General features: G+C 42.0%; 46 protein-coding genes, 1 tRNA gene and 2 pseudogenes (1 of these 49 running past the window's edge). 25 read left to right on the top strand and 24 right to left on the bottom strand.

Annotated elements, in window-relative coordinates:
- The 3 genes from H140_RS0102480 to H140_RS0102470 form a co-directional block, all read right to left on the bottom strand.
- On the bottom strand, positions 1-1,337 hold the 5' portion of the coding sequence (locus H140_RS0102480; protein ID WP_019672075.1) for an efflux RND transporter periplasmic adaptor subunit. Its footprint begins 52 nt before the window's first position; only the first 1,337 of its 1,389 coding nucleotides appear in the window; its start codon is at positions 1,335-1,337; its stop codon lies beyond the left edge, outside the window.
- Between the two features lie 17 nt (positions 1,338-1,354).
- The gene (locus H140_RS0102475) at positions 1,355-2,104 is read right to left on the bottom strand and encodes an MOSC domain-containing protein (protein ID WP_019672074.1); all 750 of its coding nucleotides are present in this window, start codon (positions 2,102-2,104) and stop codon (positions 1,355-1,357) included.
- A gap of 302 nt (positions 2,105-2,406) precedes the next feature.
- Positions 2,407-3,357, bottom strand: coding sequence for an OmpW/AlkL family protein (locus tag H140_RS0102470; RefSeq protein ID WP_019672073.1), 951 nt, complete (start codon positions 3,355-3,357; stop codon positions 2,407-2,409).
- Positions 3,358-4,080: 723 nt separating this feature from the next.
- On the opposite strand from H140_RS0102470, the pseudogene H140_RS14860 reads away from it, so the two are divergent.
- Positions 4,081-4,896: pseudogene (locus H140_RS14860) on the top strand (RNA-guided endonuclease InsQ/TnpB family protein).
- Positions 4,897-4,951: 55 nt separating this feature from the next.
- Positions 4,952-6,358, top strand: coding sequence for an FAD-binding oxidoreductase (locus tag H140_RS0102460; RefSeq protein ID WP_019672072.1), 1,407 nt, complete (start codon positions 4,952-4,954; stop codon positions 6,356-6,358).
- 120 nt (positions 6,359-6,478) lie between these two features.
- Here the strand turns inward: H140_RS0102460 and H140_RS0102455 are convergent, their stop codons facing one another.
- Positions 6,479-7,090, bottom strand: coding sequence for an O-acetyl-ADP-ribose deacetylase (locus H140_RS0102455; protein ID WP_019672071.1), 612 nt, complete (start codon positions 7,088-7,090; stop codon positions 6,479-6,481).
- Positions 7,091-7,285: 195 nt separating this feature from the next.
- Here H140_RS0102455 and H140_RS0102450 point away from each other — a divergent pair, with 195 nt between their 5' ends.
- A complete protein-coding gene (locus tag H140_RS0102450) occupies positions 7,286-7,852 on the top strand; it encodes an LOG family protein (protein ID WP_201546944.1) in 567 nt (188 codons plus the stop codon).
- A 145-nt stretch (positions 7,853-7,997) separates the two neighbouring features.
- A complete protein-coding gene (locus tag H140_RS0102445; RefSeq protein ID WP_019672069.1) occupies positions 7,998-9,101 on the top strand; it encodes a PTS transporter subunit IIC in 1,104 nt (367 codons plus the stop codon).
- 112 nt (positions 9,102-9,213) lie between these two features.
- Here H140_RS0102445 and H140_RS0102440 read toward each other — a convergent pair whose 3' ends face one another.
- The 5 genes from H140_RS0102440 to erpA form a co-directional block, all read right to left on the bottom strand.
- Positions 9,214-9,468 (bottom strand): GlsB/YeaQ/YmgE family stress response membrane protein, encoded by a 255-nt coding sequence (locus H140_RS0102440; RefSeq protein WP_019672068.1) that lies wholly within the window; start codon positions 9,466-9,468, stop codon positions 9,214-9,216.
- 638 nt (positions 9,469-10,106) lie between these two features.
- A complete protein-coding gene (gene mpl, locus H140_RS0102435; protein WP_019672067.1) occupies positions 10,107-11,594 on the bottom strand; it encodes a UDP-N-acetylmuramate:L-alanyl-gamma-D-glutamyl-meso-diaminopimelate ligase in 1,488 nt (495 codons plus the stop codon).
- A 136-nt stretch (positions 11,595-11,730) separates the two neighbouring features.
- Positions 11,731-12,246: a disulfide bond formation protein B gene (locus H140_RS0102430; RefSeq protein WP_019672066.1), complete on the bottom strand. Its 516-nt coding sequence runs from the start codon at positions 12,244-12,246 to the stop codon at positions 11,731-11,733.
- Positions 12,247-12,400: 154 nt separating this feature from the next.
- Complete coding sequence (gshA, locus tag H140_RS0102425; RefSeq protein WP_019672065.1) at positions 12,401-13,981, bottom strand: glutamate--cysteine ligase; 1,581 nt, start codon at positions 13,979-13,981, stop codon at positions 12,401-12,403.
- A 390-nt stretch (positions 13,982-14,371) separates the two neighbouring features.
- Positions 14,372-14,701 (bottom strand): iron-sulfur cluster insertion protein ErpA, encoded by a 330-nt coding sequence (gene erpA, locus H140_RS0102420; RefSeq protein ID WP_019672064.1) that lies wholly within the window; start codon positions 14,699-14,701, stop codon positions 14,372-14,374.
- Positions 14,702-15,215: 514 nt separating this feature from the next.
- Between erpA and H140_RS0102415 the strand changes: the two genes are divergently transcribed.
- The 3 genes from H140_RS0102415 (at position 15,216) to H140_RS0102405 (ending at position 18,889) form a co-directional block, all read left to right on the top strand.
- The gene (locus tag H140_RS0102415) at positions 15,216-17,204 is read left to right on the top strand and encodes an ATP-binding cassette domain-containing protein (RefSeq protein ID WP_019672063.1); all 1,989 of its coding nucleotides are present in this window, start codon (positions 15,216-15,218) and stop codon (positions 17,202-17,204) included.
- A 315-nt stretch (positions 17,205-17,519) separates the two neighbouring features.
- Positions 17,520-18,521, top strand: a complete 1,002-nt coding sequence (locus H140_RS0102410; RefSeq protein WP_019672062.1) for a DnaJ C-terminal domain-containing protein — start codon at positions 17,520-17,522, stop codon at positions 18,519-18,521.
- Between the two features lie 38 nt (positions 18,522-18,559).
- Positions 18,560-18,889, top strand: coding sequence for a chaperone modulator CbpM (locus tag H140_RS0102405; RefSeq protein WP_019672061.1), 330 nt, complete (start codon positions 18,560-18,562; stop codon positions 18,887-18,889).
- Positions 18,890-19,022: 133 nt separating this feature from the next.
- On the opposite strand, the gene sstT is transcribed toward H140_RS0102405, so the two are convergent.
- The 3 genes from sstT to H140_RS0102390 all read right to left on the bottom strand — a co-directional run bounded on the left by sstT (position 19,023) and on the right by H140_RS0102390 (position 22,864).
- Complete coding sequence (sstT, locus tag H140_RS13715; protein WP_019672060.1) at positions 19,023-20,264, bottom strand: serine/threonine transporter SstT; 1,242 nt, start codon at positions 20,262-20,264, stop codon at positions 19,023-19,025.
- 410 nt (positions 20,265-20,674) lie between these two features.
- Positions 20,675-21,220, bottom strand: coding sequence for a DNA polymerase III subunit chi (locus H140_RS0102395; protein WP_019672059.1), 546 nt, complete (start codon positions 21,218-21,220; stop codon positions 20,675-20,677).
- Positions 21,221-21,235: 15 nt separating this feature from the next.
- Positions 21,236-22,864 (bottom strand): leucyl aminopeptidase, encoded by a 1,629-nt coding sequence (locus H140_RS0102390; RefSeq protein ID WP_019672058.1) that lies wholly within the window; start codon positions 22,862-22,864, stop codon positions 21,236-21,238.
- Positions 22,865-23,829: 965 nt separating this feature from the next.
- Here H140_RS0102390 and H140_RS0102385 point away from each other — a divergent pair.
- Positions 23,830-25,263 (top strand): LptF/LptG family permease, encoded by a 1,434-nt coding sequence (locus tag H140_RS0102385; protein ID WP_019672057.1) that lies wholly within the window; start codon positions 23,830-23,832, stop codon positions 25,261-25,263.
- Positions 25,260-26,540, top strand: a complete 1,281-nt coding sequence (locus tag H140_RS0102380; RefSeq protein ID WP_019672056.1) for an LptF/LptG family permease — start codon at positions 25,260-25,262, stop codon at positions 26,538-26,540. The genes H140_RS0102385 and H140_RS0102380 overlap by 4 nt, the downstream gene beginning before the upstream one ends.
- Before the next feature lie 133 nt (positions 26,541-26,673).
- Here the strand turns inward: H140_RS0102380 and H140_RS0102375 are convergent, their stop codons facing one another.
- Together H140_RS0102375 and H140_RS0102370 are read right to left on the bottom strand one after the other, a co-directional pair.
- Complete coding sequence (locus tag H140_RS0102375) at positions 26,674-27,282, bottom strand: class I SAM-dependent methyltransferase (protein WP_019672055.1); 609 nt, start codon at positions 27,280-27,282, stop codon at positions 26,674-26,676.
- A gap of 54 nt (positions 27,283-27,336) precedes the next feature.
- Positions 27,337-28,032, bottom strand: a complete 696-nt coding sequence (locus H140_RS0102370; RefSeq protein WP_019672054.1) for a phosphoglycolate phosphatase — start codon at positions 28,030-28,032, stop codon at positions 27,337-27,339.
- 146 nt (positions 28,033-28,178) lie between these two features.
- Here H140_RS0102370 and H140_RS16185 point away from each other — a divergent pair.
- Together H140_RS16185 and H140_RS16180 are read left to right on the top strand one after the other, a co-directional pair.
- Positions 28,179-28,535, top strand: a pseudogene (locus H140_RS16185) (KilA-N domain-containing protein).
- 171 nt (positions 28,536-28,706) lie between these two features.
- A complete protein-coding gene (locus tag H140_RS16180; protein WP_026348768.1) occupies positions 28,707-28,961 on the top strand; it encodes a hypothetical protein in 255 nt (84 codons plus the stop codon).
- 96 nt (positions 28,962-29,057) lie between these two features.
- On the opposite strand, the gene H140_RS0102355 is transcribed toward H140_RS16180, so the two are convergent.
- Together H140_RS0102355 and H140_RS0102350 are read right to left on the bottom strand one after the other, a co-directional pair.
- Positions 29,058-29,133 (bottom strand) — tRNA-Phe (locus tag H140_RS0102355).
- Between the two features lie 84 nt (positions 29,134-29,217).
- Positions 29,218-29,655 (bottom strand): hypothetical protein, encoded by a 438-nt coding sequence (locus tag H140_RS0102350; RefSeq protein WP_019672053.1) that lies wholly within the window; start codon positions 29,653-29,655, stop codon positions 29,218-29,220.
- Positions 29,656-29,889: 234 nt separating this feature from the next.
- Here H140_RS0102350 and hisB point away from each other — a divergent pair, with 234 nt between their 5' ends.
- The 3 genes from hisB (at position 29,890) to H140_RS0102335 (ending at position 32,080) form a co-directional block, all read left to right on the top strand.
- Entirely contained in the window at positions 29,890-30,516 is a 627-nt protein-coding gene (gene hisB / locus H140_RS0102345) for an imidazoleglycerol-phosphate dehydratase HisB (RefSeq protein WP_019672052.1), read from the top strand.
- Positions 30,517-30,870: 354 nt separating this feature from the next.
- On the top strand, positions 30,871-31,506 hold the full coding sequence (hisH, locus tag H140_RS0102340; protein ID WP_019672051.1) for an imidazole glycerol phosphate synthase subunit HisH: 636 nt from the start codon (positions 30,871-30,873) through the stop codon (positions 31,504-31,506).
- Positions 31,507-31,747: 241 nt separating this feature from the next.
- Positions 31,748-32,080: a hypothetical protein gene (locus H140_RS0102335; protein ID WP_227672888.1), complete on the top strand. Its 333-nt coding sequence runs from the start codon at positions 31,748-31,750 to the stop codon at positions 32,078-32,080.
- Between the two features lie 196 nt (positions 32,081-32,276).
- Here the strand turns inward: H140_RS0102335 and acnA are convergent, their stop codons facing one another.
- Positions 32,277-35,057: an aconitate hydratase AcnA gene (gene acnA, locus H140_RS0102330; RefSeq protein ID WP_019672049.1), complete on the bottom strand. Its 2,781-nt coding sequence runs from the start codon at positions 35,055-35,057 to the stop codon at positions 32,277-32,279.
- A 634-nt stretch (positions 35,058-35,691) separates the two neighbouring features.
- A complete protein-coding gene (locus H140_RS13705) occupies positions 35,692-37,548 on the bottom strand; it encodes an amidohydrolase (protein WP_019672048.1) in 1,857 nt (618 codons plus the stop codon).
- Between the two features lie 522 nt (positions 37,549-38,070).
- Between H140_RS13705 and H140_RS0102320 the strand changes: the two genes are divergently transcribed.
- The 3 genes from H140_RS0102320 (at position 38,071) to H140_RS0102310 (ending at position 41,754) form a co-directional block, all read left to right on the top strand.
- Positions 38,071-39,696 (top strand): GMC oxidoreductase, encoded by a 1,626-nt coding sequence (locus H140_RS0102320; RefSeq protein ID WP_019672047.1) that lies wholly within the window; start codon positions 38,071-38,073, stop codon positions 39,694-39,696.
- A 564-nt stretch (positions 39,697-40,260) separates the two neighbouring features.
- A complete protein-coding gene (locus tag H140_RS0102315) occupies positions 40,261-41,265 on the top strand; it encodes a lipoate--protein ligase (protein ID WP_019672046.1) in 1,005 nt (334 codons plus the stop codon).
- A gap of 108 nt (positions 41,266-41,373) precedes the next feature.
- Positions 41,374-41,754, top strand: a complete 381-nt coding sequence (locus H140_RS0102310) for a hypothetical protein (RefSeq protein WP_019672045.1) — start codon at positions 41,374-41,376, stop codon at positions 41,752-41,754.
- A gap of 138 nt (positions 41,755-41,892) precedes the next feature.
- Here H140_RS0102310 and H140_RS0102305 read toward each other — a convergent pair whose 3' ends face one another.
- The 5 genes from H140_RS0102305 to H140_RS13700 all read right to left on the bottom strand — a co-directional run bounded on the left by H140_RS0102305 (position 41,893) and on the right by H140_RS13700 (position 48,464).
- Positions 41,893-44,049, bottom strand: a complete 2,157-nt coding sequence (locus tag H140_RS0102305) for a neutral/alkaline non-lysosomal ceramidase N-terminal domain-containing protein (protein ID WP_019672044.1) — start codon at positions 44,047-44,049, stop codon at positions 41,893-41,895.
- Between the two features lie 21 nt (positions 44,050-44,070).
- The gene (locus H140_RS0102300; RefSeq protein WP_026348766.1) at positions 44,071-45,003 is read right to left on the bottom strand and encodes a class II glutamine amidotransferase; all 933 of its coding nucleotides are present in this window, start codon (positions 45,001-45,003) and stop codon (positions 44,071-44,073) included.
- A 15-nt stretch (positions 45,004-45,018) separates the two neighbouring features.
- Positions 45,019-45,273 carry a putative signal transducing protein gene (locus H140_RS0102295; protein WP_019672042.1) on the bottom strand — a complete coding sequence of 85 codons (255 nt, stop codon included), beginning with the start codon at positions 45,271-45,273 and terminating at the stop codon, positions 45,019-45,021.
- A 153-nt stretch (positions 45,274-45,426) separates the two neighbouring features.
- Complete coding sequence (locus H140_RS0102290) at positions 45,427-46,449, bottom strand: homoserine kinase (RefSeq protein ID WP_019672041.1); 1,023 nt, start codon at positions 46,447-46,449, stop codon at positions 45,427-45,429.
- Positions 46,450-46,604: 155 nt separating this feature from the next.
- Complete coding sequence (locus H140_RS13700) at positions 46,605-48,464, bottom strand: Na/Pi cotransporter family protein (protein WP_051086843.1); 1,860 nt, start codon at positions 48,462-48,464, stop codon at positions 46,605-46,607.
- A 543-nt stretch (positions 48,465-49,007) separates the two neighbouring features.
- On the opposite strand from H140_RS13700, the gene hisF reads away from it, so the two are divergent.
- The 8 genes from hisF to H140_RS0102245 all read left to right on the top strand — a co-directional run bounded on the left by hisF (position 49,008) and on the right by H140_RS0102245 (position 57,401).
- Positions 49,008-49,781: an imidazole glycerol phosphate synthase subunit HisF gene (hisF, locus tag H140_RS0102280; protein WP_019672039.1), complete on the top strand. Its 774-nt coding sequence runs from the start codon at positions 49,008-49,010 to the stop codon at positions 49,779-49,781.
- Between the two features lie 182 nt (positions 49,782-49,963).
- Entirely contained in the window at positions 49,964-50,488 is a 525-nt protein-coding gene (gene ribH / locus H140_RS0102275) for a 6,7-dimethyl-8-ribityllumazine synthase (protein WP_019672038.1), read from the top strand.
- A gap of 83 nt (positions 50,489-50,571) precedes the next feature.
- Positions 50,572-51,306: a transcription antitermination factor NusB gene (gene nusB, locus H140_RS0102270; protein WP_019672037.1), complete on the top strand. Its 735-nt coding sequence runs from the start codon at positions 50,572-50,574 to the stop codon at positions 51,304-51,306.
- Between the two features lie 118 nt (positions 51,307-51,424).
- On the top strand, positions 51,425-52,483 hold the full coding sequence (thiL, locus tag H140_RS0102265) for a thiamine-phosphate kinase (protein ID WP_019672036.1): 1,059 nt from the start codon (positions 51,425-51,427) through the stop codon (positions 52,481-52,483).
- A gap of 2 nt (positions 52,484-52,485) precedes the next feature.
- Entirely contained in the window at positions 52,486-53,121 is a 636-nt protein-coding gene (locus H140_RS0102260; protein ID WP_019672035.1) for a phosphatidylglycerophosphatase A family protein, read from the top strand.
- Positions 53,122-53,354: 233 nt separating this feature from the next.
- On the top strand, positions 53,355-54,722 hold the full coding sequence (glmU, locus tag H140_RS0102255; protein ID WP_019672034.1) for a bifunctional UDP-N-acetylglucosamine diphosphorylase/glucosamine-1-phosphate N-acetyltransferase GlmU: 1,368 nt from the start codon (positions 53,355-53,357) through the stop codon (positions 54,720-54,722).
- 82 nt (positions 54,723-54,804) lie between these two features.
- Positions 54,805-56,652: a glutamine--fructose-6-phosphate transaminase (isomerizing) gene (glmS, locus tag H140_RS0102250; RefSeq protein WP_019672033.1), complete on the top strand. Its 1,848-nt coding sequence runs from the start codon at positions 54,805-54,807 to the stop codon at positions 56,650-56,652.
- Positions 56,653-56,801: 149 nt separating this feature from the next.
- On the top strand, positions 56,802-57,401 hold the full coding sequence (locus tag H140_RS0102245) for a TnsA endonuclease N-terminal domain-containing protein (RefSeq protein ID WP_019672032.1): 600 nt from the start codon (positions 56,802-56,804) through the stop codon (positions 57,399-57,401).
- Positions 57,402-57,407: 6 nt separating this feature from the next.
- Here H140_RS0102245 and H140_RS15365 read toward each other — a convergent pair.
- The coding region (locus H140_RS15365) for a transposase (protein ID WP_019672031.1) at positions 57,408-57,671 on the bottom strand (264 nt) is incomplete at its 5' end.

Genomic DNA, 57,671 nt, shown 5'->3' with positions numbered 1-57,671 from the left:
TTAGCAATGCGCACCACATCACCATCGGTTAAGAAGTTGCCACCTTGACGGACAATAGGGTTGTTGCTTTTTAGCGGCTCAACAAGTTCAACACGATCACCTTGACGCTCGCCGAGCACCACTTTGACACGGCTGACACGATAGGTTGGTTCCTCATTATCTTCGGTCTCTATTGCCTCTACTTGCATCACATAATCGTAGCCATCTTCCGTGACAACCGCACTGACAGGAATGGTAAGCTTATTTTGACTGCCAAGTTTAAAGGTGCCACGTTGATACATCCCAGCTTTGGCATAAGGGCTTTTGTTTAAAGCAGCAAAGATGGTGATTTGACGACTACCTTCTTCGGCGGTTGGCGAGATACGGGTAACCTTACCACTGACACTGCGGTTATTTGGCAGACTGACTTCAACTAAGCTGCCAACCTTTATGTTGCCTACTTTGTCAGGATTGACTTGTGCTTGCCACTCTAATTGACCATTTTCGATGATGGTAAACAAAGGCTCAGGGCCTGGTACGTTACCGACATCGGCATTTTTTTGACTAATAATGCCGCTAACTGGGGCGGTGACTTTGGCATTCTTTAGGGTTAAGTTTTGATTATTCAGACGTGCCTTAGCTGCTGCGACAGAGGCAGCTGCCTGATTGGCAGTAGCTACGTAGCGATCCGCCTCTTGTTGACTAATGGCGTGTATTTCTAATAATGGCAGTACTCGCTCGGCATCCTTTTTGGCCAGATCATAGTTAGATTCAGCTTCAGCCAGTTCGGCCTGTGCTTGGATAATTTGTTGCTGAATAGCATCGGTATCAAATACAGCTAGTACTTGACCTTTTTTAACCTCACTGCCTTCTTTCACCAGTACTTGCTCCAGTGAGACACCATTTACCTTGCCACTAACTGAGGAGGTATTTTCGGGGCTAATAGTGCCATCGGCGACCAAGTCATTATTCATCTCTGCTGGTTCTGGCTGAATAGTTTCTACGGTTAACACTGGCTTTTGAATAACTTCTTTTTCAATTTCAGTGACACCAGTAGTGGTGGCTATTTGTGGTGATACAGATTTTTTTGTTTCTAAAGCATCTGCTTCAAGCTGTTTTTGAGTCCATAAGCGTCCAGCAAAGATACCGATTACTAAGGCAACCAATACTAAGGGTAGTAGCCATAGCCAGCTTGGTTTAGATGTGCTGGTACTAGGTGCTGAATAAGCTGGATAGTTATGGCTATTGTCAGCCGTGTTTTTATTAGTGCTTGTTGTTGTGCTTGACTTGTCGGCTTTATCAGTAGCCTGATTATTTGCCTCGATGGGCAGTTTGTTATTTGGATCTGAAGAAGTCATAATCGTCTCGCAACCAGTTAAGGTTTTATTTTTTTGGTTAATACTTTTTTCCAGCTGTCTTCTAAGCAGTCGATTGCCAGCCAAGGTTCAATGATGGCAGCGGCAACTTTTTGCTTTTGATTGGCAAGCTGCCACAAGGTCTGTAAGTTGGCAAAGGGATAGGGGCGCTCAATTAAATAAACTGGCATCCCATGCTCAATCATGCCCTCTTTGACCACTTGAAAGTACCAGCCGGCAATGCCTTGACTGGTAATCCAAGAGGCAATATTGCGCTGACTTGCCATAGGGCCGATTTGATCATTAATTTTATAGCAAGGTCGCCTAGGTTGTACGATGCGTAGCTGAACACAGTCGTCACCGTCACCATATTGGAACACATCGCCAATACAGACTGTGGCCTCGTCTAGATCTTTTACGCCAGCCACTGGGGTGGTAATTAGATTTTCACCCAATAGCCCAGCAGTTAGTTTTAGCTTAAACTCTGCATTGAGTTTGGTATAAGTAGCGGTTGCTATTTGATGCACTGCTTTTAAATGCCCACCGTGATGTCGTCTATCTGCCTGTTCATCGCTGACAAGCCCTAGATAGTTGACAGCCACAGGCGCATTAACTGGCACTTTATTAATGGCGCTCATCTCATCTCGGGTAAATGGCATGGCTTTGCCAGCACGTACATCGTATAAGGTGGCTACATGTAGTGGTAGCTGTGAGGCACTGTTGTCTGCATCTATGAATGGTGAGTTGGGGGTTAAGTTGGATTGATTCATGGAACTGTCACTTTGGGTTGTTTGCAGATGTTTGATTTTGTGATTTAGGCATATAGTTTTTAGGGTGTATCCTTGATTCGTATTGTGCCTTCAATTTGTACAGTTATTTTGAAATGGGCTAAAAATAGCTAAACTTTGGTGTACGGTGTCAAATAACGGTTAGCATCATGATGCTGAACCCCAATATACATCATAATAAAAAAAACGCACATTCTTAAAATGTACGTTTTTTTATTTTTTGGACGTTGAGCTAATATTTACCGCATGTTTTACATTCTATCAGCTTATTTGAGACTGATTAACTAGAAGCGGTAGCCTAGACCAAGATAAGTGATAATAGGGTCGATATCAATGTTGGCTTTTGAGTAGATTAACTCTTTGCCTTCTGCATTACGTACTGAAATGGTAGTATCATTGTCAAGTTTAGCATAGCTCACAGAGCCAACCGCATACCAACGATCATCAATATCATAGGTAGCACCTAAGTTTATAATCGGAGCAACAGCGCTAGAGCCACTAACTTTAACTGACATGGCACCAGTATTAACTGCCTTCATGACGTCTTCTTTACTACCTAAAGCTGCGATAGGATTGCCATCTTCAATTAACTGAATACGACCTGCTGCAACAGATAAGTCTTGACCAATACCACGGTTTAGCTTGATGTCACTAAAATAAGCATACATCATACCAACACCGACGTAGGGACGGAATTTGTTAACACCAGACTTGCCAAATTGATATTGAACTAAAGCTGCAGGTAACCAAGCACGTGCTGTTGATGCAACACCATTGCCTTGAGCCATATGGGTGACGTCTGTTGTGGCAGGCAACATATTACCGCCAACAAAAGCATGACCGGGTGCTTGAACAAAGCCCTTACCCAAGATGTCAACTTTAGGCGGAATACCCGCTTTCATTTCTACCGACCAGTGATCGTCAATATAAGTAGTAAATAGCATACCGGCAGTATTGACGTTATCTGAGGTTAGACCAGTCCTTGGGCTACTCCACTCTTGTAAACCATAAATTTGTGCTGGGCCAGACTGGTAACCGTTATAAATAGAGGTTGAGTTTTGTAGTGGTGTTGGTTTATCCTCAGTTTTGGCATGTAACCAGCCTGCAGAGACTGAGAAGCGTTTATGACTGCCATCGGTATCTAAAAATTTAAGAAAGTCAATTTGTGCCATGGCCGTTTGGCTAAATAACAAAGGAGCGGCAATTGCGCAAGTAAGAGAGAGTACTTTTTTCATGATACGTCCTTGTATAAGGTAAAATAATGTTGCGTAATTACGTTATTGCAACATATCTATGTTGAGTTAGCGCTTGATAAGTCCAGCTTATAGAAGGCCAGCAGTTAGTATCAAAAGACAGTTAGTATCAAAAGATAGTTAACTTAGCAGAAAGTTAAAGGTTATAATCTGCAACTTCCTTGTAGAGTATCATCAAGCTTGTTAAAACACAGCCATAAAACTGATAATATGGATAAATTGGTAGTGACTAGATAAGCCGCTTGTTATTCCTTATTTATAACAAAGGTTTTAAGCAAAGCTATGTTGTTATCCTGTGTCAGCTTCGTAACAAATGTTTTAATGTTGTCTTCATTCTAGAAAAAATATACACGATAGTCAATCGCTATCGTATAAATTTGATTTATAAAACAATTTAGATAAAACTTATGCTATAAAAGCCAACAGAAGTAGGTAAGTAGCAAGCAACAGCGATGAAAGTATATTGCTGTTTATCCAAGGTTGCCGTAAAACTATCGCCTAAAGTCGGTGGATATATCGCCTAAAGTCGGTAGATATAAGGCAACACAGACTATCGCATAATTATAGTCACAGCCATATAAAAGAGTTACAGTGTTAACCTCGTTTAGCCTACTTCAGTAGTACTTGCACTCGGTTGCCTTGTAACTCATTTATTCGACTACAACTATACTTGCAGCCAAACAGTAAATTTGACACACTAACCCTATGAAAACACTCAAGCTACGCATCAAAGACAAACACGCAAACCAGCTAAACAAAATAGCTGGGAGTGTCAACTATGCGTGGAACTATGTCAATGACCTAAGTTACAAACACCTAAGGCGAACAGGCAAGTTGTTTTTAGCCTATGACCTAAACGAATACATCAAAGGTAGCGGTGAATTACTTGGCTTACACTCTCAAACCATTCAAGCCATTAATGAAACCCACGCCAAAAGCCGTAAGCAGTTTAAAAAAGCCAAACTGAACTGGCGTACCAATCGTGCCGATATCAAACGCAAAGCACTTGGCTGGATACCCTTTAAAAAATCCGCCATCAAGCATATTGCCACACACCAAACAGGCAAAAAGGCACTTAAATCAACCATTCAGCTGTCACTGGCCAAAGGTAAAAAACACAAGATTAGATGCAATACACAAATTCACCACCCAATTAGTTAAGGACAATGCCTTAATTGTGGTTGGTGATGTTAAATCACGCTCACTTACAAATTCGATGACCAAACTGGCTAAATCAACATACGATGCAGCATGGTTTGAATTTAAGCGACAACTGGAATATAAATGCAAGTATGTAAGTATGCAGGTTGTCAGTTTGAGATAGTAAATGAGAGTTACACTACCCAGACTAGCTCACACTGTGGCGATATGTCCAGTAGTCCGAAAGGTAGAGCAGGTCTTGGAATAAGAGAATGGAGGTGTGCTGAGTGTGGCACATGGCATGATAGGGATATCAACGCCAGTAAGAACATTCTTGCGGTCGGGCTTGACCGTCTAGATGTAGGAATCCCTTCGGTTTAGTGAGGGGAGGAAGTCAACGATATAGCCCAGAATCAACACCCTATAAGGAGCTACTATGACGCAATTAGCCAACTCCCTGCAACAAGACTCACGCTTTAGTGAGGCGATTGCCAAGTTACAAGATGTATTTGGCGATAAGCTTAGTGTTAACTTAACCACGCGTCAGCAACATGCGCACACCATGACATGGTTAGAAAATCAACCAGCCGATGCAGTACTGATAGCACAAAGCAAACAAGATGTAGCGCAAGCGGTTGCTATCTGTAACCAGTACAAGATGCCAGTGATTGCTTTTGGTATAGGATCTTCATTAGAAGGTCAGTTAAATGCACCTTATGGTGGTCTGTGCATTGATATGAGTGAGATGAATGAAATCTTACAGGTCAATAATGAAGACTTGACCGTAACGGTGCAACCAGGAGTTACCCGTGAGCAGTTAAATCACTACTTGCGTGATACAGGGTTGTTTTTCCCGATAGACCCTGGTGCCAATGCTACGATTGGTGGTATGGTAGCGACTCGAGCTTCAGGAACTAATGCGGTACGCTATGGCACGATGAAAGATGTGGTACTGGCCTTAGAAGTGATTACTGCTGAGGGTAAGATTATTCGAACAGGTACACGCGCCAAAAAGTCTGCAGCAGGCTATGATTTAACCCGTTTAATTATAGGCTCTGAAGGTACTTTAGGGATAGTTACTGAGATTACGCTTAAACTATTTGGTATAAGTGAGTGTATTGCCAGTGGTATTTGTCATTTCCCAAGTGTCGAGGCTGCTTGTGAAGCGACCATGATGACCATTCAAATGTGTCTGCCTATTGCTCGTATTGAACTACTGGATGCGCTACAAGTCAAAGCCTGTAACCAGTACTCAAACTTGAATTTAAAAGAAACTCCGACCTTATTTGTTGAATTTCACGGCAGTGAGGCTGGCGTACGTGAGCAAGCACAAGTCTTTAGCGATATTATTGAGGAGTGTGGTGGCTCTGACTTTGCTTGGGATACCAATGAGACAGAGCGCAAAAAGCTATGGCATGCGCGTCATAACGCCTATCTTGCAAGCTGTGCACTACGCCCTGAGGCTAAGGCGCTGTCAACGGATGCCTGCGTTCCTATTTCACGTTTGGCGGCGTGTGTTAGCGAAACGGCGAAAGATATTGAAGCTTCGGGTATGATTGGCCCGATCGTTGGTCATGTTGGTGATGGCAACTTCCATGTGCTATTACTAGTGGATACCGACAACCCTGACGAGGTGAAGACAGCGGAAGATTTGGTTGGTCGCCTAGCGAAACGAGCCATCGATATGGAAGGCACCTGTACCGGTGAGCATGGTATTGGGCAAGGTAAGCGTAAATATATGACTTATGAGCATGGCGAGGCAGTGGTTATGATGCAGGCAATTAAGCAGGCATTAGACCCAAATAACATCTTAAATCCAGGAAAAATTTGGCCTCAGGCTTAGGCTCAGGTTTGAGGGTCGAGGGCTAAGAGTTGAAAGTTAAAAGTTGAGAGTTGCATTTAAAGTTAATTCTAATTTTAAGCTCGGCTCTCAATCAGACTCTATACACTCAGCCAAGCTGAACTAAGCGTTAAGCTGTGCCAATAGTTGCTTATAAACGTTGGCATCATCCACTGAAAAGCAGCAGAATATGACATCACGCAACGGCATAGTTTCGTTGCATGAGTGATCGTTTGATGAGGTATCCTTTAAATACTCAACAACAGTTTCGATAGCAATCTTGGTCGCTGGTATTAATGGATAACTATAAACGCCTGTGCTAATGGCGGGAAATGCAATGCTGTTTAGTTGCTGATCTATCGCCAGTTGTAGCGATTGCTGATAGCAACTAGCTAATAGCTCGGACTCATGGTGGTTACCGCCTCGCCAAATCGGTCCAACGGTATGGATTACATAACGGGCTGGCAAGTCAAAGCCAGGGCTAATTTTGGCTTCGCCAGCGTGGCATCCTTTTAAGGTACGGCAATAGGTGAGTAGTTGTGGGCCAGCCGCTTGGTGAATAGCACCATCGACACCACCACCACCGAGTAGGCTTGAGTTTGCAGCATTGACAATGGCGTCTACCGCTAAGGTGGTGATGTCGGCTTGAATAACCGAGAGTCGAGTGTCTGTCTGCGCAAGATTGAGCGTGACCTGCGCTAGTGGCGATAAGTTGTCAATATTTAAATGAGGCATAGTTAACGGTTCCTTTTTGACCATTGTAGATATATATTATGCGACATTTTAAGGTGCGTCTTCAATTGTATACAGTCTCTAATGTATACAGTCTCTAATGTATACAGTCTCTAAAATACAGACACCCCTTAGTATTTGTTGCTCATTAAACAGTTATCTTAAAAGTGTTTAAACGTTAAAAAAGAGGAATAACATATCATGCGAATAGCGGTATATTGTGGCTCAAGCGAAGGGTTAGAAGCGGTATATTTAAAGCAGACCTATCAGTTTGCCGAAGCCTTGGGTGAGCAAGGTATTGATGTGGTATATGGTGGTGGTAAAGTTGGACTGATGGGTGCCTTAGCGGATACCGCAATGGCCTATGGTTCAAATGTGATAGGGGTAATCCCTAAGCATTTGGCGGACAAAGAGTTGGCGCATGGTGGTATTAGTGAGCTAATCGTTGTGAATGATATGCATGAGCGTAAACAAAAAATGGCAGAATATGCCGATGCCTTTGTGGCCTTGCCAGGTGGTGCAGGTACATTAGAGGAGATTTTTGAGGCATGGACCTGGGCACAGTTGGGGTTGCATAATAAGCCGTGCGGATTTTTAAATATCAATGGTTATTATGATGAAATGCTAAGTTTCTTAGAGAGTATGGTGAAATCTGGCTTTATGCGTCAGACTTATTTGGATATGCTGGTGGTATCTAATGACATAAATAAGCTACTAACGAAACTACAAGAATATACGCCACCGAAGCCAAAGTGGAGCAAGTAGTACTAAATAGCCAGCTAAATTAAAGTGACTAAATTATAGCGATTCAGTTAACTCAGCTTAACCAAAAACTTTGTTTTGTATTGCTAAAAACTAAAGCTAAACCAAATCAAAATTGCCCTTATAGCTAGCCTTGGGAGCAGCACCGATGAGCGCCTCGACACCCCATAACGCAACACTGGCACAGCCACCCCGGTTACGTGCTTTTTTTAACACCTATTTCATCGATGCCTTTACTGGCATGGCACTTGGTCTATTTGTTACTCTAATTGCAGGACTTATTTTTTCACAAGTGGGTTTGGCACTAGATATGCCACTACTGATGGACTTGGGCAAGCTGGCTTCGCTCTTGATGGGTGCAGGTATTGGTGTTGGCATCGCCTATTATCTACATGCGCCAACCTTGGTGGTATTTGCCTGCTTGGTAGCAGGCATGATGGGCGCACATTCTGAAGCCTTGATGGCAGGTCAGCTATTTACCCCGCAAGCAGATGCACCAGCGACTTTCTTAGCAGTACCAGGCAACCCAATAGGTTCTTATTTGGCAACTGTATTTGCTTATCGGGCTGGTAGCTGGATTCAAGGCAAAACCAAGCTTGACATTATCTTAGTGCCTTGGACAGTGAGTCTGGTTGTCTTAGCTGTCTGTGCATGGCTTAATCCGCCTGTGGTGAGCCTAGTCAATAGCATAGGAGCTGGTATTGAGCTCGCCACCCAATTACAGCCATTTATGATGGGGATAGTGATTGCAGTAGTGGTTGGGCTACTACTAACCATGCCCACCTCAAGCGCTGCTATCTGTATAGCTATTGGTCTTGATGGGTTAGCTGGTGGTGCCGCTGTGGTTGGCTGCGCTGCACACATGATAGGTTTTGCCGTTGCCAGTTATAAAGACAACGGTATCAGTGGTGCCATTGCTCAAGGTATTGGTACCAGTATGTTGCAGATTCCTAATGTTTTCAAAAAACCAATCATTCTGTTGCCTGTGATTATCGCCAGTGCTGTGGTCGGACCGATTGCTACTGTCGGTTTTGGTCTTATGAGTACTGCCAGCGGTGCTGGCATGGGTACGGCAGGATTTGTCGGAGTGTTTGGTGTATTGGAGGCCTCTGCAGGTACGTTGAGTACCTCGCAGATTTGGTTGGCCATTGTGCTATTAATGTTTATGTTACCAGCGATTATAGCTGGTTTAGTAGCTTGGCTTATGCAGCGTCTTGGCTGGATTGAAGCTGGTGATATGACACTGCCGTAGGAGTATATAGACTAAACCTCACAACTAACTATACAGCCATAAGCTAACTATTCAGACAGTCAGACAATAACTTGAGCCAGACAAAAGTTAAGGCTAAGCAAATAACAGCTTATTAAGCAGAAGTTTTGTTAGCTAAGAGCTCGTAAATAAAGAGTAAAATAACAGCACCAATGACAGAAAATGCCAATCTAATAAAGCCACCGTCAGCACTGATACCTAAAGCGCCAGATAAAAAACCACCGACAAAAGCACCAGCGATACCCAAAATAATGGTCATAATCCAACCCATCGCATCATTACCTGGCTTAATGGCACGTGCTAATAATCCAGCAATAAAACCAACGATAATTGTCGAAATAATACCCATGTTTGTCATCCTTTTTCTTTACTTTTTATTTAATGTTTTTAATGTTTGAATAAAAGAGTTTCTTGCACAACGGTTGTTCATGTACACAACTAGCCGTACATGAATATGCAAATTGGATTTTAGTCAATAAGTATCAGAAGTGATAAGGATGATTTGTTAAGTGTGTACAAGCTCTGTGAGCGTTACAGATATTTTTATAGTCTTCACATGATAGAGTTTATAGTTTGTAATTTTTCTATTAACATTTGTGTTTAGAAAATATTAAGTTTGTGCTGTTTTAATATATTGTCAGTAATATCAAAAAGTCCACTACTGTCAGACAGCAATAGTCAGATAGCAATAGATAGTGTACTTATGACATTGAAATCTCTGTGATAACAGTCTATTGGTATAATCAAACAAAAGAGTGGCAGCGTTAACCTCATTTAGCCTACCATAGTAGTATTTTCACTCGGTTGCTTTGTGTTTTATACCTTTTCTGAAAAACAACCTATCTTTGTCAAATTCGATAAACCTCTTACTTATAGCGTTTGTACTCGTTTTCCTCGATATCTTAATTTTCAGATTTGCTATTAGTTTGTTGAATACGACTATCAGTTTGTTGGCTTCGATTATATGATGGAAGCCGTTGTTAAGCTTTAGGCGTTAATTGCGGCTAATAAGCGTTGATGGATGTTTTCAAACCCACCATTAGACATAATAATAATCGCATCATTTTGGTCGGTTTTTCCAAGCTGTGATAGCACATAATCAATGATTTTTTGAGTGTCATTTATCACAGTTTGGGTGTTGCCAACAGCTTTTTTGGTTTGATCGATTACGTCACTAAGCCCCCACTCTAATCCTGCTGGCTCATACCAAATCACCTCGTCAGCAAGCTGTGCCGATGCGGCTAGATTGTCCTTGTGGATGCCAAGTTTCATGGTGTTACTACGTGGTTCGATAATGGCCCAGATTTTACTATCTTTTAGTTTCTTTTTAGCGCCATCAAGTGTTGTAGTAATGGCGGTTGGATGATGCGCAAAGTCATCAAATACTTGGACATGACCGCTGACACCATTTTGGGTATAGGTGGTATCTGCAATAAGCTCCATCCGGCGCTTAATACCCGAAAACTTGGAGAGAGCAGCACAAGCGTCAGCCATATCGATGCCGATGTTATAAGCTGCAGCTACCGCAACCATCGCATTCTCGACATTATGACGGCCACTTAGGTCCCAGTTGACCTCGGCAGTAGTGGCGAGGTGGTTGTTGACATCATTAAAGTGGATGCGAAAATGGCCACCATCCTCACTGATAAGCTCAGCACGCCAAGGCACTTCTATGCTACTAGTATCTGTATCTGCTATTTGAGTGCGCCAAATTGGTGTCCAGCAGCCCTTATCAATAGTGGCTTCTAAACTCGGGGTATGGGCTGGCATAATGATTTGCCCATTACTTGGAATCATACGGATTAGATGGTGGAATTGAGTCTGAATGGCATCCAAATCTTTAAAAATGTCAGCATGATCAAACTCAAGGTTGTTTAAGATAGCAGTGCGTGGGCGATAGTGGACAAACTTCGAACGTTTATCAAAAAAGGCAGAGTCATACTCATCTGCTTCAATGACAAAGTAGCCACGATCACCGTCATTATTGGTGTCAGCGCCTAAGTAGCTGCTATGAGCAAAGGTTTTATTGAGTCGGTCATCATTACTATCCACCAAGGGCACACCACCGATTAAAAACCCAGTATCAATCCTGCAGTATTGTAAAATCCAAGCCAGCATAGTGGTGGTGGTGGTTTTACCATGTGTACCAGCAACTGCCAACACATGACGGTGTTGTAATACTTGCTCGGATAAAAACTGTGGCCCTGAGGTATAAGGAATACCTGCATCGAGCATATATTCAACCGCTTCAATACCGCGCTTCATGGCATTGCCTACGATGACTAAATCAGGCGCAGGCTTTAGATGACTGGCGTGATAGCCTTCTTGAATTTCGACCCCAGCACGCTCTAGTTGAGTTGACATGGGCGGATAAATACCAGTATCAGAACCAGTAACTGTATGACCTAGGTCACGAGCCAATAATGCCAGTGAGCCCATAAAGGTGCCACAAATACCTAAAATATGAACGTGCATGAAACCTCTGATACTATCTATATGTGATAAAAACTAAATGTTAAATGTGATAAACAGCTAAACGCATGAAACATTAAACACGTAAAAAGCTAAAAACGCGTAAAAAGCTAAACATGATAAAACTATGAAATATGAGCTAGGAACGGTGATCTTTGAGCATACGCCAAAATACTGCTAAATTTACCAAAATTAAAGCGCTAAAGAAAATAAGTCCTTGTTCAGGGATGGTCAAACCCAAAAACTTCCAACTGATTTCAGCACATTCACCAGAGCCCGCTAAAACTTGGTTAATTACTTGTTGCATTGGTAAGGCTTCAAGCCAGTAATCTAGACCTGGACCACAAGAAGGTACTTGATCAGGTGGTAGGTTTTGTAGCCATACGTGGCGCGCAGCTACCCCTGCTGACCAGACAATACCTGCCATCGAGCCAATCCATAATATCGCTCGAACCACTATGTTTTTTGGGTTAAATGCAAAAGAAATAAAGGCAAAGATGCCCATAACCATTAGGCCAACACGCTGGAATATGCAGAGTGGGCAAGGCTCAAGCCCTTTGTACACTTGTAAATAAAAAATAGCAAAGGCCATTCCAATAATAGAAAAAAACACCAAAATTAAATTTAAAGTGCGATAAGTTAATAGACGCTGCATGGGTTGCTCCTTGGCAACGGATAGTCATCTTGAGTATGCTATTTTATAATCGACAAGTTTTGCTGTTTTTTTTATGCTTTGTTGTATTATTTTTACGGCAATGATTGGTTTGTTCTTTAATTGGCGTTAACCTAACCTTGCAGTATGGCTGATCTTAGCGATACTGCTGGATATAGTCATAAAAGCTTTGAGTATCACTTTGTTCTAAATCATGCTGCTGTATCCATGACTTCTCCGCCAAAACTTCATAGTTTGCTTGTGTTTTCGGACTTAATGTATTACGCATGATAGAGTCACGGTGTTGTTGTGCTAAGGCGTAGCCAAGCTTCCAAGTACTACCATACTTTTCGGTATCTGCCAATACTTGCGCGGACAAGGTCGCATCTGGATAGACAGCTTTGCCTAGCATTAAGGTCAATGCCACTCGGTAGTTGTTACCGCCATATTGCTCATCTAACAAAGTAGCCATAGGCATCATAGCTTCCAAATGCTGTTGCATCCATTGTTTAAGTGGCACTTCGCCAGACGGCGTCTTAACAGTTAGCCCTGGTTGACGACCATTGTTGACCACTCGCTCAAGATTTTCAGCCAATAGAGCATCTTCTTCAGGTAATAGGTCTGGTGAGTCAGTGAGTAAGCAATATAATGCCAACACCTCCAAGAAGCAAGCAGTCGATAAACGAATACCGATGTCGCTATAAGGGTCTAAGTCAACCGCTCTAAATTCAACATAGGCGATACCTCTGGCTTCAAGCGCATGACTTGGTGTTTCTTCAGATTCTGCAATTTGTTTGGGACGAATTGGACTGTAATATTCGTTTTCAATTTGTAAGATATGATCATTGATTTGGATTGGACTGCCATCTTTGTCATCAAGACCAAGTTTACTAAAGCCTAAAAATGGGGTGTTAATGGCTCGGCGCAGACCGTCAACATACTCCGGTAAGTTGTTGTAGCGTATGTCAAGCTGATCTTGCACGCTATTGGTATAGCCAAGCTTACTCATACGCAAACTGGTAGCATTTGGTTTAAAGTAGGTGGTCTGATTCATTAGCTCAAGATCATGCTTACGACCTGTCAAGAAGCAAGGACACACTGTCGGGCTGGCACCAGTTAAATACAGAACCAAGCTGCTCATGCGCTTAAAGTTACGAATCAGGCCAAGATATTTGGTATTTTTAAATTCTGTGAGAGAGTCTAATTGCTCGGCTGTTGGCAAGCTATCACGCCAAGCGTTAAATAGATTGTCACCAAAGGATAGGTTGTAATGCAACCCAGCAATGGTTTGCATACGGCGGCCATAGCGGATGCCCAAGCCACTGCGATATAGGGTCTTTAAGCGTCCCACATTAGAGGTGCCATAGTCTGCTAAAGGGATGTCATTGTCATCATCGGAGAGCAAGCAAGGCATAGACAGTGGCCACATCAGCTCGCCATTTTCATCTAGTGACTGATGTACCAAAACATGTAGCTCACGTAGCATATTTAAGGTCTCTGCTACGGTTGGTTTTGGTGAGGTAATTAGTTCTAGCAGGCTTTCAGAGTAATCTGTGGTGATATATGGATGAGTTAGCTTGGAGCCCAAAGACTTTGGATGTGGAGTCTGCGCTAAGTAGCCATCCGACTGCATGCGCAATCCTTCTTTTTCGATGCCACGCAACATACCAGATAAGTGCTTGCTGGTTAACCAAGAGGGTATTAGCGGGTGCTGGCTTTGGGTAGTTACGTTAGTCATACTATTGTCTCAAAATCAATTAAAAATCTCAAAGTTAATCAGGCGCATCATTATCTATTGTTTGTATGTTGCATTCTAATACAGGCTAGGTTTACAAAGATCTAATTTTAGCTGTATGCATGAGTTGCAAGATGCTTGAATTACAAGTATTTTTTTATTAGGTTCTGTTGAATAGCCCCTATTGTCTGATAGCTGTATCTTTGATTAATGAATATCAAATTAGTGTAGCTTAAAGTGATTAAAAAATCATGTGCATTGATAAATAACAGTGCCACGATATGATGTTTTGCAGTTGTCTTTTAGCTATCTGCATTATTTTTGTTGTTTGACTGTGATGTCTGATTGAGATTTATGTTATTTTTATCACCATTTTCAAAATGAAGACACGCTCTAAATAGAAAAGGATGATCCACAGCCACAAGTTGTGGTTGCATTAGGATTGGTCACTACAAAGCGAGCACCTTCTAAGCCCTCTGTATAGTCAACAGTAGAGCCTTGTAAATACTGGTAGCTTAATGAGTCCACGAGCAAAGTGACATCATCATTTTTGAAATTGGCATCATCTTCGCCTACTTCATCAGCAAAATTAAAGCCGTATGAAAAGCCTGAGCAGCCACCACCAGTGACATACACTCGTAGCATTAGACTGTTGTCACCTTCTTCTTCACGGAGTTTACGGACTTTATTTGCTGCACTGTCAGTTAGAGTAATAGTTGTCATAGTATCCTCGTAAAGTGTCAAACTTCACTTAACGGCCATAGATATATCGACCGCTTATAATTGTTGCATTAAAGGTTTGTGTTATGGTTTAGCTTTGGCTAATGGTTTATACCAACCGTGTTGGTCTTACCACTAGTTATTGATAACACCAATGAAGGGTGTTTTAAATAGTTGCCATTCATTATAGCATAATGAGGCATAATGCTTGATTTTCAATGTACTATCCCCTGCTAACTGTTCTTTTTTTGTAGCCATATTTTGTTTTATTAGGGGCTATTGAACACTCACCACATGTGTTCAATAGTAATCTAGGTTTTAATGAAAATTTCATTTTTGTTTAAAACAGGCTAAATTTGCCTTATTCTTTGTTGATGAATCGGTCAATATCTATTTATTAGCTGCATTTATTGCTTTCATTAAGACAGATTTATCTCATTTTTTCCTACGAAGGTGAAGGTTCAACAGCCCCTAAATACTGTTAATAAAAAAGAAATAACCAAAAGTGATAATTCCCATGATTGAATTTAATAAAGTCAGCATACGTCGTGATGGTAGAGTATTATTTTCAGAGGCTACCTTCCAAATACATCCAGGTCAAAAGGTTGGTTTGACGGGCAATAATGGTACGGGCAAATCAACCTTGTTTGGGGTGCTATTGACCCAGATGGGTGAGCAAAGCGGTGATGAACTGACTCTTGACGCTGGCAGCATTAGTATTCCTAGTAGCTGGGAAGTAGCACACATGGCACAAGAGGTTGCAGGTAGCAGTCAGCCAGCCATTGATTATGTGCTCAGTGGTGACAAAGAGTGGTATCAGCTTAACCAACAATTAATGACACTTGAGAGTCTAAGTGATAATGATATTGCTCATCTACATCAACGCTTTGATGACATCGATGGTTATCGTACACCAACCAGAGCGGCGCAAGTGATGGCAGGCCTTGGGTTTAAAACCAGCCAGCATCAACTCCCAGTGACTGATTTTTCTGGTGGTTGGCGTATGCGCTTAAACCTTGCTAAAACCTTGATGAGCCGAGCCGATTTGTTGCTACTAGATGAGCCGACCAACCACTTGGATTTGGATGCAATTTTGTGGCTAGAAGAATGGATTGCTAAGTTTGATGGTACCGTATTATTAATCTCGCATGACCAAACCTTTTTGGATGCTACCGTAGGCTTCATTTTGCATATCGAAAACCAAAGGTTAACCCTATATTCTGGCAACTATTCACAGTTTGTACGCACCCGTAGTGAGCGTCTAGCACAGCAGCAACAAGCTTATGAAAAGCAGCAACAAACACGTGCACACCTTGAGGACTTTGTGCGCCGCTTTCGAGCCAAGGCTACTAAAGCAAAGCAGGCACAAAGCCGTCTCAAGCAGCTTGAGCGTATGGCTGACTTATCGCCTGTGATGGCAGATAATCCATTCACCTTTAAGTTCTATGAACCCAGCCACATGAGCTCGCCTTTGATTTCGCTAAAAGAGGCGAGTATTGGTTATGGTGATCTACCTGTTTTGACCCAGGTTAGCTTACAGATTACGCCAGATACGCGTATAGGTCTGCTAGGGATGAATGGGGCTGGCAAGTCAACTTTGATCAAGGCGCTCGTTGGTGAGCTTCAGCCTTTATCGGGTAGCTATAAAGTATCGGATACGTTACATATTGGCTACTTTAATCAGCATCAGATGGATAGCTTAGATCCTGAAGCCACACCATTGTTAATGCTACGCCGTTTGGCGGGTAAGACGTCCGATGCAGAATTGCGTTCATTTTTGGGTAGTTTTGACTTTCGTGGTGATCGCATTGATACCCCAAGTAAGCTGTTTTCGGGAGGTGAGCGTGCGCGCTTAACCTTGGCATTAATTGTTTGGCAAAGACCAAATGTATTGATACTCGATGAGCCTACCAACCATCTGGACTTACAAATGCGTCAGGCGTTGACCATGGCGTTACAAGGCTTTGCTGGTGCGGTGGTGTTGGTGTCACATGACAGAGAACTGATTGCCAATGTCTGTGATGAGCTATATCTTGTGCATGATGGTAAGTTACAAGAGTTTGAAGGTGATGTGGCTGACTATGGCAAGTGGCTGTCAGAGCAGCGCAAGTCTGATGCCAAAGATGAGGCAGAGATGGTAAGCACACAAGATGACCAAGAATCAAGTCTGATAGTCAAGAATACGAGCACTGTCATATCTGAGTCAATACCGCAATTGACAAAAGAGGAGCGCCGTAGGCTTGCTGCAGAACAGCGTCAATTAACCGCGCCGATTCGTAAACGTATTGAGCAAGCTGAAAAACAACTAGATAAAATTACAACGGTTTTGACACAGTTAGAGGAGAAGCTAGCAGATACTGGCTTGTACAATGAAGATCGTAAAGATGAGCTATTGAAGCTGTTAGATGAACAGGCCAGATTACAGCAGCAGGAGGCTCATCAGGAAGATTTGTTGTTAGAATCAATGACTGAGCTTGAGCAGGCAGAAGCAGGTTTTTCTCATTAGCCTAGTATTTTTATTAATAAGTACGTTTAGCTGGAATATAAAATCCAGTTTATATCGGATTTTTAAGTTGAAAGTGGGGCAAAAGGTATAAGTCAAAAAGAGGGTATAAATTTTATACGCTCTTTTTTTTTGCGATTTTTTAGGCTGTATTCTTTTTTGCGCTGTACTGTAACAAAAAAGGATATGAAAAGTTACGCGATTGCCCCCATATTAATAATTAACTCATTAACATTAATAAAGCTGAATAAATAGCCTTAGAGCATAGGTTAAGCTTCTCATTTTTAAATATGACAATACTCAAATAGGATAATAATAATGGCAGAAAAAAGTTATTACGATGTATTAGGGGTCAGTAAAGACGCCACCGAAAAAGATATTAAAAAAGCCTATCGTAAGCTGGTACGTAAATACCATCCAGATGTCAGCGATGATCCGCAAGCTGATCAAAAAATTGCAGAAATCAATAACGCCTACGAAACCCTAAGAGACAAAGAAAAGCGGGCTGAATATGATGCGATGCAAGCCAATCCTTTTGCAGGTGGCTTTGGTGGTGCGGAAGGATATAGGGGGCAAGGGGGCTTTAGATGGGAAGATGTCAAAGATCAATTTGGTGAAGGTGCGCCTTTTGGTAGTGGCAGCTTCCGTTTTGATGACATCTTTTCTGCATTTGGTGGCCGTAATCAATCCTCATCGCGTCAATCAGGTTCAGGGTTTGAGGGCTATGATCACTTTGGAAATGCTTTTAGAGATACAGGGCCAGTACCAGGGCAAGATCAGCATGCAGAAATCAGTGTGTCATTAGACTCAGTATATAGGGGTGATGATTATAGCATTAAGCTAAATGTCCCAACTCGTCAGGCAGATGGCAGCGTCAGCCATGAGCAAAAAACACTGAAAATTAAGATACCCAAAGGGATTACTGAAGGCAAGCAAATCCGACTAAGTGGCCAAGGGGCTGCCAGCATGGGTGGTGGGAAAAATGGTGATTTGTTTTTAAAAGTGACCATCAACCATCCTGATAATATTCGCTTAGAAGGTGCAGATGTGTATCAGACAGTTAATATCACCCCTTGGGAAGCAGCTCTAGGTGATAAGATCAATGTCAGTACACCAGCGGGTAAATTTGGAGTGAATATACCAAAAAATAGTAAATCTGGTAGTCATTTACGCATTAAGGGTAAGGGTATTCCTGCTAAAAAAGCAGGCGATCTGTATCTTACTTTGAACATCGTCAGTCCAGAAGTGATGACAGAGGCTCAGCAACAAGCCTATGCTACTTTAAAAGAAGTATTTGCGGATACTCAGATTACACGCTAATGACGCCAATCAAAGTAGAATAATAAGGGAAAGTTATCATGCAGCATTCAAATGAATTTAACGATATTATCATGACGCTAGATGAGCTTATCACTGCCTGTGGTGCAGAGCCAAGTTGGGTCATGGCGTTGATTGAAGAAAACGTTATCGAATATGATGTACCAGAAACTAAACAGTTCACCGGCTATCAGTTGGCTACTGTACGTCGTGCCTCACGTCTAAGTCGTGACTTTGAAGCCAGTGTCCCAGCTATTGGATTGATACTAGAGCTTTTAGAAGAAGTGGAGCAGTTGCGTCAGTTCAAACGTCAGTGGGAGTCACAAGGCAGTAATACTCAGGTTATTGAAATTAATATTGATGTGGATTAAGAGCTATCGAGCTTGTTGTTCTAAAAAGCCTTATCTAGGATAGATAAGGCTTTTTTGTTCAAGCTAGCTTGAGTGTCGCTATGGGATAAACCCAAACGTTTATGCCATACCATCCAAACGCTACAAAAGTGCTTTAGATAGCAGCCTGACTGGTGCTAAGCATCTCTCGAATTGATTTTGGATCAGCAGTTGCAGTGAATAGTACATCAGTGGATGAGTTAAGTGCTGTTTCAGCTGAGTCTTGAACCACACCAATGATAAATCCGATAGCAACGACCTGCATTGCAATATCGTTTGGAATGTTAAATAGGCTACATGCCAGAGGAATTAATAATAATGAGCCACCAGCAACACCTGAAGCACCACAGGCACTCACAGTTGCAATGACGCTAAGTAGCAATGCTGAACCGAAGTCAACATGAATACCCAGGGTGTGTGCTGCTGCTAAGGTCAAGACGTTAATGGTAATTGCAGCACCAGCCATGTTAATGGTCGCACCAAGTGGTAAGGTTACTGAGTAAGTGTCTTCGTGCAGACCAAGCTTAGCCGCTAGGTTCATGTTAACTGGAATATTGGCCGCAGAGGAACGAGTGAAAAAAGCAGTAATACCTGATTCACGTAGGCATTTAAATACTAAGGGGTAGGGGTTCTCTTTCTTTTTAATAGCAACGATAATCGGGTTAATTACCAAGGCAATAAACAGCATACTGCCAACCAATACAGTGAGCAGCTGAGCATAACCTTTGAGTGCTACAAAGCCAGTTTCGGCAACTGTATTGGCAACGAGACCCAAGATGCCAATCGGTGCAAATGAAATTACAAAACGAACCACATCTGATATGGCTTCAGCCATATCACCGACCATAACACGAGTTGATTCAGAAGCCTGACGCAAGGCAAAGCCGATAATAAGAGCCCAAGCTAAGATGCCCATATAGTTAGCGTTTGCAAGCGCACTAATTGGGTTGTCAACCAAGTTCATGAGTAGCGTCGTTAGTACTTCTTTTAGACCAGAAGGCGGTGCCTGATCAGCCACTGCTTCAATACTGGTTAAGCCAATAAGCTCTGTTGGGAATAAAAAACTGGCAGTGACAGCTGTTAATGCCGCCAAAAAAGTACCAAATATATACATGATAATGACAGGCTTAACGTGGACTTTACTCCCAGTTTGATGCTGGCTGATAGCTGACATTACCAAAGCAAATACTAAGATAGGGGCTACTGCCTTTAACGCACCAACAAATAAAGTGCCTAATAGCCCTAAAGCAATACCAGCAGAAGGTAGTAGCCAGCCTATTAAAACACCTATGATTAGTCCGATGATAATTAAAGGGACTAAGCCGGTGCGTTGATACATATCGATAAAGGCTCTCATAAGCACTCCATGTGGGTTAAGTAATAAACACTATAAATAAGGCCTGTTGCACAGAATTCAGGATGGGCTCCAGTGATAACGCAAACTTATATATGTGACAACTTGCAACAAGTAACTTTTGTGTCAAAGCGGGTTAGATTTATCTTACTCTGCACTGATAGGCTTGTTATTATCTAGATATTAGCGGCACTTATCGCCTTGATTAAAACAAATTTCCTTACGTTTTATCTACAAATACCCATTTTACCTACAAATATCAATGTTCAACAGCCCTTAAATAAATGAGATAATTATACAAAACTTAAACTCATCTGCAACATATTACTATATTTATCGTTTAAGTGTTGTATCTATAAGTGTTGTATCTATAAGTGTTGTATTTATAAGTATTGTATTTATAAGTATTGTATCTAGTCGATTTTGTAGTGCATTAGGGTAAAGCCCAAATCTCGATAAGTGCGGTATTTTTGTCGTCCTTGCTCTTTGCTCACTGAATCAGGTGAAATAATTTCTAATACTCGTTCAGGAAGGATGGCTGTTTTTTTAGCATTTAAGGCTGGAGTGGATGAGGATTGTTGAGTGAATATAGGCAAGGGACTGCTCCCAAGATTAAGGATTACGCCATCAAAGCCATGAGGCATTTGTGACAGTAGAGTGACGGGAGCAGACAATAAGGCAGTGCTTGTGGTGTTTGCCACGATAAGCTCATGAGGGATAAAGCTGGTGGTATCAAAAGTCCATAACAGGGTATCTAATAGCTGTAAGCGCTCTGGTTGGTCATCGACTACCACTAAGCTGTGCTCACTTTTTTTAACAGCTGTTTGGATAAGTTTGCACACAAATAGAAGCACCGCTTCAGAATCCGCCTGCGATAGCTGGGGATCTGAAGCGGTGTCGGTGTTGGCGCTATTTAGTGCATAACGCTCACCTAATATATAAAAGTTAATTTGCATCATTAATGAGAGTAGTCATTAAGCGATGTTGTTTTTAAGATACTGTAAAAACAGTGGTACAGGACGGCCTGTGGCGCCTTTTTCTTTACCTGACTTCCAAGCAGTACCAGCAATATCTAAGTGTGCCCACGCCTGACCTTCTTCAATGAAGCGTGATAAGAAGCAAGCAGCAGTAACTGCACCAGCATCACGGCCACCGATGTTCTGCATATCTGCAACTGATGAGTCAAGTTGGCTTTGATAGTCATCATCTAATGGCATGTGCCAGATCAAGTCACCTGATTGAGAACTGGCATTTTCAAGCTCAAATAACAAGTCCTCATCGTTACTAAATACACCAGAGCGAACGTGTCCTAGAGCAACAACACAGGCACCAGTGAGTGTTGCGACATCTATAATGGCGCTTGGGTTGTAGCGTTGTACATAGCAAAGGGTGTCTGCTAATACCAAGCGACCCTCAGCATCTGTATTTAGAATTTCTACGCTTTTACCATTCATGGCGGTCACAATGTCTCCTGGACGTGTGGCATTACCTGATGGCATATTTTCGGCACAGGCTAGCGCACCAACAACGTTGATGGGCAGACGGGCTTCACATAAAGCTTTGATTGTACCTAATACAGATGCTGATCCTCCCATATCAAACTTCATCTCATCCATTGCGGCAGCTGGTTTTAGCGAGATACCACCAGTATCAAAGGTCACGCCTTTACCAACTAGGACAATAGGGGCATCGCTATCTGTATTTTGCGTAGTTGATTTTGTTTTGGCAGGTTTTTTTGGTAACTTGTCGGCCACTACTTTTAGGTTGCTAGCAAGTGTGTCTGCCAGTCCTGATGTTTGCGCTTTGCTTTCGGCAAGTCGATTTTTACCTTGATACTCAAGGATAACTAATTGACCTTCACGTTCAGAGCCACGAGATACTGCCAAGAAGCAGTTCATGCCTAGCTCTTGCATTTCACTTTCACCAATTACCGTTACTTTCAATAGCTCTGGATAGGCTTGTTGTAATGCTTTGGCTTGCTCTGCCATATATTCTGGAAAGCAGATATTACCAGGCTCATTAGCGACATCACGAGCCAGTGATTGACCACTATAAATAGCCGTAACATAGTCAATGACCGCTTGCTCGATGTTGGCAACCAAGGTTACTTGGTTTAAGGTCACTTTTGTACTTTCTGATTTATATTTATCAAAACGGTAGCTGGCATTTAATAGACTAAGCGCAAACTGTTGTGTGCTGTCATCTGTCAGTGTATCGCCGATAACCACCACTAGGTCGCTGACACGCTGTTGAGTGGCTTTGCAAAGTGCAGTGGCTATTTTTTGAAGGTTACTTGCGTTTAGTTTAGTAACTGTGCCGACACCGACTAATAATAGTTGTAATGGCGCTTTTTTGTTATCAACTGCCAGTGCATAGTCGGCAACGATTTGCCCCACTTTACCTTCAAAGTTGGAGGCTTCAATTAGGGCGTCAATACGCTGCTGGTAGGGTGCAAGCTCTTTTGTGTTGCCTAGCACGTTTGCATTGTCATCAACAAAAACGGCAAGGCACTGTGTGCTGATATTTTGAGATTGGTTCTTTTTAAGTCTTTTTTTTGAAGTCAGTTTTGGTAGTTTTTTGCTAACAGAAAGAGTTAAGCTCATAATTATTCCTTTATTAGAATGAAAAAATGAAAACTAGTAAGTTAAACATTAAGTTTGGCAGGATTGCGTTTTGTTGCATCTTGCCTGTTATATTCTTTTGGGATGGCTTATAGTCTAACATATTGGATTAAGCTGTGGGCGCATTGGTCTAAGCTGTCGGCTGTCGATATGTGTAAAGGTTCAGGTTTGCAAAGACTCGTTACCTACAAACAAAGACTCGTTACCTACAAACAAAGACTCGTTACCTATAAAAATGTAGTGACGCAAGCACTCAGATAAGAGTAGGTGCATTAGCCATGTACGTTATTTATTACTTATGCCACTTTAGATGGCTGCAATACTTTATATGGCTGCAATAATAGTGTCTTTCAACTATCGTGTGTCTTAAACCAATCGTGTGTCTTAAACCTATCGTATGTCTTAAACCAATCGTTTGTCATAAACACTTGACCTTATCAGAACATGCTAGTATTAAAACATGCTAGGATATCTTACACTGAATATGACTATCATCGTGAGCCTGCTTACGATTATAATACGCGTTGATTAGGGTCTGTTGAACATTCAAATATGTAACTGGCGGTGACTATTTTTTAGTCAATATGCAGTGAAATTTTGGATACTTAGTCATTCTAAGTTAGAAAATTTCACAAACTATTGGCAAAAAAGAGTCCCGCCCCGCAGGGCTGATGCTAAAATTGCCCTAAACGGCGTTACAAATCTAGCTAAGGTCTAGACATTATCGTCGATTTGCGCCTAGTTTAGAACAATTTTAGCTATCAGCAGTCCTAATGTTTGAAAGTTCAACAGACCCTAGTCAGTGATGTCAAATAGATAATCTGTAATGATTTGCTGTATAGTCTTTGTTAAAATTATCGTCTTGAGTTGATATATGTTTATTATATTCAATCGTGTCGATTTAACCCGCTTATAATTTGAGTTTGCCTGTGATTCTACGCCGATACATGACCCGACAAGTTGCTTCAACTACCGCTTTGGTGTTGGGGTTTTTGGTGGTATTACTTTTGGGCGGGCGCATGATCCGCTATTTTGGTTTGGCCGCTGAAGGTCGCTTAGATGTGGGACTGCTGTTTACTATTATTGGTTATAACCTGCCTTACTTTTTAGAGCTGGTACTGCCTCTGTCATTTTTTATTGGCCTAATGTTGGTATTTGGGCGCTTATATGTAGATCATGAGATGGCTGTGCTAAATAGTAGTGGTATCTCCCGTGGTCGATTGGCACGGTTAATTACTCCGTTAATCTTCTTGCTGTTCGTTGTTGAAGCTGGGTTGTCTCTGTACGGCAAGCCTTGGGGAGTTAGAAGTGCAGATAACATCTGGCAACAGCAGTCAGTCAGTAGTGCTTTTGATCTGATTCGTCCACAGTCTTTTATCAGCAGTGATGATTATCATTTATATGTTGGTAGTATGAATGAGGATAGAACTGAGTTAGAAGATGTGATCTTAATCCAAACGGCCAGTGAAAAAGAGGTGCAGAATAATCCTGACTTGTCAGATATTCTATCGGAGCCAGAAACTGAGACTCCAGAGGTAGCTGTACAGACACAAAATACAGGAGAAATACAGACAAAGGCTGAGCGGGATGATGGCGAACAGCTGCTGTCATTAGAAGATAAAGCCATCACAGCATTGACCAATCCAGTCGCTACCGTCCAAAAAGAGCAACAAGGAATAACGGTTGATGGTCCGAAAGCACGAGATGTGATTGTATTAGCCAAGCGTGCAGTGCAAGTGGGTGATAGAGAAACCAGCAGTAGCATCCAGCTAGACTTGTATCAAGGTCGGCGTTATGAAGTAGGTGCTGATAGTCTGGTCTATAATCAGATTAGCTTTGAGCGCTATCGTATCAGCCTGCATCAACCACCCAAAGATGTTATTACTGAGGATAATGTTGCCACTTTATCACTACCTATCTTATGGCAAGCGGCAACGGGGCAGCAACTGTCATTAGCTGCAACAGATCAAGCAAGAGATGCTGGTAGTAACCAGATGCCAGTGCAGGCTCAACAACAAATATTGGCGGCACAAGCTGAGCTAGGTTATCGCTTATCGCTACCTTGGTTGATGATTATTGCGCCTATGTTGGCAGTGCCTTTGGCGCAAGTGCGTCCAAGACAAGGACGCTGGTTAAGGCTATTGCCAGCTATTATGATTTTTGCCAGCTGTGCGCTGGTCATTATTTCTTTAAAAAATGCGGTGACAAAAGGCAGTGTCTCAGTGGTTAGTTATCCACTGGTCATTGTTGCCTTTATGGTGTTGGCACTATATTTCAACTGGGCGAGCCGTATTCATCATAGAGTTCGCTTTAGATTGGGACAGCGCAGTATTCAAAATAATACACCACATGATAAAACACATACAGGAGGTCGGTCATGAAGCAGCTTAAATCTGGCCGTGCCACCACATTGAAACAAGTGAATGCCGGTAAATTACTGTCACGCTATGTCAAAAAAAATGCGCTATATGCCATGCTATTTTCAGTTATTGGGCTAAGTGCATTACAGATAATTTTTTCTTATCTGTCTGAGCTTGATAACATCACTGATAGTTATACTTATGTCGATGCCTTAACTTATATTGCCTACCGTTCACCTTACTTTTTGGAGCAGTTTACACCGACTGGGGCATTGCTTGGAGCTGTTATAGGCTTAGGGCTACTAGCGAATAACTCTGAGCTGATTGTTATGCGTGCGGTAGGGATGAGTATCTACCGTATTATTGGTTGGGTGTTACAGCCTGCGATTTTGTTTGTGGTATTAGCGTTGGCTATTAACCAATATGTATTGCCAGAAACCAATTTAAAAGCCAGTCAAATTCGTAAGCCTGAAGCCACTGCTTTATTATCCTCTGTTCATGGCTATTGGACGATACAAAAAACACCAGACACCAGAAGTGGTGATGGATCAGGTGTTAACTCTGACCACAACATCATTTTTATTGGTTATGCTGATGCTAATGGCAATATTGGTGAGGTTAAGCGCTGGTATTTGGATGCAGACAATAATTTAACGGCAGTATCGAGGGCAACAGGCGGTATTTATTTGCCACAAGCCAATGTGCAACAAGAAGCTGGTTTTAGACAGTTGGGTAATACCAGCCAAGATTTTGCTAATTACCAATGGCAGCTACAAAATGTGACAACCTTAAAGCTTGCAGATAAGGTAGTTAGTGTAAATGTAGATCAAGAAGATGCCTCTATTGACTTACTGCAAGGTAATGAGCCATTAGTGGCAGCACAAACTGAATCAAGTGACATTATCAGTTTACCTATTTCACCAAGCTCGGTATATTTGCTGACCCGTCATCCTGATGATTTGTCATTAACTCAGTTGTATGAACACAAGCGCTTTAACGCTTCTCAAGGCACACGCTCATTAGAGCATGAAGTAGCATTTTGGGAAAAGCTACTGTCCCCACTTGCTATTTTATCGTTAGTAGTGGTGGCAGGTTCCTTTGTGTTTGGCTCATTACGCACCCACAGTTTGGGCTTACGTATCGTGGTCGCTTTAATCTTTGGCTTATTATTTAGTTATTTTCAAGATTTGGTCGGCTATATCTCTCTTGCGACAGGAGCATCACCTTTGCTAATGGTGTTATTACCGATTATAGGCAGTACGGCATTTGGTTTATATTTGATTAAGCGTCAGGGTTAGGACTTGTTTTTTAAGAAATATAGTCACAGCCATATAAAAAAGAGCAGCTAATGCATGATATTGGCTGCTCTTTTTTTTGTGCTGATTACAGGCTAGTTTTTAAAGCTTTTTAAACCCTGTTTAACAAAGTTTATTATTCTTTTATCGCGCGGGTAATGGTATAAGTTTTACCTTGTTTTACTTTGTCAGCATTTCCAAAGACTTCGGTAAACGCTCGTTTCATAAACTGACGTAATCCATTAATAGTCACCACATAAAAGCGGCCACCAGTACGTAACTTGCTATACGCATCAAGCAAGTATAGATAATGCTGCTCTTTACCCACTTTGGCGGGCAAGTTAGACATGACTAGACTAAAGTCTTTGTTTGGATCAACGTGGTTAAAGCCATTGGATAAATGCACATCAACATTGGTTAAGCCGTTTTTTGCACAGTTACGACGGGCGTACTCTACGGCCATAAAGTCTTTGTCGATTAAGGTGTGTTGACCTTGTGAGCACTCACGAGCGGCCGTCATGCCAAGTACCCCATAGCCACAGCCCAAATCAATCGAATCGTCATCGAGCTGAAAATCCACATAATCAAGAAGCATTAAACTGCCAGCATCTAGCTTTTCAGGAGAAAAAATGCCCCAAGTGGTGGTGAACTGCATTGGAGTGCCGAGTACTTCTTGTGTGAAGGAGATGTCTTTGCGCCACTGTTCAGCTTTTTGTAATAAATCAGCGGGAGGAGTATGGGTCATGGTATTACCTTAAACATTAAATAGGCTTGATTGGAGCAGGGTTAATTTGTTGCGTTAAGTATTATAGTTTGTCATTATCCAGTCCACCAAGCTTTGAAAGTCATCGAAAGCCTTAGTTGGATTCAAATCACGAATATCTTGGCCGTAATTATACCCGTAAGACAGACCTAAAGTATCCATATTGGCATTTTGACCTGCGACAATATCATTTTTGGAGTCACCTATCATTACTGCGTGTTCAGCACTGATATTCAAAACCTGACACACCTGCAATAATGGAGCAGGATCAGGTTTTTTAGTCGCTAGACTATCTCCACCCAAAACCTCTGCAAATAAGTCTTGCCATCCAAATGACTCCAAAATCTTAGGCACAAAGCGCATGGGTTTGTTGGTAACTAAAGCTAAGGTGAAGCCAGCTAGTTTTAGCTGTTTAAGACCGTCTTTAACACCAGGGTAGGCAACGGTTTTGGCACCACTAGTTTTGGCGTAGGCATCGAAGAAAATGTGTTCGGCATGGTCAGCTTCCTCTTTACTCAATTGACCTACCTTGACCTCTATATTACCCACTAGCGCTCTTTCTACAAGCTTTCTTGAGCCATTACCTACCCAATTACGGATAGTTGCTATGGGATAGGTCTCTTTACCAAGCGTGCTGAGCATATCATTCACTGCATCAGCTAGATCGGGCACACTGTCAATTAAAGTCCCATCAAAGTCAAAAATAAGCAGTTGTTTTTTTAGGGTAGTCATAGGATTCTCTAAATTAATGATGTCGTTATTAAGAGTTAAATATGAAATATATGAACTAAGTAATTAACAATCTTTTATGTAAGTTTATTGATATGATAACACTAGAGTTAAAGTTATTAATAATTTAATGGATTAAGGGCAGGTTAATGAATAAGGCTAATAGAAAAATTACAGTTAATAACATTGTAATAACGGTATCTAGAATTGAAGATGATGATTTTATAAGCTTAACAGATATGTTAAAAGCTAAAGATGGAGATTTTTTTATTTCTGATTGGCTTAGAAATCGAAACACACTTGAATTTATTGGGGTTTAGGAAAGAATTAAAATGAACTCAGGTCTGAATAGTTTTAAAGTTAGTGTTAAAGAGCTTATTGAACGCACGAATGCGATAGGGATTAGAGCTAAAGCTGGGCGCTATGGTGGTACTTATGCTCACAAAGACATAGCTTTCGAGTTTGGAGCATGGCTGAGTCCTGAGTTTAAGCTTTATTTAATTTAAGAGTTTCAGCGTTTAAAAGAGCAGGAAGCACAGTTTAACTCTGTTGAATGGCAAGCAAATCGTGAGTTAGCTAAAATTAATTATAGATTACATACGGATGCCATTCAGCAAAATTTATTATTTGGTATTAGTGATAGTGAACATTGGAAACATTACACTTCTGAGGCAGATATGCTTAACATCATCGTTTTTGGAAAAACTGCTTCAGAGTGGAAGAAGGAAAACCCTGAAAAACAAGGTAATCAACGTGATTATGCTTCTTATTTAGAAAATGCACTTATTGCTAATATTGAAATGCTTAATTCAACCTTAATACAGCAAGGAATAAACCAAGATAAAAGATTGTTTATACTAAAGCAACAAGCTGAACAAATGAAAAAGACACTTGAAAATAGCCCAACGATAAAAAGGTTAGATAAAAAGTAAAAGTATCAGATATTCTTTAAATTAGCAACAAAAAAACCCTCAAACTAATATAGCTTGAGGGTTTTTTAATCAATAAAGCAGAATTCGGTATAAAGATGGTGGCTCGAGGCAGAATCGAACTGCCGACACAAGGATTTTCAATCCTTTGCTCTACCAACTGAGCTATCGAGCCGTCCTTATGAGGTCGCTATTAAACTAAATATTTACGAGTCTGTCAACCCTTTTTTTGAAAATAAATCAAATTAGATGATTTTTATTAGGATTTTACCTGAATTAGCTCATATTCATTCATAATTTGATGAATAAGAGCATCTATGGGCATAAACTGGCGCACCCCTTTTTTCACTTCGGCATCATACACTAATTTTATAAATTTTGCATCAATACCACGATTTACATTTTCAGGATGTATGGCAAGGTATTGTAGTCGCTTGGTATCGGTTTGACCGTCATCAAAGCAGCCTACTACGGCAATAGGCTTGTCGTTAAACATACCCACATACATCAGATGACCTCGCTTAAAGGCAGACTCAAATAGTGGCATAATGGCATCACTACCTGCTAAGTTGCCTATATCGGCATTGTCGTTAGCATCATACAGCTTGGCAATACGTTCACGCAGGTCATCTTTGTGGGTAGTTTCACGCATAATTGGTGCATCAAATGAGTTAATCGCAACGGCTTCTAGTGGCATTTTATGATCTCAAACATTATGGATAAATAGATTATGGATAAATGGATGATAAAGTGTGACTAACATACTCTCATTAATGAGTAAAATGAATGACAGTATTTTAACAAACATTACTCATCGGTATGGTAGGAATATAGCTTAAAGCCAGTACGTTTGCTATTATCATGCTTGTATTGTAGCAATAAACGATAGTTTTTTATTTATCAGCCAAATTTATTTGTGAGCCAATTTACCATGACTACTGTAAATAATGTAAACTCAGCCGAGCGTCCAAATCGTATTGCCAGTGTTGAGCGCAATACTGCTGAAACTCAGGTCAGCGTCACCGTAAACCTTGACGGCACTGGGCAAGGTACGATTGATACAGGTGTGCCATTTTTGGACCATATGCTAGACCAAATAAAGCGTCACGGTTTGTTTGACTTAGATATCAAATGTACAGGCGATACCTATATTGACGATCATCATAGCGTGGAAGATACAGGCATTACACTAGGCCAAGCCTTTGCAAAAGCGTTGGGTGATAAAAAAGGCATCCGTCGTTATGGTCACTTTTATGCGCCACTTGATGAGTCATTAACCCGTGCTGTGGTGGATATCTCAGGTCGCCCAGGTTTACACATGGATATCCCCTTTACCCGTTCACATGTTGGTAGCTTCGATGTTGACTTATTCAGTGAATTTTTCTTTGGTTTTGTCAATCATGCGTGGATGACCGTACATTTGGACAATCTCAAGGGTAAAAACAGCCATCACCAGATTGAAAGTGCTTTTAAAGCATTTGCCCGTGCACTACGTATGGCGTGTGAATATGATGAGAGGGCGTTAAATACGCTTCCTTCTACCAAAGAAGCTTTATAATAAGCATTTAGTCTTCCTCTACTTTGTCAGTCGAGCTTGGCGTACTACTTGTACTACCTGCACTCGACTTCCGCGTAGAGAAAGCCTAACTACTCATTATGATTTATTACCCCAATCTCAACTCTTTGCGTAGGCTGTGGCTTTAGCCCAGCATATTTGGCTAAAAATTAGGTTTTGCTGGGCTAAAAGCACCAGCCTACAATAGATTGTAATAAGTTGAGAGTGGGGGGTTTATTATGTTGTTAAGCATTAAATTTTGATAGTCGCATACAAAAGCTTTAAATTATATAGTCAGTATCGAGCCTGTATAACCCATTTAAGACACATCACATAAGACCTTATAAGATATAAATTATGACCAAAATTGCACTTTTAGATTACGGCATGGGCAACCTACACTCTGCCAGCAAAGCGCTGGCCACAGTAGGCGCAGATGTGTCTATCACCAACGACCCCAAGCTGATACGTGCAGCAGATAAGATTGTCTTTCCTGGCGTCGGTGCCATGCGTGATTGCATGGCACAGATGCGTGCAGAGGGTATTGATGAAGCGGTACATGAGGCGGTATTTAACAAGCCTGTAATGGCGATTTGTGTCGGCATGCAGGCGCTATTTACAGAGTCGCTAGAGTTTGAACTCACTCAGTGCCTAGATATCTTGCACGGTCAGGTCAAACCCTTTAACCCAAGCTGGACAGACAGCGACGGCAACACCATCAAGATTCCCCACATGGGCTGGAACACCATCGAGGGCATGGATTTATCGCATCCGCTATGGCGCAACATAGATGAGCACGCGCACTTTTACTTTGTACACAGCTATTATTGCGCACCAGAAGACACCTCCGTAACCGCCGCCGTTTGCGATTATGGTCAGCCATTTTGTGCCAGTGTGCTCAAAGACAATCTATTTGCGACCCAATTCCACCCTGAAAAGAGCCATAAAGACGGTTTACAACTACTCAAAAACTTCGTTGAGTGGCGTGTTTAAATAGGGTGGTTTATTACCAAGATTTAAGAGTTTTGAGTATTAATCTTGAGGATTAAAAGATAAGTTGCCCAGGTATCTTGTTAAAAGACTTAGATTTCATAAAGAAAACATCAACAAATCATAACCCATCTTTGTTGATTTGCCTATTATACTGTTTCGTTTGCCTGATGATGTCAATATGACCTAATCAGATGCTGTCATGTTTGCAAATTAACTATACCAATGGAAATGATATAACGTGGTGGGCTTTCAACAATTTAAGATTTATGTTGCTGATTTTACAGGCTTAGACAGAGATTCTCTGCATATCTATGTTGGAGTAGGTGTGTTTTTATTTAGCCTACTGGTGACTCGACCCTTGGTAAAACGCCACTTAACACGGCTTAATATTGCGCTATTAGTGGCTACGTTTTTTGCATTTTTGGGTGAATATCTAGACCTAAGCCACAATTACCCTCATATCACTGGTGAACATTTAAGGCTGAGTATTCACGATATTATTAATACCTGCTTTTGGCCGTATGTGCTATATGCAGTGAACCGCTGGACCTCCTTGTTTGATAAGCATAATTAGCTAAGCATAATTAGCTAAGCATAATTAGCTAAGCATAGTAAGTACCTAAAAATAGCGGTTTAATTTAAGTGCTAAATCCTATACTTTAAGTGGAGCTTCTTTTATTATTCAAATACTGCTTAATAAGCACAGCAAAAAAAACGCCCGACCAATAGAGCCGGGCATTTTTATTTGACTAAATTAACTATGCGATAGTTTAAGCTTTATTCTCTGCTGCCAACTCACGTAATACATAATGTAATACACCACCATGACGCACATATTCACGCTCTTTTGGTGTTTGTAGCATGACATTCACCTCAAAGGTTTCAGTACTACCATCAGCACGAGTTGCAGTTACAGTGGCTGTTTCACTTTCACCATTTTCAAGACCAGTGATGCTCAGTACTTCTGAACCATCTAGGTTGTAAGTATCCGCATTTTCATCTTTCTTAAAGGTCAATGGTAACACACCCATACCCACTAGGTTAGAGCGGTGAATACGCTCAAATGAGCTGGTTAATACCGCTTTTACGCCGAGCAAGATAGTACCCTTAGCAGCCCAGTCACGGCTTGAGCCGGAACCATATTGCTCACCGCCTAACACCACCAATGGACGGTTGTCTTCTTTATACTTCATCGCTGCATCATAGATGGCCATTTCTTCGCCATCTGCAAGCGTTGCTTTATCGCCTTTGAAGTAGTAAGTATAACCCCCTTCTTTACCACCCATCATTTTGTTTTTAATACGGATGTTAGCGAAAGTACCACGGGTCATAACCGCATCGTTACCACGTCGTGATCCATAGCTGTTAAAGTCAGCTTCTAATACCCCTCGTTCTTGCAGGTATTTACCTGCTGGCGAGTTTGGATCTATTTTACCTGCTGGTGAGATGTGGTCAGTAGTTATTGAGTCCCCGAAAAGACCTAAAATACGCGCATTTTCAATGTCTTTAATACCTTCAGGTTCCATGGTCATACCATCAAAGAATGGTGGGTTCTTGATGTAAGTAGATGCTTCATCCCATGGGTATAGCTGGCTATCAGCTGAACTAATTGAGTTCCACGCTGAGCTGCCATCAAAGACTTCACCATAGTTCTTACGGAACATTTCAGCATTGATGTTATTTGCAATTAACTCATTAATCTCTTCTGAGGTTGGCCAGATGTCTTTTAAGAAAACATCATTACCATCTTGGTCTTGACCAATAGGGTCTTTGGTTAAGTCGATATTAACCGTGCCCGCAAGCGCATAAGCGACAACCAGTGGTGGTGATGCTAGGTAGCTTGCTTTCACGTGGGAGTGAATACGACCTTCAAAGTTACGGTTACCTGATAGTACTGCTGAAGCAACAAGGTCATTTTCTTCAATACCTTTTTCGATGCTTTCTAGCAGTGGACCTGAGTTACCGATACATGTGGTACACCCATAACCCACTAGATAGAAGCCTGTCTCTTCAAGCGCATCCATTAGGTTGCTTTTTTCAAGATAGTCTGTGACTACCTTAGAGCCAGGTGCTAAAGATGTCTTAACCCAAGGTTTGGCTTTTAACCCTTTTTCAGCTGCTTTTTTAGCAACCAAACCAGCACCAATCATAACCGCAGGGTTTGAGGTGTTAGTACAGGATGTAATCGCTGCAATAACGACCGAACCATCACGCAGTTTGTGGCTTTTATCGTTGATGTTTACTGTTGAGAATACTTCTGGCTTAGCAGATAAACGATCAGCTTGCTCTTGTTCGCCACCTTCTTCATCAAAACGCTCTTTACCTTCAACTTCCGATTTACGGTCTTTGGTCATTACTTCTAGCGTTTCATTAAATTTCTGATGCATATCGGATAAATTAATATGCTGCTGTGGTAGGTTAGGACCAGCAAGTGCAGGTTGTACCGTTGATAAATCTAAGTGTAAGTTGCTTGAATAGGTTGCCGCTGGCGTGTTTTCATCATGCCACAAGCCTTGCGCTTTAGCGTATTTTTCAACCAGTTCAATCTGTGATTCTTCACGGCCAGACAAACGTAAGTAATCGATTGCCATTTGGTCAATTGGGAAGATACCACACGTAGCACCATACTCTGGAGACATATTAGCAATGGTTGCTCGGTCAGCAAGTGGCATGTTGTGTAGACCTTCACCATAGAACTCTACAAATTTACCGACCACGCCATGCTCACGTAGCATTTGTACCACACGTAACACTAGGTCAGTGGCGGTAACGCCTTCTTGTAATTTACCGGTCATCTCAAAGCCAACCACTTGTGGGATAAGCATAGATGATGGCTGACCTAGCATGGCAGCTTCAGCTTCAATACCGCCAACACCCCAACCAAGTACACCAATACCGTTAATCATTGTAGTGTGACTGTCGGTACCAAATACAGTATCTGGATAAGCGACCAGTTCACCGTCTTGGTCGTTAGCCATCACAACACGGGCTAAATATTCTAAGTTGACTTGGTGAACAATACCAGTAGCTGGTGGTACAACGACGAAGTTTTCGAAGGCGCTCTTACCCCAATGCAGGAACTCATAGCGCTCATTGTTGCGTTTGAATTCGATTTTTTCGTTTAAGTCTAGCGCATCTTTACGACCGTAGGTATCTACTTGTACCGAGTGGTCAACAACCAGCTCACTTGGAATAAAGGGGTTAATTTGTTTGGCATCACCGCCTAGCTTGACGATAGCATCACGCATGGCTGCTAAGTCAACGACGGATGGCACACCCGTGAAGTCTTGTAAAACAACACGAGCTGGCATAAAAGCAATTTCTTTTGAAGGTTTGGCCTTTGCATCCCAATTAGCAACAGCTTCAATGTGGTTTTCTCCCACAGTTTGTCCGCCGTCTTCGTTACGCAATAAGTTTTCTAGCACGATTTTCATGCTATAAGGTAGGCTATTAATATTTGAGTATTTGTCAGCAAGCTTTGGTAGGCTATAATAGGCGTGTTTTTTACCAGCAACAGTTAAGCTGTCTTTTACATTGAATATATCACTCATAATGGCTTCCTTTTTTATTTATTAACTTCTATGTGTAACAAGTTATTTTAATGTAGGTGGCTAATGGCTTACTCACAATGGTGATAGTATGGTACTCATCTTTGGGTTGTACTTATCTTGAGGTATACCTTGTGAATAAGAGGGTTGTCAATAAGGTGTGTTGATAAATAAGAGAGGGCTTACACGCCTTATCGTAGTTAATACGATAGCAAATATTTAACGCTATATTAAGGTTAAGACGGTATCACATCGTGGTGAAATCGTAACAATCGTTACCAAAATTAGGCTGGTATAGATTTTAATTTGTGACTTAACTTTTCTATCAAATATTTTCAACGACTTAAATAATACTTGCTAAGTAACCATTACCAAATAGCAGTTATTAAATAACAATTACTAAACAGTAAGCACCAAAAACAAGCTTAAAGTTATAGAAGAATAGTAAATAGAAGAATAAAAAAAGTCGGCCTGAGACCAGACCGACTGTTAACACTTTTATAGTCAGCGAGCTACTAAAAGTGGTGTATCGCTAAGCCTACATGAGTAGTATTTGTACTCGATTGCCTTGTCACCATTTTAGAGCTCTTTAACATGACACTGTCCAAACTATATGACACTGTCAAAGGTGTAGGGATTATCTTGCTGCTGGCTTGGTTGGGTTGTGATAACCACCATAGTATTTCACTGGAGACCAGCTTGGAATAATCTCTGGTAATTGAGGATTTAGCTTGCTGTATTCACCTGCACCATAAACCACATCACCGCCGACAACCGTTAGCACCGATTCGATGGTTTTAATTTTTTCATCAGGCACAGTGAAGTAATCATCAGACAATAAGACAAAGTCAGCATATTTACCTGGCTCAAGTGTACCTTTTACATGTTCTTCATTTGAGAACCATGCACTACCGCTGGTATAAACCTCAAGCGCATCATCTCTATCTAAAATATTGTCTTTGTCATACAGCTGAGTACCACCCACCGTTTTACCCGTTGTCATCCAATATAGTGAAATCCACGGGTTATAACTGGCGACACGTGTACCATCAGTACCTGAGCCTAATGGGATGCCCATGTCATAGATTTTTTTGAAAGGCGGGGTAGTTTTAGCCGCTTCTGCGCCATAGCGATCAATAAAGAATTCACCGGCATAGGCCATACGGTCTTGTACTGAGACACCACCATTTAAGCGCTTGATCTCACGCAGCGTCTCATCAGTGATGGTTTCACCATGATCAATTGCCCAGCGCATTTCATCTCTAATTTTGTGGTTGTTTTCACGGTCAATCTCATCGACTAAGTCAACGATTAGTGCGGTATTTTCGCCATAAGTTGAATGCTGTCTAAAAGGCCAGCCTTGATCAACGTGCATTTGAATAATTTCTTTGGTGCTTTCACGCCAGCCTTTATTGTTTTTGATCAAAGGCTTATCTGCTAAGAAGTTCTCAAAGTCACCTGCTGCCCAGGTCATATATTCACCACCACCTTTTAGCTCATAGCCATGATCATGAGCGATGTCCTCATTGACTGATGCGGTATGGTTAGCCATCCATGTTTCAAAGGCTTGTTTTTCTTCACCAGCTTTTTGTGGGAATAAGTAATAAGAGATACGCAGTGAAGAGGTGCCAGTGGTTGCCAGCTCTTTAGAGGCGTCATAATCTTCTGGGAAGGTATGGCCGCCACCGCCAGCGTCAACGGCACTGGTTAAGCCAAAGCGGTTTAACTCACGATGGAAGTGCTTGGTAGAGTTTACCATCTCTTCATCAGATAGCTTAGGCATACTACCGATAACTTGATACAAAATCATCGCATTAGGCTCAGCCAATAGCACCCCAGTTGGATCGCCATTAGCATCTTTTTCATAGCGACTTTGATCATTGGGTGGCTGCGTATTGCGGTCGATGCCTAGCGCTTCCATACCTGCTTTATTTAACCAACCACGGCTGTATAAGTACAATACGAATGCTGGTGTATCGCCTGTTGCCTCATTGATCTCTTCGATTGTTGGCATACGTTTTTCTTCAAACTGATAAGGTGACCAACCCCCAATGACACGTACCCACTGACCCTCAGGAGTTCGCTCCGCTTGCTCTTTTAGCATGCGTAACGCTTCTTTCAGTGAGGTAACGCCATCCCAGCGTAGCTCTTGGTTATAAAAGCGACCGCCACGAGTGATGTGTAAGTGTGAATCATTTAAACCTGGAATAAGGGTTCTGCCATTACCGTTAATCACTTGTGTATTGGCATCACGTAAGCGCAAGATATCCTCATCAGTACCCGTACGTAGCACTTTACCATCTTTAATAGCGATGGCCTCAGCTGTGGTGCGCTTATCATCCATCACTGCAACTTTGGCATTAGTGACGATCATGTCAGCTGATTGTAGTGTGTTATAAGTTCCTTGCGAGCTACTTTGAGTAGCACAAGCAGATAAAATACTGGCCACCCCAGCCAATAAAATCAGATTTTTTTTCTGTTTAAAATGTTTCATGGTTTCTTCTCAATATCAATGAGTTATAGTGGATTAAGAAAGTAATAAAGTAATAAAGTAATGGAAAAAAGTAATGGAAAAAAGATAAATAATAAATATAAAAAATACACATAAAAAAACTGGACTACTCTCCAGACAGTCCAAAGAAAAATACAATCATAATGTAGCATAAAAGCCAGACAGCGAAACTATCCTGTAAACTTATTAAAACACTAGAAACAAAAAGAAACATTATTAACTTAAATTAATATTTAAGATTTTTTAATAAAGATAATCTAACTATTTTCAGTGATATCATAGGGTGCTATGATATAAAGCGAGCAACTGTCAGCAAGTACAAGTACAGTCAGTAAGTGCAAGTGCAATCAGCAAGTGCAAGTACAGTCAGTAAGTGCAAGTACAGTCAGTAAGTGCAAGTACAATTGAAACCGCTAAGCAATTGTTATACGCTCAAGAATACTAACATCCCACTACTAACCTCCCACATAGTTAACAAAATAGCTTATTACCGCTAGGAGTAAAATGCAACGACGTCAATTTATCAAATCTATGGGGCTAAGCGCTATTAGTGCTTCAGCGACAATGACGGGCTGTCATACTTTATCCACTTCGATCGCAGAGGTATCAGGTGCGACCGCAGATACCATGACATCCCCACAACAGATCAAAAACGTGGGTCATTTTAGTAATATTGTCGTGGGCAGTGGCTATGGCGGTGCTGTCTGTGCCTTACGTCTTAGCGAGCAGGGACATCAGGTACTGATACTAGAGATGGGTATGCGTTGGGATAGAACGCCTGAGCATGATACCTTTTGCAAAATGATCAGCGCTGATGAGCGTTCAAGCTGGTTTAAAAACTGGCCGAACGCCCCAATTCCGATTCCACGCCATATCAAAAAGTACCCAGGCGTTCTCGATCTGATTGAATATGACGAGATGAAGGTCTATGCAGGGCGTGCTTATGGTGGTGGCTCTATCGTCAACGGAGCTATTGCTATTAAGCCAAGGCGCTCACATTTTGAAGAGACCTTTCCTTGGATAGATAGCGATGAGATGTATGACACCTTTTTTCCAAAGGCCATGACAGCGCTTAAAGTTAGCCAAATACCAGAGGACTTCTTTAATAGCACTGAATATTACGAATATACTCGCGCTGCCGAACGTCAAGCTGACAAAGCAGGCTTGAAAACAGAATTTTTTAGTAACAGCTACGATTTTGAATATATGAAAAAAGAAGCCACAGGCGAAGTCTATGCTTCCGCCTTAGATGGCGAGGTCATCTATGGCAACAATGCTGGCAAGTTTTCATTAGATTTAACTTACTTAAAAGACGCTGAGGCGACAGGCAATGTTAGCGTCAAAACCTTGCGTAAAGTCAATAACATTGAACAGATCACAAATGGTCAGATAAAGCTTGAAGTACAGGTGTTAAATAAAGAAGGCGGTATCGATGTTATCGAACACTACACCTGTGACAAGCTGTTTTTAAATGCAGGCAGCACAGGTACATCAGAGCTACTACTCAAAAGCCAAGCCGCTGGCACGCTCAATAATCTCAATGAACATGTGGGTCAACACTGGGGACCCAATGGCAATATCATGACGGGTCGCAACTTCGTCCATGCAGCGGGGGAGGCTCAATCCTGTATCCCCGTCAAAGGCATCAACATGTGGGATGGCGATAGAGACGGCTCTAACTACAAAATATTTGCCGAGATTGCGCCACTGCCCATGGGGCTTGAGACTTGGACCACCTTGTATCTTGCCATTACAGACAACCCTGAACGTGGCAATTATTACTATGATAAAGCCACTCAAGCGGTCAAACTAAACTGGAAACGCTCACAAAATGAATATTCAGTCAATGCCGCCAAAGAGCTACTTGAAAAGCTGGGCAAAGCCAATGGGGGGCGTACGTCAAGCTTGCTCTTCAACAAAGGTTTTGGCGACGATTTTTGCTACCATCCTTTAGGTGGCTGCGTATTAGGCAAAGCGACCGATGAATTCGGACGAGTCAAGGGTCACCCCAATATTTACGTACAAGACAGCGCCTTGATACCGGGCAGTGCTGGCGTTAATCCCTACGTATTTATCACCGGGCTTGCCGAGCGCAATATGAATTATATCTTGCAACAAGATTTTGGCTAACAATTGAGCCACTTCTTTAAAAAACCAGCTCATAAAAAAGCGCAGAAGCTGCAAATAGCTAAGAGGTAAGAGATTGAGCAGAGGGAGCTAATCTCGCCATCCGCTTGTATCTGCCTTGTCAATGGCGTGCGGACTATCGTGACCAGAGGTGTTGCTGTTACCTCGACACCCCCTCTAGTCACCGTCCGCAACGCCATTGCCGTCAGCAGGATACCGCTACTGTCGAGGCTAAACCGCACCTCCAGTTTACCCTCAATACAGCAAACATAAATCTGCCGTACGTCCGCCTAACACAAACAGAATCGTTTATTTCGGTGGGTTACGCTCGCTTAAAATGCCTACGAGCCTTTACGCTCACTAACACCACCCTACACACCTTAACTTACTTGGGTTTATATTTTTTCCCTCTACTTGTCGAGGGATGACTTGGGTTTGTGGGGTGATTGTTATAGAGTAGTCGTTGTTGCGCTGAACTTTGTTGGTTTGGTTGCATCCTCACCACACCGTCCCGATAAACAGGATATATAATAAAAATATAAGATAAAAACAAAAAAGGAATCCAAAATGAAGCTTCGTATCTTAAAATCAGAAGTCACCAACCCTTGGTTTAATCTGGCGACAGAAGACTGGATATTTCAAGAGTTAGAACCAGATACTCATATCTTGTTTTTGTGGCGAAATAGCGAAACAGTGGTCATCGGTCGCTCACAAAATCCTTGGGTCGAGTGCAAAACCGATAAGATGGAACAAGATGGGGTTTACCTCGCCCGCCGTCAAAGTGGAGGTGGGGCAGTGTTTCATGACTTGGGTAACACCAACTTTACCTTTTTGTCACCAAAAGAAGACTACAACCAAGATGCCAATTTTCAAATCATTATCAATGCCCTAAAAAATTTAGGTATCGCTGCCACACAATCGGGTCGAAATGATATGCAGGTTGGTGAGCGTAAAATATCGGGCAGTGCGTTTAAGCATGCCTCTGACCGCAGTTTCCATCACGGCACGCTATTGGTGAATGCTAATATGCAAAAGCTTGGCGACTATTTACATCCGCACCCATTAAAGCTAAAAGCTAAGGGGATAAAGTCGGTACGCTCAAGAGTGGCAAATCTGGTTGAATTCAATGACAGTATCACTCACGACAGCCTGTCTCAAGCGATTATCGAGGCGTTTTGTGAGTATTATGGACAGAGCGTTGAGGTTGAAGAGCTCGATGAAGCCTCATTAAAACAACAGCCTCATCTTAATAAATACTATGAGCAAATGGCAGATTGGGACTGGCGCTTTGGCAAGACGCCACAGTTTAGCCATCACATCGAGACTCGGTTTGATTGGGGTATTATTGATCTGCATTTAGATGTGCAACACGCCATTATTCAAGAGGTCGTCATTTTCTCTGATGCGCTCAATGTTGATTTGATTGATGCGTTAAGACAAGCCTTAGTAGATACTAAATATACCATTGAGGACGTAAAAGCTAAGCTTGAAATATTAAAAAACCAACAGCCAGAGTTAGCCTCTCAGGTGAGTGACTTTGAGCAGTGGCTTGTTGCTGAGATGACGACTTAGCTGTTGATTTAATGGTTGTAAGTCTTTTAGTATATACCATTAATTGTATTCAACTTAATGATTGGAAGCTAAAAAGCATTTTATCTGTTTTTAATTGAGGAGACCGAGATGTTCGATATCAAATCATTACTAACAAGAACTGTCGAAAAAGAATTAATCGATGTTGATGACTATATCTTTATCCCTGAGCGCTATGATTTAGAAATTGATGACGGGGTATTAAGTTGTGTACTAAACAGTGATGGACGTGTGGATATTTTTTTCCAGAAGCATGGGATTACGGATGTGCGTTCAGCTTCTCGTAAGCATGCTTACACAGGCTTTGACAGAGAGTTGCAGTTAGGTATTTATGATGATGTGATTGAAAACTTAATTGATGATGTTAATAAAATTTTAGAAGGAAAGTCTCGCTTTTTTAAAGAAGAGGTTGTTTTACCTTCTGCGCCAGCTTTAGACTCAAAGCCTTATGCCGATAGTGACCTGCATTAATGCAATGCAATGCTATTAGCGTATGTGCTCAACTCGTACAGTGACTTTTAACAAGTGCTTTAAATGAGCTTAAAAAGCTAACGCTGTCATACGGTGTCAAAGAGCGAGTTATTTGGTTATCCAGTAGTTTGGTTATAGTTATTGTACGAGGAAGGGGCGTGAGATGCCTGTATATGGGGTAATACTGTGATCCGCACCATTTTTCCAGTCACCCTGATGTACGATGCGATAAGTGCCAGCTGGTGTGTCTGCACTGATACGCCAGTTTATAGTGACTTTGCTGTAGCTGATACCTTCACGTTGCCAGCCGTAGGTGGTATCAAAGTCTTTATCGGTTAGGTAATCTATCCATTGATCGGAGATTAGGCGCTGTATCTTTAAGAAGGTATCATCAGTACGCAAGTTGTTTTTTGGGTGCGCCCCACGAAATACGGTAGTAGCAGTATCACCTTTGTGATAGCTATCGGCAGGCTGGGTCAAGACCTGTCCCCAGTATTGATGTGGTGGGGTGTCATCAAAGCTAACGCCTGGACGCTCAGCAAATTGATGATTTGATAACTGAGGTGGTGTGATACTGTTGCTGACTGGGAGGTTGTCTCGTAGAGCTTGTGCCAGTTGTGTGTACTCTTGCAAGTAGGCATTGCTTTGATAAGGGCCAAATTCAGTGGATGCACCCTCATAGTGTTGCAAGGCATACTCTTCACGAGTGGTGATGTAGCCACTATAATTGTTGGCAAGACCATTGATAACGACCGTATCAACCCCTAAAGGACTAAGTTTATCGAGTACGGCGGTACGTATCCGCCGTCCGACCATAGTAGTTGGCTCGCCAGGTACGGCAACAATAGCAAGGTTGCCGATGCGCATAATTTGTACTGGCTGTTCACTATTGACCCAGCCCCATTTGCCAGTGGGGAGAAGAACAGGCTTTTCGGCATGACACTCATCTGTATGAAATGATGAGATGATACTAAAGGCGCTTCGGGTTAGATTGCCAAGAAGTGAGGTATTCACTTGGTTGGTACTCTTTGCCTGCCCAGTCTTAGTCATGCCTTCATAGATGCCTGAAATATTTGATGGCCCATTCTCTGCACCAGCGGCAAAAGAATATCCTCTAGCAGGGGCGCATAGGGTTTTCATTCCAGCACCTTGGGTGTAGTTAGCCTCTATTTGATAGCCATTTAGGTCTATCCAACGTGCCCTTGTGTCCACAGCACCTGATACTGGGTGTCCTTTGTCCCATAGCTCTAAGGCTTTATCCAGCTGTAACGACCCATCACGAATGACATTTTCCCATTCATTGGGACTACCTTCAAAACCAGAGGCAGAGTTAGCATTACCACCAGTAGCGACTACATCACCTGAGTCGGCATTGGCAAAGGCGGCGACAAAAGGTTTGCCAGTTTGCTTGCTGATATAATCCGCAAAGCCGAGCTGTGCATAGCCTTTATTATCGGCACTAAGATAGGTAAATTTATTGCTAAAGCTGGTAGGATGTATCGCAAACCAGTTAATTAAGCCCAGCGGTGTACCATCTGCGCTATCAAAACGCAGTTGCGTCATACGCTCATTGACAGAGCTAGTATAGTTATCGATATCTATATTATTATTGTAAGCTGGCTCAGATCGGTTGCGGGTAGCACCTGATAGGCTTCCTTGTGCAAGAGATAAATAACCTGGAGCAAGGCTGTTATGTGCTTGTGCAATAGCACGGACGATGCCATCAACAATGGCATTAAAGTTTTGGCTGCTATAACCAGCTTGGGTGTCGTCCATACTGGCAATTTGATATAAGCGTTGATGCGAATAGCCAGCGTTACCGACATGGGTGTGAGTTGCAGTGAGCATCACGTTGGTATCGTTATATAAGTTGCCGTATTTGGTCTGTAATTTTTTAAGCACTGCCAGTTTGACGGCAGTGAACATCGCACCCATATCTGCTGAGACATAGATAATACGATTATTATCAGTATCTGTACCAGCATTGGCGACTATAAAGGCATGTGCATACAGGCGGTCATTGATCCCTTCCACCACTTGCCTGGCGGCATAGCCAAACATACCAGTTTCTGCGGCTGCGCCTGTGATGTCAGCTCGTCCAACTCCGATTAAGTAGCCTGTATCCAGTAAGTTGCCAGTAGCAGAGTGGCTGGTAGTCAGGTGAGTTGTTGACGGTATTGACTGTGATAGCTCTGATGCAATTGATGTTGTACTGGTCGTAAGGGATAGCACAGCGAGCAGTGTAGAAAAGCAAGCTGTGGCAAATACCGTAGACAAGGATGTCGAACAAGTCATAATAGAAAATCTCATTAAGGTCTATATACTGGCACCCACCTCTCGAGCAATAGCAATCCCTTCTTCAATGGTTAAGTATTTGCGCAGACTTGGTGTGTCTTGGAAGATAATATCGCCATCTTGGAATACCAAGCACTCATTAATCGCTAGCTGTTGCCAGTCTTCATTTTCGGTCAAAGGCACAGTGACTAAGATAGTTACTTTGTCATTTTCTGTGGTGACATCTTTGAAATTAATTGATAAGTCGTCATCAGCCAGCTTTGCTTCACCAAAAGGCGCTTTGCGGGTTAAATAAAACAGCAGTGAGTTGGCATAAGCCAATTGCCAATCACCATTAGATAGCAAACAGTTGAATAACCCATTGGCTGCCAAATAACGACACTGAGTGGTTAAGAAGCGAAACAATTCTTGGTCAGAGGGGCGGTCTTTGTAGGTTGATTTGAGGCGATTAATTAAATAACAAAAGGCCGCTTCAGAGTCGGTGGTACCGACCGGGCGGCAGTGCTCACTATTGCCATTTTTTTGCAGGCGCTGGCAGCGTTGGATAAAGCTTTGATTCATTTGACCATTATGCGCAAACACCCATTGTTCGCCCCAAACTTCACGCACAAAGGGATGGGTGTTGGCTAGGCAGTTGCTACCTTGGGTGGCTTTGCGAATATGAGCTACCACGTTGAGTGCCTTGATAGGGTAGTTTTTTACCAGCTCTGCCACTGGTGATTGTGAGCTGGGTTTGTCATCGTGAAACACCCTCAGTCCACGACTAGAATTACGAGCAATGCTTTGTGCTTCACTAAGGGTTGGATTATTGAGGTCACAGGCATTGGGTTCAAAAAAGGCAATGCCAAAGCCATCATTGTGATGGTCAGTTTTACCACCACGATTATGGAATCCAGTAAAGCTAAAGCCAATATCGGTTGGAGTATTGGCATTCATCCCTAATAATTGACACATCTGTTATCTACCGCCTTATCCTTCGTTGTTGCTATCATCAAGTGTGTGGCTGTCAATGCTATCTAAAATTGATTGTGCTTTTTGTAAATCATCTTGTTGCACCCACAATATACTCCCTGAGTTCATACCAGGTATGGCACTCAGGGTTTGTAGTGAAACATTAATTCCATTGTTTCTCAACAAGTTTGCAAACATTTCAGCTTGTAGGTTAGTACTATAACTTGCTAACTTTTGCCAGTTATCGAGTTGCTTATCGATGGGTTTACTCATAATTTGCTCCTTGCTACCTTGTTAGGAATTATACTTTGGGAAGTACTGTTTCACGTGAAACAGGCTCTAACAATATACTTTTAATAGGTGGTTGGATACCGTCAACTTAAAGCCATCTATTTAAAAACATCTATTTAAAACAGGTAGCTAGACCTAGATATCAGTCACTTGACTCCAATGATAAGCTGCAAGGCGTTTCATTAAGTCTGGATTTTTGACCATGATATTATCTCCCATACGTCCTTGCTCACGATTATAGTAAATTACATTTAACCGTAGTAGCCAAAAAGTAACGGCTGCCATAGCCAACATGACAGGGAGTGCTTGTTGTTCAGCGGGTGTTAGGGGTCGGATACTTTGGTAACCTGTGATAAATGCTTGCATTTTTTGGGTGTTAAAGTTGACGGTTTCCCCGTCTTCTGCATCGCCCCATGTGGTACAAAAGTCATTAATAGTAATGGCAATATCCATTACATAGTGCTCAACACTGACCTCTGTAAAATCGAGCAAACCTGTCAGAGTTTGTTTGTCATCACTTAGATCCCATAAGGTATTGTCTGCAAACATGTCAAGGTGGCATAAGCCTTTTGGTAGGCTAGCAAGTGGTAAGGCCTCATAGCGTTGCCAGATATCTTGCATCAGCTTGGCCTCATCAGCAGGCATAAACTGAATTTCACGATCTCGCACCTGATTCCAAGGGTATAAAGGGACGCCATATTCTTCTGCTGGTGTCAGACTTTGTAATGTATTATGCAGTGTAGCTAAAGCTTGCCCCATATTGTGGCACATATCAGTCGTTGTCTGTTTGGGATGAACACCAGGTAGACAGGGGACTAGGGTGATGGCTTTATTTTGATATTTAATTAAATAGAGTTCGTCAGTTTTGGAGTTCGGGTCTGTTGATTGCGCATCTGTTCGAGCAAGTGGTGCAGCCACAGGCAAAGAGCCTTTGAGTCGATTTAAGATGGTTGCCATTTTTGCAATGTCTTCTGGTGGGCGCTCTTCAAATAAGGTAAATACATAAGAGTACTCACCTTGCGCATCGTCGGTTGTTTGGATAAACCAGTTAGAGTTTTTGATGCCTTGGGTAATAGGAATGGCTTTGGCAAAGGGTACGCCAAAAGCTTGACAAAAATCAGTAAATTGGCTATCTAAAAGTTGAGTGTAAACAGACATGAGACTCTCTATTTAAATAAAATATTAATTAATAATGGGTTAAATATAAACCCTTGTTTATAAGTCATTGTTAAGGGTGGATATTAAGGCCAAATTAGCATACGCCTAATACCTCTATATTCTCATTATACACAACAGCAGACAAGTAGCATTTGCTAAACTTCTTTGGTTGTAATGATATGGGCATCAGCTGTTGTACGGGCTTCTTTTTTTGACTTCCTTTTTTTCTTTTTCTTTTTCTTCGGTTTTGTACTAATGTTGTATAGGCTGATTAATATCTCTGAAAGCGCAGTACCTATACGATGGGCATAGTTTAAATCATTCATCAGCGACGAGGCTTGCATCTTATCAATGGTATGCTCTCTTAATCTGTCAATGACATTTAAATGTGGGGGAGCAGACGTTTCAATATAATGGGTAAAGTTTTTAATGGCTTGTTCACTTTCTAAGCTATCTGCGGGTAGCTGTCGAACTCTATTAAAGTACAGTAGCATTTCATAGACATTGTTGCGCAGTGCCATATATTCTTGATAAATTTCGGTGCTTGAATCACTTAAAAAGTGTTGCATATTGTTTTGGAGTTGTTTACTTTGCTTTACCATCTCTACAACTTGAAATGCCACCATATGCGCTTCTGTCAGTCTTTTTTGTAGTTTGCGGTCATTGTGAATATCAATATTGCTAGTAAAGCTTAATATTTCACTGTATAGAGGCTTAATCTGCCACTCGTACAGACTACGGACATTGAGGTTTAATGGCGGTTTAGGGGGAGGTAGGTTTTCTGAAGGGTAGTACAGCGCATCATTGGGCACATAGATAGCATGACAAATCACTTCTAGACCTAGTGTTGTCAGGTGCTCCATTTCTTGGTTTACTGCCTCGATAGCGGTATCAGAGGCTTTTAGCATATTGCCATGCAGGTAGATGGGCAGGACGGCCTCTGAATCATCGGGCAGTCTTTTTGAAGGTTTTCTGTCAGGTAAAAATAGTTTGAGCTTTTGGACAAATTTATCTTGAATACCCCAAAATACACTGACACCTAAAACGTTAAATAAGGTATGAAATAGCGCTAGTTGTAACAGTGGCGAACTCATACCTGCTATTTTTGCTATCCAATGTACCGCAAAGGTCAGTGGTACCCAGAGTATCAAAGCAAGTAGGGCGGTCACCCAATTATAAATTAGATGTGCCAGCGCCAGGCGTTGTCCATTTCTATCACCACTTAGCATTCCTACCAAGGCGGTCGTAAAGCTACTGCCCAAGTTTGAACCTAATGCAATGGCAAAGCCTTGGATAAGCGTCACTTGCCCAGAAGACAAAGCTGCCAGTATCAAAATCAAGGTGGCATGCGATGATTGTAAGACACAGGTTAACAAAAACCCAAGAAGTGTAAATAGCAGGACTTGGGTCATGCTACTGGCATCGATACTTTGAAGCTCAATATTATTGCCAAATGCATCAAACCCTTCTTTGATCGCATCAATGCCTAAGAAGATTAGTGAGATACCGATAAGTACCTGACCAAAAAACTTTAAACGTTTATCAAGAAACCCAATTAACACCCCCACGACTAGCATCGGAATAGCAGCAGGACTTAAGCTGATACTTTGACCAGCTAAAGCCAATAACCAAGCGCCACTTGTTGCCCCTAAGTTGGTGCCTAAAATGACAGACAAGCCACCTGCTAGCGTGATCATACCTGTGCTTAAAAAAGCAATGGTCAATAGTGATACTAACGTGGTGGACTGCAATATAAATGTTGAGCCGATACCGAATAAAAACCCTTTAGTTGGTGTTTCAGTGCTTTTGGTCAGTAACTGTTCTAATGTACCGCCAGCAGCATTGTTTAGACCTTCTTCGATACACTGCATCCCAAATAAAAACAGCGCCAAGCCATAGCATAAGACTAGCCAAGCGGCATGCATGACAAAAGAATACACCAGAGCGATGAGCAGTACAGCCAGCCCTAGGTATTTTATTTTGTGTATGTGCCTAATAATAAAAGTAGGCACCATACTATTTAAGTATCTGTTTTTCATATAGAGCAGTAATAAAAACAATAGGAGTGAAAATTGGCAGTGATCAAAGCAATTAAACTAGAGGATTTTTTATGATGGGTCAATAGAGGGTTGTATAGAATTCATTTACAAAATTGACAGGGACTATTGTCACGATTTTTTTCTAAAAACAATCTCTGTCAGTGATGTTTATTGAGCAAATACCCTACTCTCAACTTATTACAATCCAATGCAGGCTAGTGCTTTTAGCCCAGCAAAACGTATTTTTTCACCAAATATGCTGGGCTAAAGCCACAGCAACGTAAAGAGTTGAGAATTAGGTAAGCAAATACAACCTTATACAGATGCACTTTTTTTAAGACATATCGAGTTAGCTTAACACAAGCGCTTAGAGAGTACTGTAAAACTGGCGCTAAACAAAAATGCCGATGGCAAAATAAACACGATATAATACAATAAACTTAACCCTTCAACTATCTTGTCTCGTACAAGACAACATAACTCAAACAACAACGTGACATAAAAAATAAGGTAAAGTCCATGTTAGCAAAACGAATCATCCCCTGTTTGGACGTAGATAATGGTCGAGTGGTGAAAGGCGTAAAATTTGTCGATATTAAAGATGCCGGAGATCCTGTTGAAGTTGCTAAGCGTTATAATGAACAAGGCGCTGATGAAATCACCTTTTTAGACATTACAGCGACCCACCATGGGCGTGACACCACGTATGATATGGTTGAGCGGATTGCTGAAGCCGTTTTTGTCCCCTTAACTGTGGGTGGTGGCGTCCGTAAGATTGAAGACATTCGCAACTTGCTTAATGCGGGTGCAGACAAAGTGGCGATTAATTCAGCAGCGGTATTTACCCCAGAGTTTGTAGGTGAAGCGGCGGCTAAATTTGGTAGTCAGTGTATTGTGGTCGCTATTGATGCCAAAAGAGTGGAAGATGTGGAGGGTGAGCCCAGATGGGAAATATTTACGCACGGTGGTCGTAAGCCAACAGGCATAGATGCTGTGGCATGGGCTGAAAAAATGGCTGAATTAGGCGCAGGCGAGCTACTTGTGACTTCTATGGATGGTGATGGTACCAAGCAGGGTTATGATTTGGCCTTAATGAAAGCCATTACTAGTCGTGTCAATGTGCCAGTGATTGCCTCAGGTGGTGTTGGCAACTTACAGCATCTAGCCGATGGTGTGCTTGAAGGCGGAGCAGATGCGGTACTGGCAGCTAGTATTTTTCACTTTGGTGAATATACAGTGCGTGAAGCAAAGCAGTTTATGGCAGAACAGGGTATCGAAGTACGCCTAATCTAGCATGATTTTAGCTATCAGCAGTCTTAATAAGTAAACTCTATACAGATCCTACTAGAGATTAATGAAAAACGTCAGTGATAGCAACGAAACATTGCTAAATCCATCCTTAAAAGCTAAATCCATCCTTAAAAAATGTTATTATAGAAATAATTTTATTTTCTTCTTCAGATTAGGATTTTATTATGCAAGATTTACAAAAAGAACGTGACGCCATCACACACCTTGAAGGCAACCTATATCAAAATTCAGAGGCTCGGATTGGCATCGTTGTTGGTCGTTTTAATGCTTTTGTTGTCGAGTCGTTAGTCGAAGGCGCAATTGATGCCTTATTGCGTCATGGCGTATCTGGTAGCAATATCAGTGTGATCCGTGTGCCTGGTGCCTTTGAGTTACCACTAGCTGCACAGCGTGCCGCTGAGTCCGATCACTTTGATGCTGTTGTGGCATTAGGTGCTGTGATCCGTGGTAGTACGCCTCATTTTGATGTAGTGGCAAATAGCTCGGCGAGTGGTTTGGCGAGTGTGTCTATGGATTACAATATTCCAGTGATTAACGGTATTATCACTACCGACACCATTGAGCAAGCCATTGAGCGATCAGGCACCAAAGCAGGCAATAAAGGTGCTGAGGCAGCATTAGTCGCTTTAGAAATGATCTCTGTCTTATCACAGCTTGATGTTGACTACGATTACGAGGATGAAGACTAGTTCTGCTATTCATCGTGAATCGTTTATTTAATAATTTATAGTAAAAGTCAAAGCGCTTGTTTTGATGATAGGTATTTATATACATGAGCAACCAAAACCCGGAAAAAACTGAAGATAACAATCAGTTCGATATCAATGAATCCAGTTATAAAACCAGTCATACCGCTGTGCGTAAAGCCCGTCGCTTTGCGCTTCAAGGCTTGTATGAATGGTTGATGACGGATCACCGCTTTGAACAAATGGGCGAAGCGCAGTGGAAAGCCAATGCACCTCATGATATCGCAGCACGTACTCGTGCCACCAATGCAATGCATACCGTGCATTTGGGCTATTATCACACCTTGATGCGTGATATTCCTCAGCAGATTGACGAGCTTGAAGCATTAATTCGTCCATATTTAGATCGTGATATCAGTAAGATCGACATGGTTGAGCATGCGGTGCTACTGATTGGTGCTTATGAGTTACAGCACAGCTTGCATATTCCTTACAAGGTAGTGCTGGATGAGGCGATGAAGCTGAATACCCACTTTGGTGCAACTGATGCGCATAAGCTGATTAATGCGGTGATGGATAAACTGGCGGCTCAGCTGCGAGAAGTTGAAGTTAATGCGGATAACAACAGTGGCTATAAACGAAGTAAGCAACAGCAGCAACAACAACAGGTTGTCGAACAAGACGCACAATCACCACAACATGCTACTGACACAGTAGCAACGCCAACAGTTGACCCATCAGCAGAACGTACAGAAAAACCAATAGATCAAGCCGTATCGTCAAGGACCAGAATTAGTCTTAAATCAAAAAAAGACAAATAAAATGTCAGCCAATACGAATACGGTAGCATAAAAACAAAAATAAGGCAGATTAATACGGGTATAAATAGCATCACAATACAGCTAGAACCCCTGATAGGATGATTTAGGATACAGATGGATGACTGAATTTGAGCTAATTTATGATTATTTTAAGCAGCAAATGCAGTCGTTTGTTGCCACTGATGCTCAGCAGCAAGCCTCTGTGTTAAAAAGTCTGGGTGATGATGCTGCTGTGGTAGCACTGGCTGCTGAATCTAAGTGGGTAACCTGTGTCGATACTCTGGTACAAGGTCGCCACTTTAGCGCTGAGTGGTCGCAAGTTGAGGCGCTTGCTTTTGCTATTGGTTATAAATCTGTGGTGGTTAATGTGTCAGATTTGGCAGCCATGGGCGCGCAACCACACAGTATTTTATTGGCGCTAGCCTTGCCGAAGCGCCTTGCAAAAGATAAGTGGTTAGCAGAGTTTGCCAAAGGTCTGTTCCATGCCTGCACTCAGTATGGGGTGCGCTTAATCGGCGGCGATACCACACGTCATGACAGTTTAATTATTAGTGTCACTGCCAATGGTGTGATGGCAAAACAGACGCAACCTGTTTATCGTCATGGTGCGCAAGTAGGTGATAAAGTCTATGTATCTGGCACCCTAGGCGATGCCAATTATGCGCTGCAACATGCTGAAACTCAGCTAGGTCAGCAGTTGGCACACCGACTGCATATGCCAACACCAAGAATCACACTAGGTACAGCACTAGCGGCTCAAGGCTTGGTCACATCAATGATCGATATCTCCGATGGTCTGGTACAAGACTTGGGTCACATCTGCCAACAAAGCAAGGTGGCGATGCAGCTTGAATTAAGCCAGTTACCAGCCAGTGCTGAGTTGCAACAGGTGGAGTTACCTACTCGGGCGCTGTGTCAGCTTACTGGCGGCGATGATTATGAATTGGCGTTTACCTTACCGGCTTCTGCCAGTGTGCCACAGGCTTATTTGGATGCAGGACACAAAGTCACTTGTATTGGCGAAGTAGTCGCAGCCGCTACCTCTGTGGCAGGTGATTTGGCTGAATCCGGCGCCATTGCTTTGTTATATGATGGTCAGCCGTTAACAGCAGCGCATCCATACCCTTTTTCACAGCTACCAGATTTCGGTGGTTATCAGCACTTTAGCAAGGAGTAGCGATGTCACCTCACTCTTCTCCGAAGCAGTCACCAGATCCGTTATCAGATCAGAGCACGGGTCATTCCGCTAAGCCTGATATTCGCAAATCCAATGCTTGTCCTCCGTTACCAGCACAAGCCAGCCTATTGGACAAAGTGGTCTATTGGTTAGGTATTGGCTTGGGAAGTGGCTTGCCTAAGCGTGCACCAGGTACTTGGGGTACGCTGGGTGGTGTGATTGTAGCACTGCCTTTGATGCAATTGGGATTCATCGCCTTTTTTAGCATTACTATGATAGCCAGTGTCATTGGCATTGCCATTTGTGAGCGTACTTCCAACTTAATGCAAGTCCATGATGATCCGCATATCGTGTGGGATGAGTGGGCTGGAATGTGGTTAAGTTTATTGCCGCTATCCTTTATAATCAGTTATACACCTGAGTATTTAACACCAGAATATTACTGGTTGGCTGTGGTCTTAGCCTTTATTTTATTTCGCATCTTTGATATCGCCAAACCCAACCCCATTAAGTGGGCAGATGAGAAGCTGACGGGCGGACTTGGTATCATGATGGATGATATTTTAGCAGGAATAATATCACTGGTAGCTTGGATGATGATTGTTGCCAGTATTGTGATGTTTTATCCTGCTGCTTAATGCGCCTGATGATTTGTTTTGACTGTTGGTTTATTTAGATTGTTGGTTTATTTAGATTGATGATTTGTTTTAACTGGCTTTACTAAACTAACAGGCTTGTGAAACTAACAGTCTTGTGAATTTTTGACTGGTTCATCGAGCTACTGAACGAACCACTGATTGAATAACCAATCATTTGCGAAACAGTTTACTGAATACTTAAATTTAACACACCATTACTAATAGTGATTTTTATGAATAATACCCTCACCACCATCATTCTGGCTGCCGGTAAAGGCACGCGCATGCAATCTGCAAAACCTAAAGTTTTACAAACCTTGGCAGATAAACCCTTGTTGGCTCATGTGTTAGATACCTGCCATAGTGTTAATGTCGATAAAACTATCGTAGTCTATGGGTTTGGTGGTGAGCAAGTCAAAAACGCAATGGCAGACTATCAGCTAACTTGGGTTGAACAAACTGAGCAACTAGGCACAGGCCATGCCGTTAAAGTGACCTTGAATGAGTTACCAGTCGAAGGCAAAAGCCTGATTTTGTACGGCGACGTGCCTCTGGTCAGTGCCGAAACTTTAACTCGTTTAAAGCAGGCCAATGTCAGCGGCATGTCGATGTTAACCTTGACCGTAGATAATCCTTTTGGCTTAGGTCGTATTAAACGTGACGAGCAGGGCAATATCCTTGCCATTGTTGAGCAAAAAGATGCCGATGAGCAAGAGCAAGCCATTCGTGAAATCAACAGTGGTATTTATTGTGTCGATAATGCCTTATTGCACAAATACTTGCCGAATTTGTCCAATGACAATGCGCAGCAAGAGTATTACTTGACGGACATTGTCAAAATGGCAGTAGCCGATGGGATCGTGATTAGTGCCATCGAGCCTGAGCATGAGTTTGAAATTGAAGGGGTCAATAATCGTCAGCAGTTGGCCAGCCTTGAGCGTCAATGGCAAACAAAACTTGTCGAAGATTTACAGGTTAAAGGCGTTCAGTTTGCAGACCCAACTCGTGTTGATATCCGTGGTGAAGTCACAGTTGGCCAAGATGTCTTTGTCGATGTAAACGTGGTGTTCAAGGGCAAAGTAACCTTGGGTAACAAGGTCACTATTGAAGCAGGCTGTATTATCAAAGATAGCCAAATTGGCGATGATGTGCATATCAAACCTTACTGTGTCTTTGATGAAGCAGAAGTGGGTAACGAAGCCACAATCGGACCCTTTGCACACCTGCGTCCAAAAACTGTATTGGCAAACAACACCAAATTAGGCAACTTCGTTGAAATCAAAAAATCAACAATTGGTGAGGGTAGCAAGGTCAACCACCTCAGCTATGTTGGTGATGCACAAATTGGAGCCAATGTGAACTTTGGGGCTGGTGCTATTACCTGCAACTATGATGGTGTAAATAAGCATCAGACTACGGTTGCTGACCATGCCTTTATTGGCACCAATGCCTGCTTGGTTGCCCCAGTTACAATTGGCAGTGCCGCTACTGTTGGTGCAGGCTCAGTCATTACAAAAAATGTAGAGGAAAATGCCTTGGCTATCGGTCGTGGCCGTCAGGTACAAAAATCAAATTATAAACGTCCAGAAAAAAAGAAATAAATCATCGAATTTGAATGCCTGTAACAAAATTACATTCAGTGAATATTTTGTTATGTTGGTAAGGGAAATTTAAGGAAACGTTATGTGTGGAATAGTAGGTGCAATAGCTGAGCGTAATATCTCTAATGTATTGCTTGAGGGCTTAAAGCGTCTAGAGTATCGAGGTTATGATTCAGCAGGATTGACAGTTATCCGAGACGGTCAGTTGCATCGTGAACGTCAAGTGGGCAAAGTGCAAGCCTTGGTTGATGCTGTAAATAATGATGCTGAAAACTTCAAAGGAAACATAGGCATTGCCCACACCCGCTGGGCCACTCATGGTGAGCCAGCACAACATAACGCCCACCCTCATGTGTCAGGTAAAGTGGCTGTGGTGCATAATGGCATTGTAGAAAACTATAAACCATTAAAAGATGAGCTCATTAAAAAAGGCTATACCTTTACATCACAAACCGATACGGAAGTGGTCGCCCATTTAATAGCTGAAGCCTACAAAGACACCAAGGATCTGTTAAAAGCAGTTGAGCTTATAGTGCCTCGCTTACATGGTGCGTTTGCGCTTGGTGTGGTACATGTGGACAATCCAGATGAGCTCATCACAGTACGCTTAGGATCACCTTTGGTCATAGGCGTTGGTATTGGTGAAAACTTTATTGCTTCTGACCAGTTGGCATTATTACCTGTAACCAATCGCTTTATGTACCTAGAAGAAGGGGATATTGCGATGGTTAAGCGGGACAGTATTGAAGTGTTTGCAGATGGTCAGCCTGTGGAAAGAGCCATTACTGAGCTAGATGCCAAGCATCATAATGCCGATAAAGGTGAGTTTAAACATTATATGCTTAAAGAAATCTATGAGCAGCCTGATGCGGTTGCACGCACCTTGGCGATGGGTATTGATGCCACAGATTTAAAAGCAGACTTTCTAGCTTCGCACGAAGCAGAGTTGGCGAAAGTGAAGCACATTCAAGTATTGGCCTGTGGTACCAGCTATCATGCCGGTATGGTTGCCAAATATTGGTTTGAAAGCTTAACAAAACTGCCTTGCTCGGTAGAAGTAGCTAGTGAATTCCGCTATCGCAATCCTGTGGTTGTCGATGATACCTTGGTGGTATGTCTTTCTCAATCAGGTGAGACAGCGGATACTTTATCAGCATTACGAGAAACTCAGCGCCGTGCTAAATCGGGTGAAATCAAGGGCATGACGACTTTGAGTATCTGTAACGTGGCCACCTCATCATTAGTACGTGAAACTGAAATCTTTATCCCAACTCTAGCCGGTGTTGAAGTTGGTGTGGCATCGACCAAAGCCTTCACCACGCAGTTGGCTGCGTTAATGTTGTTGGTGTTAAAAGTGGGTAAAGTACAACATCGCATTGATTCAGACGTTTTAAGCAGCATTGTGACTGACATGCATCAGTTAAAAGGCTATCTGGACAGAAGCTTGGCATTAGATCAGTCGATTGCAAACTTAAGTCAGATGTTTGAGGCCAAAAAGAGCACTTTATTTTTAGGGCGGGGGATGCAATTCCCTATTGCCTTAGAAGGTGCACTGAAATTAAAAGAAATCTCTTATATCCATGCAGAAGGCTATGCTGCTGGTGAGCTAAAACATGGTCCATTGGCCTTAGTCGATAAGGACATGCCGATTGTGGTATTGGCACCAAGAGACAGTATGCTTGATAAGTTAAAAGCCAATATGCAAGAGGTGCATGCCCGTCATGGCGAGCTGTTTGTGTTTGCCAGTGAGAACAGTGAGCTTGAGTCCGATGAGCGAATGCATGTGATTCATGTACCTGAAGTATGCGAGTACCTAGCGCCGATTGTGTATAGTATTCCGATTCAGTTCTTGTCGTATCATGTGGCAGTGATGCGTGGCACCGATGTGGATCAGCCACGTAACTTGGCTAAATCAGTTACGGTGGAATAACTTTATTTCTCTCTATAACTCTTAATGTCAGCGAGTAATAAAGTATCATACTGAGTAATAAAGATTCATACTGAGTAATAAAGTATCATACTGTTGACTCCGATACGACCCCTTGCTAAAGTTGATGTAACTTTAGCAGGGGTTTTTTTATGCTCTCAAAAAAACAAGAAAAGTGGATTAAAGAAGGTAGAGGTCACGGAGAGTTAGCTGACTATAAACCTTGGATAAAAATTTCTGATATATCCTCCTCGGGTCGATCACACAGAGTCTTTGGTCATAAGACAAGACGCATTCATCATTTGATGTCAGATTTAGAGTTAGCAACATTTCTATTTCTTGAGTGGAGTCCTGAAATTACCGATATTCGAGAGCAATTTCCTCTTAAATTTGATGAGACGCTTAAAATTGCAGAAAGCATGCAAGTAAAGCATCCTGCTATGAGAGGCCAAATACATGTCATGACCTCAGACTTTTATGTTGTAAGCTCTAATAAAGAGGTTAGCCAATTTGTTTTGCAAGCTAAGTACTCAGAAGAGCTAATGAAGCCTAGAGTCATAGAGAAATTAGAAATAGAACGACGATACTGGAACTCTAAAGGTATTCCGTGGCAGTTAGTTACTGAAAAAGATATACCTATAGATATTCAGAATAACATTAAATGGCTTTATCCAGAGGCTAGAGAAGATAGCTCTTTAGATGCTTATGACAGTTTAAGTTTTTATGCTCATGAGCTTATACCAATTCCATAAATAAACCTATAAACCAATCCAATCACGAGAAGTTATAGACTGAATGAGCTCGGGCTTGGAACAAAGTCTATTCCAAGCCTTGCAAGCAGCATCAACAATAGCCTCATAACCATCAAAACACCTATTGGATAACCAATGTTGTTTCAAATACGACCACACCTGTTCAGATGGATTTAACTCAGGTGAATAAGGGGGTAATTTAAGCATCGTCACATTATGTAGGTTTAAACTTGGTTGATGCCATAGAGCACCATCCATAACAACCACAGC

The organism is Psychrobacter lutiphocae DSM 21542 (assembly GCF_000382145.1).
In the GTDB taxonomy this organism is placed as follows: domain Bacteria; phylum Pseudomonadota; class Gammaproteobacteria; order Pseudomonadales; family Moraxellaceae; genus Psychrobacter; species Psychrobacter lutiphocae.
This window is presented reverse-complemented; position numbering and strand designations above follow the sequence as displayed.

Bases quoted from the DNA above. Each gene is read 5' to 3' on its own strand.
- H140_RS0102475 (WP_019672074.1), bottom strand. From the start codon at position 2,104: ATGAATCAATCCAACTTAACCCCCAACTCACCATTCATAGATGCAGAC.
- H140_RS0102470 (WP_019672073.1), bottom strand. From the start codon at position 3,357: ATGAAAAAAGTACTCTCTCTTACTTGCGCAATTGCCGCTCCTTTGTTA.
- H140_RS0102460 (WP_019672072.1), top strand. From the start codon at position 4,952: ATGACGCAATTAGCCAACTCCCTGCAACAAGACTCACGCTTTAGTGAG.
- H140_RS0102455 (WP_019672071.1), bottom strand. From the start codon at position 7,090: ATGCCTCATTTAAATATTGACAACTTATCGCCACTAGCGCAGGTCACG.
- H140_RS0102445 (WP_019672069.1), top strand. From the start codon at position 7,998: ATGAGCGCCTCGACACCCCATAACGCAACACTGGCACAGCCACCCCGG.
- H140_RS0102440 (WP_019672068.1), bottom strand. From the start codon at position 9,468: ATGGGTATTATTTCGACAATTATCGTTGGTTTTATTGCTGGATTATTA.
- mpl (WP_019672067.1), bottom strand. From the start codon at position 11,594: ATGCACGTTCATATTTTAGGTATTTGTGGCACCTTTATGGGCTCACTG.
- H140_RS0102430 (WP_019672066.1), bottom strand. From the start codon at position 12,246: ATGCAGCGTCTATTAACTTATCGCACTTTAAATTTAATTTTGGTGTTT.
- gshA (WP_019672065.1), bottom strand. From the start codon at position 13,981: ATGACTAACGTAACTACCCAAAGCCAGCACCCGCTAATACCCTCTTGG.
- erpA (WP_019672064.1), bottom strand. From the start codon at position 14,701: ATGACAACTATTACTCTAACTGACAGTGCAGCAAATAAAGTCCGTAAA.
- H140_RS0102415 (WP_019672063.1), top strand. From the start codon at position 15,216: ATGATTGAATTTAATAAAGTCAGCATACGTCGTGATGGTAGAGTATTA.
- H140_RS0102410 (WP_019672062.1), top strand. From the start codon at position 17,520: ATGGCAGAAAAAAGTTATTACGATGTATTAGGGGTCAGTAAAGACGCC.
- H140_RS0102405 (WP_019672061.1), top strand. From the start codon at position 18,560: ATGCAGCATTCAAATGAATTTAACGATATTATCATGACGCTAGATGAG.
- sstT (WP_019672060.1), bottom strand. From the start codon at position 20,264: ATGAGAGCCTTTATCGATATGTATCAACGCACCGGCTTAGTCCCTTTA.
- H140_RS0102395 (WP_019672059.1), bottom strand. From the start codon at position 21,220: ATGATGCAAATTAACTTTTATATATTAGGTGAGCGTTATGCACTAAAT.
- H140_RS0102390 (WP_019672058.1), bottom strand. From the start codon at position 22,864: ATGAGCTTAACTCTTTCTGTTAGCAAAAAACTACCAAAACTGACTTCA.
- H140_RS0102385 (WP_019672057.1), top strand. From the start codon at position 23,830: ATGACCCGACAAGTTGCTTCAACTACCGCTTTGGTGTTGGGGTTTTTG.
- H140_RS0102380 (WP_019672056.1), top strand. From the start codon at position 25,260: ATGAAGCAGCTTAAATCTGGCCGTGCCACCACATTGAAACAAGTGAAT.
- H140_RS0102375 (WP_019672055.1), bottom strand. From the start codon at position 27,282: ATGACCCATACTCCTCCCGCTGATTTATTACAAAAAGCTGAACAGTGG.
- H140_RS0102370 (WP_019672054.1), bottom strand. From the start codon at position 28,032: ATGACTACCCTAAAAAAACAACTGCTTATTTTTGACTTTGATGGGACT.
- H140_RS16180 (WP_026348768.1), top strand. From the start codon at position 28,707: ATGCTTAACATCATCGTTTTTGGAAAAACTGCTTCAGAGTGGAAGAAG.
- H140_RS0102350 (WP_019672053.1), bottom strand. From the start codon at position 29,655: ATGCCACTAGAAGCCGTTGCGATTAACTCATTTGATGCACCAATTATG.
- hisB (WP_019672052.1), top strand. From the start codon at position 29,890: ATGACTACTGTAAATAATGTAAACTCAGCCGAGCGTCCAAATCGTATT.
- hisH (WP_019672051.1), top strand. From the start codon at position 30,871: ATGACCAAAATTGCACTTTTAGATTACGGCATGGGCAACCTACACTCT.
- acnA (WP_019672049.1), bottom strand. From the start codon at position 35,057: ATGAGTGATATATTCAATGTAAAAGACAGCTTAACTGTTGCTGGTAAA.
- H140_RS13705 (WP_019672048.1), bottom strand. From the start codon at position 37,548: ATGAAACATTTTAAACAGAAAAAAAATCTGATTTTATTGGCTGGGGTG.
- H140_RS0102320 (WP_019672047.1), top strand. From the start codon at position 38,071: ATGCAACGACGTCAATTTATCAAATCTATGGGGCTAAGCGCTATTAGT.
- H140_RS0102315 (WP_019672046.1), top strand. From the start codon at position 40,261: ATGAAGCTTCGTATCTTAAAATCAGAAGTCACCAACCCTTGGTTTAAT.
- H140_RS0102310 (WP_019672045.1), top strand. From the start codon at position 41,374: ATGTTCGATATCAAATCATTACTAACAAGAACTGTCGAAAAAGAATTA.
- H140_RS0102305 (WP_019672044.1), bottom strand. From the start codon at position 44,049: ATGACTTGTTCGACATCCTTGTCTACGGTATTTGCCACAGCTTGCTTT.
- H140_RS0102300 (WP_026348766.1), bottom strand. From the start codon at position 45,003: ATGTGTCAATTATTAGGGATGAATGCCAATACTCCAACCGATATTGGC.
- H140_RS0102295 (WP_019672042.1), bottom strand. From the start codon at position 45,273: ATGAGTAAACCCATCGATAAGCAACTCGATAACTGGCAAAAGTTAGCA.
- H140_RS0102290 (WP_019672041.1), bottom strand. From the start codon at position 46,449: ATGTCTGTTTACACTCAACTTTTAGATAGCCAATTTACTGATTTTTGT.
- H140_RS13700 (WP_051086843.1), bottom strand. From the start codon at position 48,464: ATGGTGCCTACTTTTATTATTAGGCACATACACAAAATAAAATACCTA.
- hisF (WP_019672039.1), top strand. From the start codon at position 49,008: ATGTTAGCAAAACGAATCATCCCCTGTTTGGACGTAGATAATGGTCGA.
- ribH (WP_019672038.1), top strand. From the start codon at position 49,964: ATGCAAGATTTACAAAAAGAACGTGACGCCATCACACACCTTGAAGGC.
- nusB (WP_019672037.1), top strand. From the start codon at position 50,572: ATGAGCAACCAAAACCCGGAAAAAACTGAAGATAACAATCAGTTCGAT.
- thiL (WP_019672036.1), top strand. From the start codon at position 51,425: ATGACTGAATTTGAGCTAATTTATGATTATTTTAAGCAGCAAATGCAG.
- H140_RS0102260 (WP_019672035.1), top strand. From the start codon at position 52,486: ATGTCACCTCACTCTTCTCCGAAGCAGTCACCAGATCCGTTATCAGAT.
- glmU (WP_019672034.1), top strand. From the start codon at position 53,355: ATGAATAATACCCTCACCACCATCATTCTGGCTGCCGGTAAAGGCACG.
- glmS (WP_019672033.1), top strand. From the start codon at position 54,805: ATGTGTGGAATAGTAGGTGCAATAGCTGAGCGTAATATCTCTAATGTA.
- H140_RS0102245 (WP_019672032.1), top strand. From the start codon at position 56,802: ATGCTCTCAAAAAAACAAGAAAAGTGGATTAAAGAAGGTAGAGGTCAC.